Source organism: Micromonospora vinacea, assembly GCF_015751785.1.
Classification (GTDB): domain Bacteria; phylum Actinomycetota; class Actinomycetes; order Mycobacteriales; family Micromonosporaceae; genus Micromonospora; species Micromonospora vinacea.
Genome location: NZ_JADOTY010000001.1, coordinates 285207 through 341134, shown reverse-complemented (window position 1 = coordinate 341134; position 55928 = coordinate 285207). Strand labels below are relative to the sequence as shown.

Below are 55928 nucleotides of genomic sequence, written 5' to 3'. Positions count from 1 at the left end.
AGGCAACGCCGTCCGCCGGTCGTGCCCAACGTCCCCGTGCCCCGCCGGCCTTTCGCACTGTGGACCCGCCGGGTCCGGCGTCGCATGACCGCGCGCCGAGCCCTGGCGATCGAGCCAGAAAGGGCCCGACATGGCCGCTCCCACCGCAACCGCAGCGTTGAACGCATCCGTCTTCGCGCCGGGTGACCAGATGCTGCTGACAGTCACCTACTCGGACGCCGACACCAAACCGCTGACCGTCACCATCGTGGTCACCGACGCGCAGGGCAACAGCAGCGCGCCGGTCAAGGTCACGGCGGTCATCGACCCGCTCACCGTGACCGTCACCGACAACTCCGGTCGTACCTGGACCCGGGTTTCCGACAACGGCTCCGTGGCCGTGTATCGGTCGGTGGCGTGATGCCCCGGGTCACCGTCCAGGTCCGCGACGCCGCCGGCAACACCGCGACGGCCACCGCCGACTACAGCCTGGGCCAACCCGTGCTCGGCGGCTACTACCTGTCCGGCGGCGCTGATCCGACCGCCGACATGGCCGGCGGCAACTTCCGGTCGCTCACCCAGTACCGCAGCTTCGCCGACGGCTACATCTTCCCCGGCTACAACCGACCCTGGCTGATCACCCTGGGCAAGGCCGGGGTGCAGATGAACATGGTCCTGGAGTTGAAGCATTACGGCGCTCCGACCTACGGACCGCAGAGCTTCACTGTGGACGGCGTCAACTACACCGTGCCGGCACCGACGATGACCATCCAGCAGCGGCCCGGCACGACCTGGCCGAGGGCGTACGGGTACGGCCAGGTGCTCAAGGGGCAGTGTGACGGGTTGTTCGCCCGCGCCCTGTCGCAGTACCGGACGCTCGGCTTCGGAGTGAACATCCAGCTCGCCTCGGAACTGGACACCGATCACGAGTTCGGCACCACCGAGGACGGCAAGGCGTACACCTGGGCCGAGTCGGACGCTCGGGCGGTACAGGCGATGAACTACATCCTGACGTGGTTCAAGGCGCGGACGCTGCCGACCGGAACGACCTTCTCGGTGGGGCTGGGAGGCTTCGACCGGGCCTGTTTCCAGCGCACCCACCCGGAGTCGCTGATGTCCCGCCTCGACTTCCTCCAGTGGAACGCGTACGGCACCAACGCCAGCCACACGGCGCTGGCCCGCTTTCGGCGCACCAAGGACTGGGCGGTGGCGGATCTCGGCCCGGTGGCGCTGTCCCGGCCCGTGATCATCGCCGAGTGGGGGGTCCGGGCGGCCGAGATCCCGAACCAGGCGGCCTGGATCGCCACGGTGCCGGCGGCGATCGCCCAGCTCAACGCCGAGGGTGGGCCACGGATCGTGAGGACCAACTACTTCAACTCCGGGTGGGGCACCCTGACGCCGAAGGCCACCGGGTTGGCCGCGCTCCGCGAGGCGTACGCCAAGCGGCCGTACGTCTGACCGGGTTCCGGCGGCTCCGGGCTCCGGGGCCGCCGGACCGCACCGGTCAGCCCTCAGCGAGCCGTTCGGCGTACGCGTCGCGCAGCTCGGGCCAGCCGAAGTCCTTGGCCTCCGCACCGCGGATCGGGCCGACCGGGTCGCCGTCGAGCAGCCGGTCGGCCACGTCGAGGCAGAGGTGCCAGCCGGCCGCGACCATCGGCAGGATGCCCTGGTCGGCGACTGTGTGCCGCAGGGTGAGCCGGGTGCCGCTGCCCAGCGGGCTCAGCTCCCAGCGCAGCAGGTCGTCGCCCCAGGTGTACTCCAGCAGGTGCGGCGGCTCGGCCCGGCGTACCGTCGCCGGGTGCTCCTGGGTGGTCTCGCCGTCGACGAGGGTGAGCACGGCGGCGCCGGCGGTGCCGAGATCGCGGTCGGCGAGGAACGGCGCCCACTGCGCGAGCTGGGCCGGGTCGGTCAGCGCCGCCCAGACGGTGGCTGGCGGATGCCGTAGGTCGCGGACGAAGACCAGTGTCGCGCCGTCGTGGGCGGCGCGTACGTCGGCGGGTGGGCTCGGGCGGAACGCGTCGCGGTTCATTCACTGCTCCTGACTGTCGAGGTGCCGTTCCAGGGCGTCCAGGTGTCGGGCCCAGAGCCGCCGGTACGGGTCGAGCCAGCCGTCGACGTCCCGCAGTGGGCCCGGGTCGAGGCGGTAGATCCGCTGTCGAGCGGCCGTCCGGCAGGTGACGAAGCCGGCGTCGCGAAGCACCCGCAGGTGTTTGGAGACGGCCGGCTGGCTGACCCCGAGCCCGTCGACCAGCTCGCCGACGCTGCGTTCGGCGTCGCGGAGCTGGTCGAGGATCCGGCGCCGGGTGGGCTCGGCGAGGACGGTGAAGGCGTCGGTGGACACCCACCTAATATGCCTCTTGCTTCATATGACTGTCAAAGCATATGAGTGAGGTCTCCATCCCGACGCGACACCGCCGATCGGCTCCCTATGCTCGGATCATGGAACTTCGGATCTTCACCGAGCCCCAGCAGGGCGCCAGCTACGACCAGTTGCTCGCCGTCGCCCGCTGCGCCGAGGACGCCGGCTACGGCGCGTTCTTCCGGTCCGACCACTACCTGATGATGGGCGACGTGAGCGGCGAACCCGGCCCCACCGACGCGTGGACCACCCTCGCCGGCCTGGCCCGGGAGACCAGCCGCATCCGGCTCGGCACGTTGATGACCGCCGCCACCTTCCGGCTGCCCGGCCCGCTGGCGATCACCGTGGCGCAGGTCGACCAGATGAGCGGCGGCCGGGTGGAGCTGGGCATCGGCACCGGCTGGTACGCCGAGGAGCACAGCGCGTACGGCATCCCGTTCCCGCCGCTGGCCGAGCGGTTCGACCGGCTGGAGGAGCAACTCGCCGTGATCACCGGGCTCTGGTCCACGCCGGCGGGGGAGCGGTTCGACAATGACGGCCGGTACTACCCGGTCCGTGACTCGCCCGCCCTGCCCAAGCCCGTGCAGCAGTCGCGTCCACCGATCCTGCTCGGCGGAACGGGCCCGAAGCGCACCCCTCGGCTGGCCGCCCGCTACGCCGACGAGTTCAACCTGCCGTTCGCCTCGGTGCCGGACACGGCGGCGCAGTTCGACCGGGTCCGCGCGGCCTGCGTCGACATCGGCCGGGACCCGGCCGGGATGGTCTGGTCCAACGCCCTGGTGCTCTGCTGCGGGCGCGACGACGCCGAGGTGGCCCGCCGGGCCGCCGCCATCGGCCGCGAACCGGACGAGCTGCGGGCCAACGGTCTGGCCGGGACGCCCGCCGAGGTGCTGGACACCATCGGCCGGTACGCGGAGATCGGCAGCGAGCGGCTCTATCTCCAGGTGCTGGACCTCAGCGACCTGGAGCACCTGGAGCTGGTCGCCAGCGAGGTGATGGCGAAGCTCTGAGCCGGCCGAGTGGCCGGGGGACGACGCCGCCGCTCACGCCCGGTGGGCACCCGTCCCGACCGCATTCGGGTCGCCGAGCACGGTGTCCAGCCGACCGTCGCGGTCACTGTCCACATAGGTGATGTCCGGGATCCCGTCACCGTCCACGTCGATCTGGACGACATCGGCGACGCCGTCACCGTCGAGGTCGGTGACGATCTCCACCGAGCCGTCCAGGTGGCGGGTCACGATCGACTGGGCGCCGGGAGCGCGCGGCGGTGGCCCGGGTGCCGGCACCGGCGTCGGGGCGGGCGCGGGTGCCGGTGTCGGTCGAGGACCGGGAGTGGGCGACGGGTGGCTCGGCAACCCGCCGGACGGCGGCGCGCTGGCCTGCTCGACCCCGGTACCGGTGGGGTCCAGCTCCTCCTCGGAGGGGAAGACGTCGCCCCGCGGGGCCGGATCACGGTAGCTGCTCATGGGCGTAGGGTTCCCCGACGATGACGAGAACAACCGTGCCCGATCGACCGGTGTCCTCGGTGCCCGGTTTGGCGGAGGATGCGGAGACCGACGCCACGGTCATGAACGGGGGTCCGAGCGTGGAACTGCGCCGGAGTCGGGGCGCCCGGGTGCTCGCCCTGGTCTGCGTACTCGGTGGAGTGCTCTTGTTGGTCTATCCCAGCGACGGCGCCCTGCTACGGACGATCATCGCGGTGGGTGCCATCGCGCTCGGCACGGTGGCGCTGGTCAGCGCGATGCGGCGGTTCCGGTTCGGGATCCACGCGGACGGGCTCAGCATCCGACGGCCCGGCCTGCGCCGGGATGTCCGGTGGGCCGAGGTCGACGCGCTGGTCCTCGACGAGCCGCCCCGACGCGACGGTCGTCCGGAGCCGCCGCGACTGCTGCTGGTTCCCGTGCCGGGTGTGACGATCGAGCCGGTGACCGCCCGCCATCCGCTCGACGGCCGACCCGCCGTCGAGCTGCTCGTCCTCGACCAGGTGCGTGAGCAGCCCGAGCAGGTGTCGGCCGCGCTCACCCAACATGCCGGCGGCCGTTTCGTCGACCTGCTCGCGCTGCGTCGCGCCGCCTTCGACACCCCGGAGCTCCCGGTCGGCCTGCGGGGCTACCAGATGGACCGGGTCGACCGGTTGATCCGGCGCGGCCAGGACGCGCTGATGTCCGGGGACGCGTCGGCCCGGCAGGCCGCCCGGGGGGAGATCGAACGCGCCACCGCGGCCGGTCTGCCGATCGCCCAACGTGGTTACAGCACGTTCCAGACGGATACCGTTCTGGACGCCCTCGTCACCGCGTTGGCCGACCACCAGAGCACCGATCGGGAGACCGCCACATGACCGCGCAGGGACCGCAGGCCGCCTCGATGACCGACGTTCCGCGCCGCAACTGGGCAGGCAACGTGCGGTACGCCGCGAAGGCGTTCCACCGCCCCACCTCCGTCGACGAGTTGCGCCGGCTGGTCGCCGGCAGCAGCCGGATCCGGGCGGTGGGCAGCGGGCACTCCTTCAACCGTATCGGCGATACCGACGGTGACCTGGTCAGCCTCGCCGGGCTGCCCCCGGTCGTCGAGGTGGACCACGAGCGGGGGCAGGTCACAGTGAGCGGCGCGCTGCGCTACGGCGACGTCGCCCGACAGCTGCACACCCAGGGGTACGCGCTGGCGAACCTCGCCTCGCTGCCGCACATCTCGGTGGCCGGCGCGGTGGCCACCGCCACCCACGGCTCCGGGCAGACCCACGGCAACCTGGCCAGCGCGGTCGCCGGCCTGGAGCTGATCACCGCCGACGGCGACCTGCTCCGGGTCGACCGTGACACCGACACGTTCGCCGGCATGGTGGTCGGGCTCGGCGCGCTCGGCCTGGTCACCCGGGTCACAGTGGACGTCGTGCCGACCTTCGCGCTGCGCCAGTACGTACGCCTCGGCCTCGACCGGACGGCGTTGGACGAGGCGCTCGGCTCGGCGTACAGCGTGAGTGTCTTCACCGACTTCCGTACCCCCCGTCTGCGCGAGGTGTGGCGCAAGCAGGTGGCGGACCAGCCGCCACCCCCGGCGGACTGGCTGGGCACCACCGCCGCCGACCAGCCCCGGCACCCGGTGCTCGGGATGCCGGCGGAGAACTGCACCCCGCAACTCGGCGAGCCGGGCCCGTGGCACGAGCGGCTGCCGCACTTCAAGCTCGGCTTCACCCCGAGCAGCGGCGACGAACTGCAGTCCGAGTACCACGTCGCGCGTACGTCGGCGGCTGACGCGCTCGCCGCCCTGGACGACGTGGCGGACCTGATCGCCCCGGTGCTGCTGGTCTCCGAGTTGCGCACCGTGGCGGCCGACGAGCTGTGGCTCAGCCCGAACTACCGGCGGGACAGCTTCGTGCTCCACTTCACCTGGATCGGCGACACAGCGGCGGTGCTGCCGGTGGTGGCTGCCGTGGAGGAGCGGCTGGCGCCCTTCGCGCCCCGCCCACACTGGGGCAAGGTCTTCGTCACCGACCCGGCCGAGCTGTCCGCCCGCTACCCGAGGTACGCAGACTTCGCCGCGCTCCTGACCAACCTGGACCCGAAAACCAAGTTCCGCACCAACCTCCAGGACCGCTACTTCCCCCGCTGACCCCCGCCCCCCTGCCCCCCACCCCGCCCCGCCGGTTGATCATGAGGTTAGCGGCATCGAAATCGGCGTGTCGCGCCCGCTAACTTCATGATCACCGGGAGCTGGCGAGGGTGCTGCGTTGGACGGCGCGGCTGATGTCGCTGGGGGAGACTATGCCCGTTAGGTGGCCGTCGTCCGTCACCACCAGGGCTCGGCCGTCGGCGCACTCGCTGAGCCGGGGGAGCAGGTCGTTGAGCTGTTCGTCGGGCTGGGCCAGCACCAACTGGTCGGCTCGGCAGGCCACCTCGGCCAGCGTGGTCGACGCCCGCCGCTCCGGCGGCACGCCCCGTACCCGGTCGACGGTTACCAGCCCGGTCGGCCTGCCGTCCTCGGTCAGCGGCAGCGCCGAATGCCGGTACGCGAACAGGTAGTGATCCACGAAGTCCGCGACAGTCATCTCCGCTGAGGCGGTCTGCGGCTGCGGGGTCATCACGTCGCCCACCCGTATCCCGCGCAGCGCGTTGCCGGTGCGGGCCTGCCGCTCCTCCATCCCGGCCGCGCCGATCAGGAACCAGCCGATCAGCGCCAGCCAGAGCCCTCCGAAACCGACCCCGGACAGGAACTGCCACAACCCCAGGCCGATCAGCAGCACCCCCAGCACCCAGCCGGCGCGGGCGGCGACCACTGACGCCCGGGTCCGGTCACCGGTGGCCTTCCAGACAGCGGCGCGCAGCAGCCGACCACCGTCCAGGGGTGCGGCCGGCAGCACGTTGAAGATGGCCAGCAGCACGTTGATGCCCGCCAGCCAGGCCACCGCCCCGAACAGCAGCCCGTCCTGCCCGGCCAGCGCGAGCAGCGCCGCGATGGCACCGAAGAACGCCCCGATCAGCAGGCTGACCAGCGGGCCGACGCCCGCGATCCGCAGCTCCGCGCCCGGGTCACGCGGCTCGCCCCGCAACTCGGCGACGCCGCCGAACAGCCAGAGCGTGATGCCGTCGACAGTCAGCCCGTTGCGCTTGGCCACCACCGCGTGCGACACCTCGTGGGCGAGCAGGCCGACGAAGAAGACCACCGCCGCGGCCAGCCCGGCGATCACGTACGCCACCGGGGAGTGGTCGGGGTACGAGCGGGGGAACTGGTTCGCGGCCAAACCCCACGCGATCAACGCGAAGATGACCAGCACGCTCCAGTTGACGCCGACCGGCACCCCCGCGACCCGGCCAAGCCGGAAACTGGCCCTCATCCCGCCGAGATACCCCGCCAGGCCGTGGGCATGCCGAGGAATCAGGCAAACCGCGTGATCCACTCCGCTTTCGTGAAGTCGGGGTGTCCTGGCGCCTTGGATACCCCGATTTCATGGAAGACGAGTGGATCATGCTCGGCTGTGTGGTGGCCGAGCCCCGGTCAGCGGCGGGGGGCTTCGCTGGCGATGGTCACGTCGCGGGGGAGGGCCGCCGCGCGCAGCGCCCAGTCCAGCGCGTAGTCGGCGATCTGCTCCCAGCCGTCCTGTCCGACGGTGAAGTGTGACCGGCCGGCGAACTGCTCGTACGCGGTGAGGGCGCGGGACTTCTGGTAGAGCCCGGCGTTGGCGCGCACCACCGACGCCGGCACCACGTGGTCGACCTCGCCGGCCATCAGCAGCAGCGGCGCCCGTTCGTTACGCCCGACATCGACCCGGGCTGGCGAGCGCGGGTCGAGGTTGGCGAACGCGCCCTCGAAGAAGACCCGCCCGGCGCCGGGGACGGCGTAGCGCCGCCACGCCCGGTCGGAGTCCTCGCGGCTCATGGTGTTGCCGAAGGTGTAGGCGAAGTCGTCCGGGGTGAACGGGACGGCCTTGTTGCGGTTGGCGGGGCTGCGCAGGATCGGGAAGCCCGAGCGCAGCTGACTCAGCGGCACCTTGAGTACGCCCTTCACCGCCGCGGGGTGCACCCCCACCACCGCTGCGCCGAGACCCCGGTCGGCGAGGACCTGGGCGAACAGCCCGCCGAACGAGTGCCCCATGATGATCGGCGGTCGGGGCAGCGCCCGGATGATCTTGTCGTAGTGCGCGACGATCGTGGCCATGCTCTGCTCGGCGATCGGGCCGGGATCGTCCCGCAACTCCTCCACGGACCGGTCCATGCCGGGCCAGGCGGGGGCGATGACGTGCATGCCGCGCTCGGTGTACCGCTGGGCCCACCCCTCCCAGCTGCGCGGCGTCATCCAGAGCCCGTGGATCAGCACGACCGTGTCGACCTGACCCTGCGGCGTGGCACCCATCGCGTCCTCCCGGTGTCGCGGCGTCGGCCCGGCGGTTACCCGCTGTGCCCGTGCGGAATCCGGCGGCCCTGACAAATGTCACGGTCGGGGCGTGACGACCGCTCCGGGCATCGGGGTACGCGCCGCCGGAGCATCAGTGGCATGACCAGCACGCATCCGGCTGTCGAGTTGGACGGCCTCACCAAGAGCTTCGGCGCGGTCACCGCTGTCGACGGGTTGAGCCTACGAGTGCAGCCCGGCGAGGTGGTGGCGTTTCTCGGCCCGAACGGCGCGGGCAAGACCAGCACCATCGACATGCTGCTCGGGCTGTCCCGCCCGGACACCGGCACCGTCCGGGTCCTCGGCGGCACCCCGGACGAGGCGGTGGCCCGAGGTCGGGTCGCCGCCGTACTCCAGACCGGCGGGCTGCTCAAGGACCTCACAGTGGGCGAGACGGTACGGATGACAGCGCACTTCTACCGGCACACCCGTCCCGCGGCGGAGGTGCTGGAGCGCGCCGGTATCACCGACATCGCCGACCGGGTGGTCGGACGCTGCTCGGGCGGTCAGCAGCAGCGACTGCGCTTCGCGTTGGCCCTGCTGCCCGACCCGGACCTGATGGTGCTCGACGAGCCGACCACCGGCATGGACGTCGAGGGGCGGCGGGACTTCTGGCAGGCCCTGCGCCGCGACGCCCGACGCGGGCGGACCGTCATCTTCGCCACCCACTACCTGGACGAGGCGGACGCGTACGCCGATCGGATCGTGCTGGTCCGGCAGGGGCGCATCGTCGCCGACGGCACCACCGCGGAGATCAAGAACCTGGCCGCCGGCCGTACGGTGCGGGCCACCCTGCCCGGCGCCGACCAGGCCGCGCTCGCCGCGCTGCCCGGCGTGGATGCCGTGGAGGTGCGCGGCGACAGCGTGCTGGTGCGGACCGGGGACTCGGACGCGGTCGCCCGGCACCTGCTGACCCGGACCGCGGCCCGGGACGTCGAGATCACCTCCCGCAACCTCGAGGACGCCTTCCTCGCCCTGACCACAGCGCAGACCGGAGCCTGAGATGACCACCTCCACCCCCACCCGCGCCGGTGCCACAGTGCCGGACCGTCGGCTGCCCGCGCTGGGCGGGTTCGCCCCGGGCGCCCTGCTCATCGAGCTGCGCCGGGTGCTGCGCAACCGTCGCACCCTCGCCTTCACGCTGATCATGCCGGGCGTCTTCTTCCTCATCTTCGGCCTGCCGCAGGGCGGGCAGTCACTGGACAACGGTCGGCCGGTGACGGCGTACGTCATGATCAGCCTGGCCGTCTACGCGGCAATGGTGGCGACCACAAGTGTCGGTGGCGCGGTGGCCACCGAGCGGGCGCTGGGTTGGAGCCGGCAACTGCGGCTCACCCCGCTACGCCCGGCGGCGTACGTGGCGACCAAGCTGATCACCGCGATGAGCCTCGGTCTGCTCGCGGTCGTCATCGAGTTCCTGGTGGGTGCCGTGGCCGGCGTCCGCGTCCCGGCGTACGTCTGGCTGCTGTCCGGGCTCGCCGCCTGGGTGGGTTCGCTGGTCTTCGCCGCGTTCGGTCTCTTCATCGGCTACCTGGCGCCGGCCGAGAACGTCATGCAGATCATCGGCCCGGTCCTGGCGGTGCTGGCCATGTTCGGCGGGCTGTTCGTCCCGGTCGAGGTGCTGCCGGACGTGCTCCAGCAGGTCGCGAAGTTCGCCCCGGTGTACGGCATGGGCGTGCTGGCCCGCGCCCCACTGACCGGCGACGGGGTGAGCATGGCGGCGGTGGCGAACCTCGTCGTCTGGGCGCTGCTCTTCGGCGTCGGCGCGGCCCGGTTGTTCCGCCGGGACACCGCGCGGGTCTGACCGGCCGCGACCACTAGCGTGAACACGATGGACCTCTCGACCGGGCAGCCCTGGCCGGTGAGCCGCCACTGGCGGGTCACCGGCTGGCTGCTGGCCGCCGTCTGGCTGTTCTTCCTCAACGTCCCGCTGGCCACCGCGCTGCACCAGCCGGAGCCGTGGCGGCGGGTCCTCGGTGTGGTGGCCCTGGTCGTCTTCGGCATCGGTTACGTGCTGCTGTTCCAGTGGGCCCGCAAGCTGCGCCAGTCCCTGCTGCCGATCCCGGCTGGCCGGGCGCGGGCCGGGCTGGCGCTGCTGCTCGCGGTGGGCCTGGCCAGCCTCCCCGGCACCGAGGGGGACTGGCTGGCCACCCTGGTCTACGTGGCCGCGGCGGCGGTGTTCCTGCTGCCGCCGTGGGAGGCGTTGGCCGTCGTGCTGGTCTGCGCGGTGACCCCCGTGCTGGCGTCCTGGCTGGTGCCGGGATGGGAGGCGGAGAACGGCATCGTCTTCGCGGTGCTGCTCGCCTCGTTCGCCATGTTCGGGGTGTCCCGGCTGGCCCAGCGCAACAGCGAACTCCGGGCCGCCCAGCAGGAGATCGGCCGGCTCGCGGTCGCCGAGGAGCGGTCCCGCGCCGCCCGCGACCTGCACGACATCCTGGGCCACTCGCTCACCGTGGTGGCGATCAAGGCCGAGTTGGCCGGGCGTCTGATCGAGGTCGACCGGGAGCGGGCCGCCGCCGAGATCGCCGAGGTGGAGGCGCTGGCGCGGGCCGCGCTGGCCGACGTACGACAGACGGTCGGGGCGTACCGCGAGGTCAGCCTCGCCGCGGAGCTGGCCGGCGCCCGCTCCGCGCTGGCCGCGGCGGGCATCGCGGCGGACGTGTCGGCCGAGGTGCCGGAGCTGCCGGAGGAGTGGGACCGGTTGTTCGGCTGGGCGGTGCGGGAAGGGGTGACGAACGTGGTCCGACACAGCGGGGCGCGGTGCTGCGTGATCCGGGTGCACAGGGATCGGGTCGAGATCAGTGACGACGGTCGTGGCCCGTCCACTCCCGACGCGAGCGGGCACGGGCTGGTCGGTCTGCGGGAGCGGGCGCTGCGGCTGGACGCGGTGGTGACAGTTGGTCGTCGTCCGGAGGGTGACGGGTTTCTGCTGCGGGTGCACGCGCCGGGGGAGGCCCGGTGAGCGGCGGGTCCGCGCCGATCCGGCTGCTGCTCGCCGACGACCAGGCGCTGGTCCGGGGTGCGCTGGCCGCCCTGCTCTCGCTGGAGGAGGACCTGACAGTGGTCGCCGAGGTCGGCCGGGGCGACGAGGTGGTGCCCGAGGCTCGAAGCAGCTCCCCGGACGTCGCCCTGCTGGACGTGGAGATGCCCGGCCTGGACGGTATCGCCGCCACCGCGGCGTTGCGCGCCGCGCTGCCGACCTGCCGGGTGCTGGTGGTGACCACCTTCGGCCGACCGGGTTACCTGCGTCGGGCGATGGAGGCCGGTGCGAGCGGTTTCGTGGTCAAGGACACCCCAGCCCGGCAGCTCGCCGACGCGGTCCGCCGGGTGCACGCCGGCCTGCGGGTGGTCGACCCGACGCTGGCCGCGGAGACCCTCGCCGCCGGGGTCAGCCCGCTGACCGAGCGGGAGACCGAGGTGCTGCGAACGGCGCGCGGCGGTGGCAGCGCCGCCGACCTGGCCAGGGCGTTGCACCTTTCCGAGGGGACGGTCCGCAACCACCTGTCGGCGGCGATCGGCAAGACCGGTGCCCGCAACCGGGCCGACGCGATCCGGGTCGCCGAGCAGAACGGCTGGCTGCTCGGCGAGTGACAGTCTGTGCCGGCGCTCAGGCGGTCGGCGGTGGGGCGGCCAGTTCGTCGACCACGACGACGCTGCTGCCGGGACGTACCTCGGCGAGTAGTTCCCGCTGACCGCTGCGGGTCAGCCGGATACAGCCGTTTGTGGTGTTCTCGCCCAGCTCGTCGTCGTGGAGCCAGGTGTGCACCCCGATGTGCGCGCCGCGCAGCCCGGACGGCACCGACTCCGGGTCGTCGGGCACCGAACCGAGGGCGTAGATGTCCACCCCGCCGTAGACCTCCTCCGGCGGTGGGGTGCGGCCCAGGATGAAGGTTCGCCCGAGTGGAGTCTCCTGCCCCGACTGGCCGAGGCTGACCTCCCAGGAGCGCACCGCCTTGCCGGCCCGGTACCAGGTGAGCCGGTGGACCTTGCGTTCCACAACGATCTGGTCGCGCAGCGGCACCGTCTCGAACCCGCCGGGCGGCAGCCAGGCGAGCCGGCGGTTGGCCGAGGGCAGCAGGACGGCGGTCCAGCCGGCACGCCGCTGGGCGATCGGCATGGTCAGCTCGACACCGCGGATTGTCGGTTCGAGGAAGGCTCGTGGCCGACCGCCGGGCGCGTCGTACGCGGCGATCCGTCGGGTCGGGTGGGCGCCGTCGGTCAGCGGCGTGACGTCCATGGCGTTCGGGTCGGCGGGGAATCCGCCGGGTGCGGGGTCGTAGTCGACAACCGGCAGCCCGTCCGGGGCGGGCGCGGCCGGGGGGATCGACTCCTCCGGGCTCTGCTCCACACTGCTCGGTGTCGGGTCGGCTGCCACCGCGTTGCGGTCGTCGGGGGCCGTCGAGCTGGGGGTGAGGGCCTGGCCGACCAGCAGCGCGGTCACCAGCAGCGCGGGTACGCCGATCGCGGCGGCCACCCAGACGCCGCGACGACGGTACGGAGTCTTTCGGTCAAACGGCACGAAACCACTCTATGGTGGCGAACGCTTCGGGGCCCCCGGTTCGGCGAGACCCGCCGTCCGGAGGCCCCGCTCGAAATCAGATTCGTGCGCCGATGTGGATGGCCACGGCGTCGTGCGCCGGCACGTTGGCCGCGAACCAGCCGCTACCGTCCACCGTGATCACTGGACCGCTGCACGTGCCGCCCGCGTACGTGCCGTGGATGACGTCGCAGTATCGGCCGGCGGGCAGCCCCGTGTAGTAGGAGCGGCCGTTCACCGCGGCGTCCTCGTCGTTGACGGTGAGGAAGCCCTTGCCGCTGCGGCTGAACGCGATGTGGTTGTTGCCGTTGTCGTACCAGTTGGCCACGCCGGCGCCCTCGGTGGCGTTACGGAAGCCGACCATGTTGGCGATCACCGGCCAGCGGTGTTCGCACTCCCAGCCGGAGTAGCAGGTGGTGTTGAGCGTCTTGTTGGCACCGTCCGACGGTGGGCCGGCGTCCCGGTTGCTGAAGGTGTAGCTGGACATGACGGTCGGGGAGCCGTACGGCCAGGCCAGCATGAAGGCGTTCGCCAGCGCGTAGATGCCCCGGTCGCGGTAGGTCAGCACCCCGCCGGAGTCGCGCTGGGTGTCGTGGTTGTCGACGAACACCGAGGCCGGGCCGGTGGGTAGGTGCCCCCAGCCCTCGCCGAAGTTGCGCAGGTACGCCAACCGCTCGGAGCGGAACACCCGGGCTAGGTCCTTGCCGTAGCGGAACTCGTGCACGTCACCGTTGCCGGTGTACTCGGTCGGCTGGACCGGCTCGCCGGCGCCGTAGATGACCTCCTGCACGAGGTACGCGGAGCGGGACAGCTTGCCCCTGATGGCCGCGATGTCGGCGGCCGGCATGTGCTTGCTGGCGTCCAGCCGGAAGCCGTCGACGCCGAGCGAGAGCAGGTCGTTGAGGTACGCGGCGATCTTCGTGCGCACGTAGTCCGACTCGGTCTTCAGGTCCGAGAGGTTGACCAGTTCGCAGTTCTGCACCTCGTACCGGTCGTTGTAGTTGGCGATGTCGTCGCCGCCGTTGCGCCCGCAGTGGTGGAAGTCCTGGGTCTGGTAGATGCCCGGGTAGTCGTAGTGCGAGTAGGACGAGCTGGCCCAGCCGGTGCCGCCGTTGTCCTGACCGGACATGTGGTTGATGACGGCGTCGACGATCACCTTGACCCCGGCCGCGTGGCAGGTGTTCACCATCGACTGGAACTGCGCCCGGGTGCCCTTGCGGGACTCGATCCGATAGCTGACCGGCTGGTACGCCAGCCACCACTGGTTGCCCCGCACGTGCTCCTGCGGGGGCGAGACCTGCACGTAGCCGTAACCCTTCGGGCCGAGGGTGCTCTGGCACTCACTGGCCACCGAGGGCCAGTTCCACTCGAAGAGCTGGACGATGACCTTCTTGCCGCCGGACGGGGCGGCGACGGCCGGGGGTGCCGTCACGGTGGCGGGGACGAGCAGGCTGGCGATCAGGCCGAGGGCGAGGAGCGCCGTGCCGCGTCGACGTCGGTGCATGGGGACTCCTGACGGGAGCGGGGGGTGGTGGTGCGGTGGGGGAGAGCCAGGTTGCCGGAATCTTGCAAGCCTGGCTGAAATTTGCTGAAAGGTTACAAGCGTGTTGCAGCCACTGTCAATGCATGGACGCTTGTCACTGTCCAGATCGGTGGGTGGGAGCGGGTACAACGCACGGCCGCGCCCCTCGGTTCGATTCCGGCCCAGAAATTTTCGTCGGCGGGTGATCCGCGCGCCCCGCCGGTCCGTACTGGATGGGGGAGCAGGGGTCGGCCGGTGGTACGCCGCCGCGAGACGATCGAGGAGCAGATGGCCCGGGCACAGCAGGACAAGAAGGCGGCGACGGTCCGGACCAGCGCCAGCAGTCGGGGGGTGCGTACCCCGTCGAGGTCGGCGAGCGCCCTGCTGATCGCGTCGCTGCTCACCGCGCTCTGGGCGGCGATCATGCTGACCGGCGCCGGCCAGACGGCGTACGCCTACGGCTTCTTCTTCACCGAGTTCTTCGCCGGGGTCATCTCCCTGGTGGCGTTGAGCCTCACAGTGATGCTCGGTCTGCTCGCCACCGACCGGCTGGTGCTGCGCATCCCGCACCGGGTGCTGATGCAGTCGGCGCACCGGGCCACCGGCGTGCTGGGCGTGGCCGGGCTCGGCTTCCACGTCCTCACCAAGATCGCCACCGGGCGGGCGGCGGCGACCGACGCGCTGGTGCCGTTCGTCGGCGGCCGTGGGCTCTACATCGGGCTCGGCACTGTGGCCGCGCTGCTGATGGTCAGCGTGATCTGGACCGGCATCATCCGGGCCCGCTTCGCCGACGTCGGTCCGAAGTGGCTGTGGCGGGCCCTGCACTCCACCGCGTACCTGGCCTGGCCGTTCGCTGTCTTTCACGGCCTCAACGCCGGTCGGGCCGCAGCGCCCTGGGTGATGTTCAGCTACCTCGGCTGCATGTTGCTGGTGGTGCTTGCCCTGCTGGTCCGGTTCTCGGTAACCATCGGTCGGCGCAGCCGCGAGCAGCACCAGGCAGCGGTGCGCAACGCGGTGATGGTCGGCCGGGCCGAGGAGGCGAAGACCGCCCGATCGCTGCTGGCGGGGTTGGGTCGGCGCAGTAAGGCCGCGGACAAGCGTCCCGCCTGGGCCGAGACCACCACCGCCACCTGGGCCGCGCCGGCCGCACGACGTGACCCGGAACGGTTCACCGTCCCGGTGGTGCCCGAGCCCGGTTCCCTCGTCGAGCCGACCCGGCCGAGCCGGCGTCGGCGGGAGGAGGAGCCGGCGGCCCGCCGCGACACCGAACGGTCCTCGCGCAGCCGGCGGGCCGAGGAGACCACTACCAGCCGATCGGCTCGCCGCAGCGTGGAGGACACCGGCACGTTCCGACGCGACGAGGAGGAGTTGGAGCCGGTGACCCGGCGGCGCGGCTCCCGCACCCGCGACGAGGACGTGCCGACCGGCCGGCGACGCGCCGACGAGGCCACCGCTGAGCGGTCCCGTCGCCGGTCCCGCAGTGAGGACGACGGCAGCCGTTACTCGGCGCCGCCGCAGTCGACACTGGACGAGGCCGAGGAGCCGTGGGACAGCCCGCGCCGGTGGCAGGCCGCCGAGCCCATCTCCGCCGGCCCGATCTCCGTCGAGCCGATCTCGGCCGGCCCGGTCTCCAGCAGCCCCATCTCGTCGGCGCCACGCAGCGGCAGCGGCCGGCACAGCGTCGAGGACGACCTGCCCGAGGAGCCGGACTACTGGCGCCCGCCGGCCCGGTACATGCCGGACGAGGTGGCACCACCCGTCGACGACACCCCGACCCTTGTCGACCTGGCGTCCCGCCGTGCCCGCCGGGCAGCCGGCGAGGGCAAGTCCAAGCGCCGCAAGGCCAGCGCCGACGCGGTGGACGGGGCGTACTGGGCCGGGCTGCGGGGTGAGGCGAAGTGATGCGGACCGCCGTGCCACCGGTCGCCTGTGTGGGCGAACCCCGGCTCACCGCTGGCTTCGCCGAGTACGGCCGGCTCGACCTGCTCGCGCACGAGGAGGTGCACGGACCCATCGGCCCGATGGAGCCCGCACAACTGCTCCAGCTCGCCGAGGGCATGCAGCTCAAGGGCAAGGGCGGTGCGGGTTTCCCGTTCGCCCGCAAACTGCGCGCGGTGCTGGAGTCCTGCGAGCGGCAGGACCTCGCCGCCGTGGTGGTGGTCAATGCCACCGAGGGGGAGCCGGCCAGCTGGAAGGACAAGGTGCTGCTGACCCGCGCCCCGCACCTGATTCTGGACGGGGCGGCGCTGGCCGCGTACGCGCTGGACGCCGACGAGATCGTGATCGGCGTGGCGGACGACGGGGTCGGCCGGGACTCGCTGATGGACGCCCTCGAAGAGCGCCGGATGCCGGTGCAGACGACAATCGTCACAGTGCCGCACCGGTTCATCTCCGGCGAGGGCGGCGCACTGGTCAACGGGATCAACGGGCTGCCGCACATCCCGCCGGGCACCAAGAAGCGCTCCAGCGACTCCGGGGTCAGCGGCCTGCCCACCCTGCTGTCCAACGCCGAGACGTTCGCCCAGCTCGCCATCGGCGCCCGACTGGGCCCGTACGAGTACGCGGCGCTGGGCACCGACGACGAGCCGGGCACCGTGCTGCTCACAGTGACCGGCGCGGCGGGCCGACCGGCGGTGGTGGAGTGCACCGCCGGCATGCCGCTGCGCGACGTCCTCGACCTGTGCGAGGTGCCGGACGTCCAGGGCATCCTGATGGGCGGCTACCACGGCAAGTGGATCACCCCGGAGGCGGCGGAGAAGGCCGAGGTCTCCCGCAAGGGCCTGGCCGCGGTCGGCGGCACCCTCGGCGCGGGCATCATCGTCCCGCTCGGTGTCGACACCTGCCCGCTCGGTGAGGCCGCCCAGGTGGTGCGCTACCTGGCCGGTGAGTCCGCCGGCCAGTGCGGGCCGTGCAAGATGGGCCTCCCGGACCTGGCCCGCGCTGTCGACCTGGCCGTCGCCGGCAGCCAACCGGCGGACGTGGTGCGCGCCGCCGCCGGCGAGGTGAAGGGCCGGGGCGCGTGCAGCCACCCGGACGGCACCGCCCGGTTCGCGCTCTCCGCTATCGAGGTCTTCGCCGAGGACCTGCGGCTGCACAGCACCGGCGACGGCTGCGGCCGACGGGTCAAGGGCGTGATGGGGCTGCCGGGCGCACCCGACGCGAACCCGCAGAAGCTCACCCTGGACTGGTCCCGCTGCGACGGACACGGCCTGTGCGCGCACGTCGTACCGGACTTCATCCGGCTCGACGCGAACGGATACCCCGCCTTCCCGGCCACCCCCGTGCCGACCTGGCTGCGGGAGGGCGCGCTGAAGGCGGTCAAGGTCTGCCCCGAGCTGGCTCTCCGACTCGCCAAGGCCGAATAGCGAAGCCTCAGGCCCAGCAAGGGTCCCTTCCGGACCGGAACGGAGAAGCGGATGCGGATCGGCATGGCGTGGACAGGGGTCGGGCGACTGCGCAGGGCCGCCACCGCCGGGGCGCTCGTGGTGGCCCTGCTCGGCACTGCCGCCTGCACCGGCACCGCGCCGGGTGGGCCCGCCGCCGCCGGATCGGCCTCGGCCCCGACGGGCGCCCCGCCCACCCCGACCGCCCCGCCGGGCGCGGCGACCAGCGGGCCACCCGCGGCGCAGGTCCCGGACGTGCTGCGCTTCACCGGGACCACCCTCGGCGGGGCCGCGTTCGACGCGGCGCAGCTCGCCGGCAAACCGGTGGTGCTGTGGTTCTGGGCGCCGTGGTGCGCCACCTGCGCCAGCCAGGCCTGGACCGTGGCCGAGATCGCACCCCGGTACCGGGACACAGTGCCGATCGTCGGCGTCGCCGGGCTGGGCGAGCGGAAGGCCATGAAGGAGTTCGTCACCGAGTTCGACCTCGGCGCGACGCCGCAGATCGAGGACGGCAAGGGCGCGCTCTGGAAGCGGTTCAAGGTGACCGAGCAGAGCATCTTCGTGATCATCGACCGGAGCGGCACGATCGTCCACCAGGGCTTCCTGGACGGTGAGGCGCTCACCGCCAAGGTTGCCGCACTGGCCGGGGCGTGACCGCCACACTGCTGCTCGCGCTGACCGCCGGCATGCTCGGCGCTGTCAACCCGTGCGGCTTCGCGTTGCTGCCCGCGTACCTCTCGCTGTTGGTCGCCGGGTCGGACACCCGCGGCGCGGTCGGCCGCGCGCTCACCGCGGCGGCCGGGCTGACAGTGGGGTACGTGCTGGTGTTCGGCGCGTTCGGCCTGGCGCTCGCGCCGCTGGCCGGCTGGCTGCGGCCCCGGCTGCCGTGGCTGACAGTGGCGCTCGGCGTGCTGCTGGTCCTGGCCGGCTGCTGGCTGCTCGCCGGCCGGCGGCTGCCCGCCCCCGGCTGGTCCGCCCGGGCGCCCCGGCTGACCCGGTCCTGGCCGTCGATGGCGCTGTTCGGCGCGGCGTACGCGCTGGCGTCGCTCGGCTGCGCCATCGCGCCGTTTCTGGCCATCGTGGTGACCAGCCTCCAGGCCGGCTCGACCGGCCAGGGGTTGGCGCTGTTCGGCGCGTACGCCCTCGGGATGGGTCTGGTGGTCGCGGTCGCCGCGCTCGGGGTGGCGCTGCTGCGCGACGGCCTGGTGGCCCGGCTGCGCGTCGCCGGCGCGCTGGTGCCCCGCCTCAGTGGCCTGGTGCTGCTGCTCGCCGGCGGCTACGTCGCCTGGTACGGCTGGTACGAGCTACGCCTGGCCGCCGGCCGCCGCGACGCGCTCGGAGACCCGGTCATCCAAGCGGCATCTCAGGTGCAGCACGCCCTGGCCAACGCCCTCGACACCATCGGCCCGGCCCTGCTCGTGGCCGCCCTGGCGGCTCTCCTGCTGGCGGCAGCCCTCACCAGGCGCCGCTCCCACCCCCGCGATCTTGCAGTTCCTGTCGCGACAAAAACCGCGGAACCCTGCATTACGGAGACCGAAACTGCAAGATCGACGGGGTGAGGAGGGGTCCGGGCTAGCGGGGGGTCAGGCGGTCGGTGCCTAGGCGGTCCTGGAGGACCTTGGGGATCAGAACACTGCCGTCGGCCTGCTGGTACTGCTCCAGGATGGCCGGGAAAAGCCGGCTGGTGGCCAGCGCCGACCCGTTGAGGGTGTGCACGAAGCGCGTCTGCTTGCCGCCCGGCTCGCGGTAACGGATGGCCGCCCGGCGAGCCTGGTAGTCGCCGGCCCAGGAGACCGACGACACCTCCTTGTACTTGCCGGTGCTCGGCATCCACACCTCGATGTCGAGGGTCTTCTTCATCGAGGCGCTGGCGTCACCGGCCGAGAGCAGCGTGCGCTGGTAGTGCAGACCCAGCCCCTCGACCAGGCTCTCGGCGTGAGCGAGCATCTCCTCCAGCGCCGCGTCGGCCTGCTCCGGCAGGGTGAACTGGAAGATCTCCACCTTGTTGAACTGGTGCCCCCGCACCGTGCCGCGCTCGTCCGAGTGCGAACCGGCCGACTCCCGCCGGTAGCACGGGGTGTACGCGAACGCCTTCAGCGGCAGCTTCGGGGTCTCCAGGATCTCGTCCTGGTACGCGCCGAGGATCGCCGTCTCCGACGTGGGCAGCAGGAACTGGCCACGCGGGGCGGACGCCGAGTCCAGGTGGTAGACGTCGTCGTAGAACTTGGGGAACTGCCCGGCGGCGAAGCCGGCCGAATCCAACAGCAGGTGCGGCGGGAGCAGGAACTCGTAACCGGCCTTGATGTGCTGGTCGACGAAGTAGTTGAGCAGCGCCCACTCCAGCCGGGCGCCGACCCCGGTGTACATCCAGAAACCGGACCCACCGAGCTTGACCCCGCGCTCGTAGTCGACAAGGCCCAACGCGCGGCTCAGCTCCACGTGGTCGCGGACCTTCTCGATCACCGGCGGCTCACCGAAGGTCTTCACCACCCGGTTGGCTTCCTTGCCGCCGGCCACGACGTCGTCGCTGGGCAGGTTGGGCAGCTCACTCATCGCGTCGCGCAGCCGGGCCTGCACCTCGTCGAGCTGGGACTCCAGCTCGGAGAGCTGCTTACGCTCCGCCTCCGGCGTGGCGGCCTGCGGCTCCTCGCCGGCCCGCTTCGCCTGCGCGTACGCCCGGGCCTCGGCCTTGCGGCGCTGCCGCTCGGCGTCGATCTCCGTGATCAGGGCGCGGCGTTCCTGGTCGAGCCGCTGGATCTCGTCCAGCGCTCGGGTGACCTCGGCGGGATCCAGACGCTTCGCCAGCGCGGTCGCCACCGCCTCGCGATCCTTCCGGATCAACTCCATGTCGAGCATGCTGCTCCGTACGCCTCCGTCCGGGGTTCACTGGTGAACCATCAGATGTTACCGTCGCGCACGTTTCCACCCGGGGACGGGGAGCGCGAGGGATTTCTACAGCCGGATCGGCATGAGCACCGAGTAGCTGTCCGCGTCGTCCGGTCGGCGTACGGCCAACGGGGCGATCGGCCCATCCAGCTCCAACACCAGTTGCGGCGCGCCGGCCGCGTTCAGCGCGTCCAGCAGGTAACCACCGTCCACCCCGACCCGCAGCGCGTCGGAGCCCAGCTCGGCGGCAGGGAGCAGCCGCAGCCCGCCCTGGTCGTCGACGCCGAGCACGGTGACCGCCCGGGTCGTGCCGTCGTGGTCACGGGCGACAGTGGGGGCCGCCGGGTCGGCCAGTGCGGCGCGCAGCGCGGCCACGTCCACCGGGATCCGGCGCGCGGTGGGCCGCTCACCGACGGACTTGCGCAGCAGCCGGTGGTAGTCCGGGAAGTCGTACGGCAGGGCGTTGCCGGTCACCGTGCGGTCGGCCGCCCGCACCCGCAGCTCCGCTCCCGCCACTGTCAGCCGCACCGGCCAGGTGTCGGCGGTGTCGAGCAGTGGCCGGAGCTCATCGACGAGGGCCACCGGCACGAACACCCGCACCGGCGGCCCGTCGACGTCGGCCCCGGCCCTTGCCAGAGCCAGCCGGTACCGGTCGGTGGCGACGAGCCGGACACCGTCGGACTCCACGTCGAACAGCACGCCGGCGAGCATCGGCAGCTCCGGATCGACGCCGACGGCGAAGCGCACCGCGTCGAGCGCGGCGGCCAGGGCGGCGGGGGAGACCAGGAGCGTGGTGGCGGTCGGCGGGGCCGGATCGACCAGGGCCCGGAGCCGGTCGACCTCGCGGCGGGCGTCGCTGAGCCCGTCGGCGAGCCGGCGCAGGTGCGCGTCGAGCAGTCGGTGCACCACGGCCGGCTCGGCGCGGACCGCGGCGGCGATCTCCGGCACCGGCATGCCGATCCGGCGCAGCCCGGCCACCAGCCGGGCCGGGGCGATCTGCTCCCCGGCATACCAGCGGTAGCCGGTCACCGGGTCGACAAGTGTCGGCTCCAGCACCCCCGCCGAGTCGTAGAACCGCAGGGCGCTGACTGTCAGGCCGCTGGCCCGGGCCAGCTCGCCGATGCTGTGCAGGTCGCTCACGCTGGGCATCCTGCCCCCTCGACCCGGTTGAGGGTCAAGCCGAGGGCTCCCGCGTCTCCTGCTTGAGCACCCGGAAGGTGAGGCCGGCCCGGACGAGCCGGTCGAGCAGCGCGTCGCCCATCGCGGCGACCGGGGTGAGCTGGCCGGCGGTCGGCGGCAGCTCGTCGAGCGCCAGGCACAGCGCCGACTCGGCGAGCATCTTCGCCGTCTCGTCGTAGCCGGGGTCACCGCCGGCGACCTCGGTGACCACCCGCTGCCCGCCGCCGGTGCCGACGAACCGGACCCGGAACCACGACGACGCCCGCTGCTGGGCGGTGGGCCCCTGCCCGGACGAGAGCCGGCCGAGCAGCCAGCGGCGGCTGGGCGGCAGCTTCACCAGCCCGATCAGCGCACCGAGCCCGGCCGCGCCGGCCAGGACGGTGGGTAGCCGCTTCACCGCCGCGAAGTGCCGGTAGCGGAAGTCCGGACCGTACTCCGGGCGGGCCGCCGCCGAGCGGCGGACCACCTGCGGGTCGATGGTCGGCAGCGGCACTGTCCAGATGCCCAGCTCCGCCGAGCGGGCGAGCCGGCCGGGCACCGCCCGGACCCGACGGTCGGTGGGACGCGGCTCGACCGCCCGACGGTCCCGGGCGGCCTTGCTGGCCTGCCCGGTACGGGAGAACGCGGTGAGCGCCGAGTGGTAGGTGCCGGCGGAGAACCGGCCGCCGGCACGCACGTACCCGTCGACAGTGATCGGCACGTCGGCGGGCAGTTGCCTGACGGTGAACCAGGCGCCCAGGTCGTGCGGGACGGAGTCGAAGCCGCAGGCGTGCACCAGCCGCGCGCCCGTGCGCGTCGCCTCGGCGTGGTGACGTACGTACATGAGGTCGACGAACTCCGGCTCGCCGGTGATGTCCAGGTAGTCGGTGCCGGCCCGGACGCAGGCCGCGACCAGCGGTTCCCCGTGGTGGATGTACGGCCCGACAGTGCTGGCCACCACCCGGGCGCTCTCGGCCACCGCCCGCAGGGAGTCGGCGTCGGTCACGTCGGCGGTGAGCAGCGGCAGGTCGGCCAGGCTCGGGTCGATCGCGGTGAGCCGGTCCCGTACGGTGGCGAGGCGCTGCGGGTTGCGCCCGGCCAGCGCCCAGCGCAGCTCGGCCGGCGCGTGCCGGGCCAGGTATTCAGCGGCCAGGGCGCCGGTGAACCCGGTCGCTCCGAACAACACCACGTCGTACGTTCGCTCCCCAGCCATGCCCAGAGTGTGCCATTCGCGGTCCCCGATGGCAGCTCACAAGGAGGGCGTCAGGGCGTGAACACGGCGCGTACGCAGCCGTCGGCCCGGTCCCGGAACAGCGCGTACCCCTCGGGGCCCCGCGCCAACGGCAGTCGGTGGGTGGCCAGGTGCTCGGTCCGCAGCTCGTCGCGAGCCATCCGGTCCAGCAGCATCGGCACGTCCCGCAGGTCCGGCCGGCCGGCGCCGCGCAGCGTGAGCCGCCGCTCGGCCAGCGCACCCAGCGGGAACGCGTCGACGAACCCGCCTGTCCCGCCGAGCACCACCACCACGCCGCTCTTGCGGCACGCGTGCACCGCCTCCCGCAGCGCGTCCGGTCGGTCGGCGTGCTGGCCACCGAACCGGTCGGCCATCGACCGGGCCGGCGGCGTGCCGACCGCCACCACGCACACGTCCGGCCCGCGCCCACCGCTGCGGTCGCGCAGCTCGGCCGCGACGTCGGTGCGGCGGTAGTCGAGCGGCTCGGCGTCGGAGTGCCGCTCGGCCATCCGCAACCGCTCCTCGTGCCGGTCCACGACCAGGACCCGGGCGGCGCCGCGCAGCACCGCCGCCCGGGCGGTCAACTGACCGACCGCCCCGGCGCCCCAGACCGCCACCACGTCGCCGGGGCGCACCGCACCCAACTCGGTGGCCAGCCACCCGGTCGGCGCCGCGTCCGCGGCGAACACCGCCCGGTCGTCATCGACGGCGTCCGGCACCCGGAACGCGCTCACGTCGGCGTACGGCACCCGCACGTACTCGGCGTGGCCGCCCGCGAAGCCGCCCGCCGCCCGGGGCCGGCCGAAGCAGCCGGCGTCGGAGCGGGTCCAGTCGGGCTCGGCGCTGGCGAGGTCGGCATGGGCGTTGTCGCAGCAGGAGTGCAGGCCCCGGCGGCAGTACCAGCAGCCGCCGCAGGCCACGCCCGCACCGACGACCACCCGATCACCGGTGCGGTGTCGGCGGACCCCGGGGCCGACCTCGACCACCTCACCCAGGAACTCCGCGCCGAGCACGTCGCCGGCCCGCAGCAGCGGGTGCCGGCCGGCCAGCAGCGGCAGATCACCTCCGCAGGTGGCGCTGCGCCGCACCCGGACGATGACGTCCCGCTCGTTGCGCAGCTCCGGGTCGGGCACCTCGCGTACCGCCAGCTCGTCGGCGGTGACCCAGCAGAGCGCCCTCACCCGTGGACCTCGGGGCGGTCCAGCGCCGAGCGGTCCGCGCGGAGCACCTCACCGGCCTCCACCCGTTGCTTGATCTGGCGCAGGGTCCGGCGGACCAGCAGACCCGGGTCGTCGCCGACCAGGTGCGCGGCCAGCCCGGTGGGCGGGGTGACGCCGGCCAGCGGCCGGGCGGCCAGCTCGGTGCCCCGATCACCGGGCGCCGGGCGCACCCGCACCTCCACCGCCCCGTCCAGGCGGCGCAGCGGCTCCGGCCAGCGGCCGTCCGGAAGCACCTGCTCCGGCGGTCGGTCGACGGTCACCACCTCCCAGCGGGCCGGCGCGGCGGCGTCGCCGCCCCCGCCGGTCCGGCCACCCCGACGGGGTACGCGCAGCAGCCGCGCCGCCCCGGCCAGCGCCGCGCCGCCCAGGGCGGGTCCCGCCCGCGCCAGCCGTCCCATCGGTACCACCCGTCCTCCCGGTTCACGTCCCCCGATCGTCGGTCGCGGCCGGGTGAAGCGCGCTCGCCCGGAAGGGGTGAACCGGCCCGCGTCGGGTAACCGCTCGCCGACCGGGGGCGGAGCGCGTGGTGGGGGTGGGGCTGGGTGCCGGAACAGGATCACGTACGGGTCGAGCCGGCACCGGGGCCACCGCTGCTGGCGTCCCGGCTGACACCGGCCGTGCCGCCGGAGCCGGTGGTGGCCCGGCCCCGCCTGCTGCGTCGGTTGGACGAGGGCAGCGCGGGACCTGTCACCCTGGTGGCCGCCCCCGCCGGCTGGGGCAAGACCACCCTGCTCGCCTCGTGGGTGCGGTTGGGCGGCGCGCCCCCCGACGTGGAGCCGGGCGCTGTCGTACCGGACTCCGGTGACCTGTCGGTTTCGTCCGCTGACGAGCCGGTCTCGGCGTGGATGTCGGTGGAGGCCGGCGACGACTCCGACCGGCTCTGGGCGTACCTCGCCGCGGCGCTGCGATCGGCGACCGGGGCGGCGGAGAGCGGCGCGGTGCCCGACCGGCCGCCGCGGCCCGACCAGTTGGAGGCGTTGGCCGCCACGCTCGCCGCCGCCGACCGGCCGGTGCTGCTGGTCCTGGACGACCTGCACCGGGTCGCCGACCCGGCGGCGCTGACCGGCCTGGAGTTCCTGCTGCGGCATGCCGGGCGGCGGCTGCGTCTGGTGATCGGCGCGCGGGCCGGGCTGCACCTGCCACTGCACCGGCTCCGGCTCGCCGGCGAGTTGACCGAGATCGGCCCCGACGAGCTGGCGTTCACCGACGACGAGGTGGCCGACCTGCTCACCGCCCACGCCGCCGCGCTGCCGGCGACCGCCGTGCACCGGCTGCGGGAACGCACCGGCGGCTGGCCGGCAGCGCTGCGCATCGCGGCCCTGGCGGTACGCGCACAGCCCGACCCGGAGCGCTGGGTGGGGCAGTTCGGCGGCGACCAGCCGGAGATCGCCGGCTACCTGCACGAGGAGGTGCTCGCGACGCTCGACCCGGCCGAGGAGGACCTGCTGCGCCGTACCGCAGTCGTCGACACCGTCTGCGCCGACCTGGCCGAGGCCCTGACCGGCCGCCCCGACGCCGGGCAGGCGCTGGCCGACCTGGCCGGGACCGGTGGTCTGCTGCACCGGGAGGACACCCGGCCGCCCTGGTACCGGTGCGAGTCACTCCTGGCCGACCTGCTCCGCGCCGACCTGGCCCGTTTGCCCGCCGACGAGCTGCGCGAGCTGCACGTCCGGGCCGCCGACTGGTACGCGGGCGACGGCCGGCCCGCCGACGCGCTGCGGCACGCCCTGGCCGCCGGCCGGTGGGACCTGGCCGGCGACCTGTTCGTCGCCCACTGGCCGGAGCTGACCCGCTACGACCGGGATCCGGGGCACGCCCCGGCACCCGCGTCACCGCCGGAGGAGGTGATCCGCGCCGACCCGGAGGTGGCGTTGGCGTGCGCCGCCGAGCGCGCGTACGCCGGTGACCTGCCGGCCGCCACCGGTCACCTGCGGTCCGCCGCCGGGCACGCCGCAGGCCTGCCGGTGCCGCGCCGGGACCGGTTCCTGCGGTTGGTCACCGCGCTGGAGTTGACAGTGGCACGGCTCGCCGACGACCGCGCTGAGGTCCGGGCCGCCGCCGCTCGCCTGCTGCGCACCCGCCCTCCGGAGGCCACGCCGACCCGGGTGCCGACCGGGGTGGCCGGTTCCGCCCCGACGGCCGGCGGTGGCGGTGCGGCCGACGACCTGGACCTGCGGGCGTTCACCGGTACCGCGCTGGGGATGGTCGAGCTGGCCGACGGCGTGCTGTCCACCGCCCGGTTCGTCCGGGCCAGGGCGGCGGCCCGGGAGGCCGACCGACCGCGTACCGAACTGGTCGCCGCGAGCCGCGCCGCGCTGCTCCTCGCGGTGCGCGGTGAGCTGCGGGCGGCCGAGCAGGCGGCCCGGGACGCGCTCGTCATGCCGCAGTGCCGGGGCTGGTCCTGTCGGCTCGACTGCGGCTACGCGTACCTGGCACTCGCCGTGGTGGCACTGCTGCGCGACCAACCCGAGGAGGCCACGGCGAACCTCGGCCTCGCCCTCCCGGCGTTCGACGTGGCGGGCGGCTGGGCCGGCGACCCCGAGGTGGACCACGACTGGCTGGCCGCCGCCTCCGACGAACCGGTGGCGGCAGCGGTGGCGGCGCTGTGCCGGGCGCAACTGCGGCGTGACTCCGGCGATCCGGCGGCCGGCCAGCGGCTGCTCGTCCGGGCCCGGGAGGCGTTGACGGACCGCCCGTCCGCCGAGTTGACCGGTCTGTTGCGGGCCGCCGAAGCAGAACTGCGGGCCGAGCGGGGCGACCTGGACTCCGCCCGCGACCTGCTGGCCGGTGCCGCCGACGAGGGGGCCCACCCGGGGCTCGCGGTGACGTTGGCGAAGGTGCAGCTGATGGCTGGCGACCCCGCCGCCGCCGGGCGGACCCTGCCGGACTGGCAGGCCCCGGCCGCCACAGCCTGGCCCCTACCGGTACGCCTGGACGCGGGGCTGCTGGACGCGGTGCTGGCCGAGCGCGCCGGGGACGGGCGTCGGGCGGGCCGGATCCTGGAACGGATACTGGACCTGGCCGGGCCGCAGGGCTGCCGACGGGTCTTCACCCGCGCCGAACCACAGGTGCGGGACCTGCTGGCCGCTCACCTGGACGCGGGCACAGCGCACTTCGCGCTGGTCAGTGACCTCGTGCGGGGCGCGGAGCAGAGCACCGCCGGGCCGGCCGCCGCGCCGAGGGGCGCGCTCGACGAGCCGCTCACCGAGCGGGAGCTGACCATCCTGCGCTACCTGCAGAGCATCCTGTCCAACGTGGAGATCGCCAGCGAGCTGTCCCTCTCGGTCAACACGGTGAAGACCCACGTCCGCAACATCTACCGCAAACTCGACGCGACCCGCCGACGCGAGGCGGTCCGGCGGGCGCGCGAGTTGCGGCTGATCTGAGTGGCTGACGGTCAGGGGTTGGCGGCGGCGTCCACCGCCGTCAGCAGGTCGGGTAGGTCGTACCCGCCGTCGTGCCGAACGCCGTTGACGAACAGGGTGGGGGTGCCGTTCACCCCGCTGCGGATGCCCCCCACGAAGTCGCGGCGCACCCGGTCCGCGTGGGCATGGTTCTCCACCTCGGCGTTCAACTCGTCCGGCGGCAACCCGACCTGCTCGACACCGAGCGAGAGGTGCACCGGGTCCAACTGATCCTGGTGCTCGTAGAGCCAGTCGTGCATCTCCCAGAACCGGCCCCGCACCCCGGCAGCCTCGGCCGTCTCGGCGGCGCGTTCGGCGTACGGGTGCACGTTGGCGATCGGGAAGTACCGGTAGACCAGCCGTACGGTGTCGGCCCGCTGCCGCAGCAACTCGTGCAGGTTCGGGTACGCCGCACCGCAGAACTGGCACTGGAAGTCGCCGTACTCGACGACTGTCACCGCCGCGTCGGCCGGCCCCCGGATGTGGTCCTCGGTGGTCACCGGGTCTCGAAGTCGGGCGGTGACCTGCAGTGGCGTACTCATCCGGCCATCACCTTCCGATCGGCGGCGAGTCGGTCCAGCGCGTCGAAGATGCCGTCGGCGCCGGGGTTGACGTCGGGCGGCGACAGGTAGCTCCAGGTCACCGTCCCCGTCGGGTCCAGCACCACGAGCGCGCGGGCCGCCTCACCGTTCGACATGTACGCGCCGTAGCTGCGGGCCACCTCGCCCTTGGGCTCGAAGTCGGCCAGCAGCGGGAACTCGATGCCCCGGCTCTCCGCGAACGCCCGGTGCGACCAGATGCCGTCCACCGAGATGCCGAGCACCACCGCCCGGTACTGGGCGAAGACGGGTGCTGCCGACTGGTAGAGCGACATCTGGTCACCGCAGACCGGGCTCCAGTCGGCGGGGTAGAAGGCGAGCACGACCGGCCGGCCACGGAACTGCTCAGGTCCCAGCAGAGCCCCGTCCGGGGTGGCCGGCACTGCGAAACCGGGCGCGGTGCGCCCCGGTTGGATCAGCCCGTTCGGATCACTCATGCCGCCAGCCTGCTCCCGGGGTGGGTGAGGCGGCCTCACCCACCCCGGGTGGTTCCGCGCTCGCGCCGCGCTCGGCAGAGTGCGCTCAGCCCGCGTCCCGCTCAGCGCAGCACCGGGGCGACCGCGATGTGGTTCTGCACCTCCCGGATGCCCGGCGCGGACCAGGCCACCTGCTCGACCTCGGCCCGTTCGGGCATCGAGTGCACCAACCCGGCGAGTATCGCTGTGTCGCCGTGCACCCGGACGCTGATCCGTTCGACCTCGGTAGCTCCGGCCCGGGCGAGCGCGTCGACGATCCGGTTGGCCAGGTCGCGGCCGTCCGGCGCGGTGGCCGGTCGGACGGTGATGCCGTTGCTCACCCCGCGTACGCCGGTCAGTCGGGCGACCGCCCGTTCGGCGGCTCGCCGTTGGTACTCCCACTCGACGTCGCCGTGCAGTGTCACCCAGCCGGCCGAGACGGTGACCTGGAGCTTCTCGATGGGCACGAACGCGTCCCACTCCAGCCCGTGGCTGGCCGCGGCGGCCAGGTCGCTGTCGGCGCGCTCGGTGTCGTTGGTGAGCTGTACGGCCACGTCGTTGGCGACGGCCCGGACCGACGCGACCCGGTGGGTGGCCCGTTCGGCGGCCCACTTCTTGGCGTAGCTGTCCACCCGGCCGGTCAGGGTGACGACGCCCTCGGCGACGGTCACGCCGATCTCGTGCGGCTGCACCCGTGGTTCCCAGGTCAGCTCGTCGAGCACGGCGGACTGGATGTCCTGGTCGGTGCGGTTGATCTCGGCGATGGCCATCTGTCCCTCCTCCGCTGTTCCGTTGGCGGACCGGGTGGTGGCTGCGGCCGGAGGTCCGCCGTGCTGCGATCCTGCCGCCGCCCCGGGTGAGCCGTCCTCGCCCGGACCGGGTGACGGCATGGCCGGACCTGGGCGGAGCGGGCGGGAGACGCGGACGAACATCGATGATGGGAGCGCTTCCAAAGCGAGCCGCTTTCGGTTACGGTAATCGCGTTCCTCGATCGCGGGAGCCGTCGCGTCGGGTGGTGGAGCCAGGGCAGCTCCGCCCGTCCCCGTCGTCGTGCTCGTCCCCCGAGCCACGGCGTCACCCGTGCGATCGACCCCGTCCCCCGGGGCTCCATCCGAGAGGAACCGCAGATGCGGAGAAGTCTCGCCGCCACGGTCGTGTCCGTGTTGGCCGCCGCCACAGCCGTCGTGGTGGTCCCGTTCACCGCCGCTGGGTCGGCCCCCACCCCGGCCGCAGCGGAGGCGTACACCTGGCGAAACGTCAGGGTGGGCGGTGGCGGCTTCGTACCCGGCATCGTCTTCAGCCCCACCGAGAAGAACCTCATCTACGCGCGCACCGACATCGGTGGGGCGTACCGCTGGGAACAGGCCAGCCAGTCCTGGACGCCGCTGCTCGACTGGGTCGGCGCCGACCGGTGGGGCTACAACGGCGTGGTCAGCATCGCCACCGACCCGGTGCAGACCAACCGGGTGTACGCCGCTGTCGGCATGTACACCAACGGCTGGGACCCGAACAACGGCGCGATCCTGCGCTCGGCCGACAAGGGCGCCACCTGGCAGGCCACCGAGCTGCCGTTCAAGAACGGCGGCAACATGCCGGGCCGGGGAATGGGGGAGCGGCTCGCCGTCGACCCCAACCGGAACAGCATCGTGTACTACGGCGCCGAGGGCGGCAACGGGCTCTGGCGCAGCACCGACCACGGCGTGACCTGGGCCCGCGTCGCCGCCTTCCCCAACGTCGGTAACTACCGCGCGGACCCCAGCGACCCGAACGGCTACAACGGGCAGAACCAGGGCCTGACCTGGGTCAGTTTCGACAAGAGCACCGGCACCGCCGGCTCCACCACGCAGACCATCTACGTGGGCGTGGCGGACAAGGAGAACCCCGTCTACCGCAGCACCGACGGCGGCGTCACCTGGGCGCGCATCCCCGGTCAGCCCACCGGCTACCTGGCCCACAAGGGCGTCGTCGACCCGGTCGGTGGACACCTTTACATCGCCACCAGCGACACCGGCGGCCCGTACGACGGCGGCAAGGGCGACGTCTGGAAGTTCACCCGGTCGACCGGGGCCTGGACGCGGATCAGCCCGGTGCCCTCCACCAGCGCCGACGCCTACTTCGGCTACAGCGGGTTGACCATCGACAGGCAACGTCCCAACACCCTGCTGGTGGCCACCCAGGTCTCCTGGTGGCCCGACGCCATCTTCTTCCGCAGCACCGACGGCGGGGCGACCTGGACGCGGATCTGGGAGTTCAGCAACTATCCGGAGAGGTCCCGCCGCTACACCATGGACATCAGCTCGGTGCCCTGGCTGACCTTCGGACTCAACCCGGCACCCCCGGAGGACGCGCCCAAGCTCGGCTGGATGAACGAGTCGGTGGAGATCGACCCGCACGACTCCAACCGCATGATGTACGGCACCGGCGCCACCATCTACGGCACCACCGACCTGACCAGGTGGGACACCGGCGGTCAGTTCACCCTCCGGCCGATGGTCCGGGGGCTGGAGGAGACCGCCGTCCTCGACCTGATCAGCCCGCCCAGCGGGGCACCCCTGATCAGCGCGCTCGGAGACGTGGGCGGCTTCCGACACACCGACCTGGACGCGATTCCGTCGATGCTGTTCACCCAGCCGGTGTTCACGAGCACCACCAGCCTGGACTACGCCGAGAGCAAACCCGCGGTGCTGGTGCGCGCCGGCAACTTCACCGACGCCGACCGGCCCAACGACAGTCATGTCGCCTTCTCCACCGACGGCGGCGCCACCTGGTTCCAGGGCACCGAACCGTCCGGGGTCAACCTGGGCGGCACGGTGGCCGCCGCCGCCGACGGCAGCCGCTTCGTCTGGGCACCCGGTGACGCGGGCCAACGCGTCGTCCACTCGGTCGGGTTCGGCAACTCCTGGGCAGCCTCGACCGGCATCCCGGCGAACGCCACGATCGAGTCCGACCGGGTCGACCCCACCCGGTTCTACGGCTTCAGCGGCGGGCGTTTCTACCGGAGCACCGACGGCGGGGCCAGCTTCACCCCGACCGCGGCGACCGGGCTGCCCACCACCGACGTGCGGTTCAAGGCCCTGCCGGGTCGGGCCGGCGAACTGTGGCTGGCCGGGCCCGGTGGTCTGTGGCGCTCCACCGACGCCGGCGCCAGCTTCACCAGGCTGGACGGCGTCAGCGCCTCCGGCAACGTCGGTTTCGGCAAGGCGGCACCCGGGCGGACCAACCCTGCGGTGTTCCTCTACGGCACAGTGAACGGTCAACCGGGCGTGCACCGCTCCGACGACGCCGGCGCGACCTGGGTACGCGTCAACGACGACCGCCACCAGTACGGCAATCCGACCGAGGCGCTGACCGGCGACCCGCGGGTCTACGGTCGGGTCTACCTCGGCACCAACGGTCGCGGCATCCTGGTCGCCGACCCCACCAGCGGCGAGCCCCCGACCACGCCACCGCCGACGACCCCACCGCCCACCACCCCGCCCCCGACCACTCCGCCCCCGACCACTCCGCCGCCATCCACTGGTTGCGCGGCGACCTACCGGGTGACCGGCTCCTGGTCAGGCGGATTCCAGGCCGAGCTGGTGGTTCGCAACGCGGGAAGCGCCCCCATCGCCGGCTGGACGCTGGGCTGGACCTTCGCCGACGGCCAGCGGATCGACCAGCTCTGGGGCGGCACCCACACCCAGACCGGGGCCGCCGTGTCGGTCCGGGACAGTGGCTGGAACGGCGCGCTCGCCGCCGGGGCCAGCACCACCGCCGGTTTCCTCGGCTCGTGGACTGGCAGCAACACGTCCCCGGCCGCCATCACCTGCACGAGTCGCTGAGCAGGTGATCCGGGCCGGAACCCCGGATCACCACGAAGCACCGGTCCGCCGGGCCGCCTGAGGGGTCCGGCACCCGGCGGACCGGTCCCACCCCACTACCGCAGCGGGCCCCGATCGACCTGAGTCGATCGGGGCCCGCAGTGGTGCTGTCGTTCAGACGGCGGGGGAGTTGGGGCGGTCGACGTCGACGAACTCCACGTCCTCGACGGCGCGGTCGTCCCGGCTGCCGGCGGCCCGTGCGGCGGAGCCGACGGCCCAGCCGACCGCCGCCCCGACGAGCGCGGCGCCGATCAGGAGCGTCCAGGGCAGTGCCGGCTGGCGGCCGGCGAGCGCGTCGAAGGCCAGCGAGGCGCGGCGTCGCGCCTCCTCGGCCGCGGATCCCACCAGGTCACCCGCTCCGTCGGCGAGGTCGCTGCTGTTCTGGCGGGCCGAGCGGGCGGTGTCCCGCACGCTGTCTCCGGCGTAGCTGACGGCTGAGAGCAGGTGCTCCCAGGCCTGGTCCGCGATCCGCTCCGGCTTGCTGCGGCGGTCCAGCAGGTTGGTTCCGAACATCGTGGTTACCTCCTCAGGTGCCGAAGCCGCCGGCCACTTCGGACTTCGGCGTCTTTCCAGCGCGTCACGGTGTCGCCTACCCCGCAGTGCCCCGCGTCAGCCGGCCGCAAACCCCGACCGCCGCGGAGCACCGGTAATTCGGGGCAGCGGAACTCCGGCCCCCGACTCAGCGCACCGCTGACACGGCCACGCCCCGGGCGAAGTCGTCGTCGTCATCGTCGTCATCGTCGCCCCCGCCACCGAAACCGCAGGCCAGGACGAGGGCAAGCAGAACGCCGACGCCGGCCAGCCCGGCAAGTCGCTTGATCATCGAAGATCCTCTCCGTCGCGGTGGTGTCCCGGCCGATGCTAGGACGCGTCGGCAACCGGGGCGTGGATCGCCGCCGGCCGGCGGTGGGCGACACGCCGACGGCACACGGGGAAGGTGTAGGTGGTGGACCGGTTGTCGGGTGTGCCGGCCGCGGACCGCTACCCTGGTTCGGCGGCGCGTCGGTCACGACCGATCGTCGGTGCTCAAATAACAAAAAGTCTTGAGTAATCAGATACTGAAAAGTGCGGATATGGGTGGCTTTGTGGGCCCGGATCCGCGAATTGCTCATCCCGAGGGGTGGCGACCGAGGCCGTCGGAGGAATACTCTCGGTCGCGGCCCGCGTACTGATGAGGCGCCCGGGGGACGGGCGGGTGGAGGTGCTCGCGTGAGCCTGTCGATCGTGAAGTCGGTTCTGTCCGGTGGTGTCGTGGAGATCGCCCCTCGGGGCGAGATCGACGTCGACACAGCGTACGAGGTGCGCGAAGCGATCGCAGAGGTGCTGGCCAAGGGCCGCCCGCTGCGCATCGAACTCAACATGAGGTTGGTCACCTTCATCGACTCCGTCGGCATCAGCGCCATGGTGGCCGGCTTCCAGACGGCCGAGGTCAGCGACGTCAAGCTGGTGGTCACCGAGCCGAGCCGGTTCGTGCACCGGCAGCTGTGGGTGACCGGTCTGCTCGGCCTCTTCGGTGCCCCGGAGCCCTACTTCGCCGGCGCCGCCACCCCCGAGGTGCTGCCCGGCGCCTGAGCGCGCCGCGGCACTCCGTCAGGGCTGCTCGTCCAGGCCGGTCAGGTCGATGTCGGTCGCCTCGGTGACCGCCCGGATGGCCGTCACCGACGCGTACCCGGCGGCCAGCAACGCCACGTCCGTGCCGGGCTGTGCGGCCTGCCCCGGCTCCTCCAGCGAGGTACGGACGAACCCGTGGCCGGACTCGGCCACCGTCATCTGCACCTGACCGAAGCTGGCCAGGCTGCCTCGCCGCACCCCGCGCAACTGCCCGTGCGGCAGGTCCGGGGCGTTCACGTTGAGCACGCTCTCCATCGGCGCGGAGGTCAACCGGGGGAGCAGGTCCAGGGCGACCCGCGCGGCCGTGCCCCAGTGCCGCTCGGCGTCGCGTACCCGGGCGGCGGCGTCCACCGCCGCGCCACCGCTCGCGGCCGTCGCCTCACCGGCCGAGAGCACGTCGAGGGAGACCGCCATCGCCCGGCAGCCGTTCGTGGCGGCGGTGAACGCGGCGCCCACGGTCCCGGAGTGCAGCACCGCCCGGCCGGCGTTGGCGCCCCGGTTGACCCCGGAGAGCACCACCGACGGCGGTGGACCGAACGCCCCGTGCAGGGCGATCAGCGTGATGAAGCCGGGGGACCCGGCGACCCCGTACGCCGGCACCCCCGCCAGGTCCGGCAGCGGGTGGTTGTTCACGACGACCCGCCCGTCCCGCTCCACGGCGCTCATCGCGGCGCTGGTGCCGCTCGCCTCCTCCATCGGCGCGGCCACCACCACGTCCAGGCCCCGCTGCCGGGCCGCCCAGGCAAGCGCCTGGATGCCAGGTGCCGCGATCCCGTCGTCGTTGGTGATCAGCACCCGCACTGTCATCGCTCGACCACCCGGCCGGCCAACTCGTCAGGGGTGGTCCGCTCCTGTTGCCGACTGTCTGCCGGCACCAGCCGAACCCGGTCCACCAGGCCGGTGATCGAGTCCAGCCGCCCGGTGCCCAGGCCGTGCCGGGTGACGTTGAGCGCGCCGGCGGCGGCCCCGGTGCGGATGGCGGTCCTGATGTCACCGCCCCTGGCCACGACGGCAGCCACCCCGGCGGTCATCGAGTCACCAGCGCCGCGCGGGTCGGCGGCCTCCAGTCGGGGCATCTCGACCTGGAACAACTCCCCGTCGATGAGTGCCAACGCCGGCTGGTCGGCGCGACTCACCACCACCGTCTCGGCGCCGCCCGCGTGCAGCTCGTACATGGCCCGGGTCAGCTCCTCGGTGTCGTCGCTGCGGGCGCGGCCGTCGCGGATCAACTCCTCGTGACTGACCTTGAGGAAGAACACCCCGCTCTCCAACACCGAACCGAGGTGGTCGCCGGAGAGGTCGACCACCACCCGGCCGCCGTTGGCGCCGAGGTCGGCGGCGAAGCGTCGGTACAGGTCGGCGGGTACGAGCCAGGGCTCGTTCGGCCCACTGAGGATGCTCACCGAGGCCCGTAGGCCCTCGCCGAGGGCGAGGTTGTACAGCTCGTCGATCTCGTGCCGGCTCAGCGGCTGTCCGGGCACGTCGGCGATCTCCTGCCGGGAGCCCTCCCGGCGATCGTGCACGTATCCGCCGCTGCCGGAGTCACGGACCACCACCTTGAGGTTGACGCCCTCGCTGACCAGCAGCGGCTCCAGCACCTGGCCGATCTCACCGCCGAGGGCGGCGCAGAGCACCACGTCGACTCCGAGGGAGATCACCATCCGGGCCTGCCAGACGCCCTGCCCGCCGGGGTGCAGGTGCAGCTCGGGGTGGTCGTTGGGCTGGTCCACTGTCACCGTCAGCTGTGGAGTGGGCGCGAAGACCATCACGTGCCCGCTCATCGGTCGTCGCCGTTCATGCTGGCCGCCCTCCGGCATCTTCGGAAGATTTTGTACTAACCGACCTTAATGGCGCAGGTGGTGACAGGTCGTCGCATCCGCCCGGTCCGGCGCGGCGCTGGGGGCCGCCGGGCGTTGCCAGGCAGACATCGGTACGGGACGATCGGGCGACCAACGACGGCGGGAGACGGTGTGCTCAGCAGCGATACCTTCAGCTACACCGTCCAGGCCCGGTGCTCACCCGCCGAGGCGGCCGCGTTGCTCAGTGACCTGACCCGGCAGGGCGAGCTGCATCCGCTGATCGTCCGGGTCCGCCGGGTGCCGCCCCGGCCCGGCGCCCAGGCCAGTTACACGATCAACGACCGGTTGGCGGCCGGTCCGCTGCGCTTTCGGACCACCTACCACGCGGACGTGCTGATCAGCGAGGCCGACGAGATCGTCATGGTGGCCCGCCAGTGGCCCGCCACCACCGTGCGCAACCACACCCGACTACGCGCCGAGCCGGACGGCCTGGTCCGCATCGACGTCGAGATCACCCTGACCGCGCCGACGCCACTGTTCCGCTACGCGTTCCGCCAGGCGCAAGCCGCTCACCTGGCCCTCGCCACCCGGCTGGGCGCGGCCCTCGACCGCACCGGCAACCCGCCGCCCACCTGAACCCGGCGCCCCGAGGCTCGCGCACCCGCTTCGTCGATCTTGCAGTTCCGGTTGTCGATATCGGTGAGATGCCCCCTTTGTCGGGACAGCAAGTGCAAGATCGCGGCGCAGGACAGGCCGTGGCCTTGGCGCGTACTGCGGGCGGAGGCACCTAGGTTGTGGTTTCGGCGCGAGCGCGGTTCGTGCGGGTGGTTCGGGCGGCGGGACGCCGGCCCCACGGCTTGTAGGTGGACAGCACCGTCGCGATGATCATCAGGCTGGTCGACACCGCCGGCGCGATGACCAGATCGGCGCGATCGCGTGCGGGCAGGGCGGCGCCGACCGCTCCGGCGTGGCGCAGGTTGGGGGTGAGCAGGAACAGCACCAGCCCGACCATCACAGTGGTGAGCACCAGCTTGACCAGCACCCACCGGTGGCGCAGCAGGCCCCACGGGGTGAGCAGCGAGCTGGCGACTCCGATCAGCCAGACCAGGACGCTCAGCGGCGCGAACAGCAGCGTCCCGACCAGGGCCGTGACCGGATAGACCACCGCCGGGTCGGCGCCCCGCTGCACGGCGATGCCGAGGGTGAGTAGCACCAGGTCGGCGCCCAGCCAGCCGAGCGAGGTGACGAGGTGCAGGGTGAGCAGCGCCTTGCGGGTGGCGGGTCGGATCCGAGGCATACGCCGATGCTGCCCGCCGGCCCCGGCCGGGTCGTCCGACGAGCGACGACATCAGGGGTACGCCCGGCGACGTAGCCCGGCCCCGGACACGCGTGATGCCTGTGAGCCGTCCCGGTGGCTCACAGGCATCACGACGCGTGGGTCAGTAGACCGACAGGTGCACGTGGTTGGTGTGGTCGGTGGACGGGGTGCCGTGCGCCCCGCTGTACGACTTCCACCCGCTGCTGGGCAGCCAGATCTGCCTGTACCAGATCACGTAGAGCACGGCGAGCCGGTCGGCGTTGCGGATGAAGTACGCGGCCAGGTTGTTGCCGTACGTCTTGTCGCCGCCGGTGGCGTTTCCGCCGAAGCCGTTCTTCTGCGCGGCGAAGTCGCAGGCCCGGCCCTTCGGGTGCTCACCGGAGCCGCTGGGGCGGTGGCACGAGACGTACCGGGTGAAGCCCGCGGACTTGGCCTGGTTGAGCGCGTGCAGGGTGCGCGGGGTGATGCAGCCGTTGGCCGGCGTGGGGTCGTTGACGCTGCACGACTCGGAGGGCCAGGAGCCGTCGGAGTTGCGCGGCGCGGCCTTCGCGTTGGCGCTGGAGGTGCCCCGGTTGGAGCCGGCGTCGGCGGTGGTCTGCGGCTTGGGCGTGGTGGCCACGGTCAGGGCCCGTTCGGCCTGGTCCTTGCGCTTGGCCATCACCGCGACCTGCTTGCGCTGTTCGTTGATCTCGCCGTCCAGGGCCACCCGGGTGCGGTTGGCCTTGTCCTTGCTGTCGAGCAGGTCGCGAAGCACCCGGTCCTCGTTGGCGGCCACCGCGTCCAGCGCGGCGGCCCGGTCCATGAAGCCTTCCGGGGTGTTGCTGTTGAGCAGCGCCGACATCGCGCCGAGCCGGCCGGTGCGGTACGCCACCTCGGCGATCTCGCCGACCTTGCCGTTGCGCTGGCCGATCTCGACCTCGATGGTCTTCAGTTGGGTGGCGAGCTGCTGTTGCCGTTTCACTGAGGTGTCCAGGGCGCGCTTCGCGTCCAGGTAGCCCTTGCTGGCGGCCTCGAGTTGGGCGCGCAACGCAGGGGTGCCGCCCTCCTCGTCTGAGTCGGGTGCGGCGGCCCGCAGGCCGGTCGGGGGAGCGGCCGAGGCGGTGCCGGCCGGGAGCGCGACGCCGAGGGTGAACATCGCGACGATCAGGGCCGCCAGTCGGGCGGCGGGTGGTCGTGCTGGTGCCACTGCGCATGTCCTTCCGTCAGCCGCCGACCGGGTTAGCTGACGGGTTCGGGACGGAAGATCCCTACCGCTGACGCGGATACACCCCAGGAACATGGTTCCCCGGTTCGCCCGCTTGGGCGATTAGGCGGCGGCCGCCACCGGCGCCGGGAAGGCGCCGCCTGGTGGAGGCCGGGACCGAGCCTACCGGTGCCGGTGGGGCGGCTGCAGCCAATGTGACGGACGGTGCGTGCGTCACCACGGAAAATTACGGCAAGAGCGGAGGAAGGCTCCGAAAAGCCCTCACCACTCGATGGAGCCGCACGCTCCGGAGGCGGCGCCCGGCTCGATCTGCAACGTCGCGTGCTCGATGCGGAAGTCGTCGTGCAGGGCGGTACGCGCCGCGGTGAGCACCGCGCCGACCTCCGCGCCGGGTGCCATGGTCAGGTGTGCGGAGGCCACCTCCATGCCCGAGGTGAGCGTCCAGACGTGCAGGTCGTGCACCTCGACGACACCCGGGACGGCGGCCAGTCGGTCGTGCACGGCGGTCACCTGGAGGTGCTCCGGGGCGGCCTGCACCAGGATGCGGATGGCGGCGCGGGCCAGCCGCCAGGTGCGCGGCAGGATGAATACGCCGATGGCGACCGCGACCAGGGGATCTGCCCACCACCAGTCGGTGACGGTGATGAGCAGGGCCGCGCCGATGACGCCGAGCGAGCCGAGCAGGTCGCCGACCACCTCCAGGTAGGCGCCCTGGAGGTTGATGCTCTCCCGGGCCCCGGCGCGCAGCAGGGCGAAGGCGGCGACGTTCGCGAGCAGGCCGAGCACTGCCACCGCGAGCATCGGGCCGGCGATGACCTGGTGCGGGTCGCCGAAACGGCGGATCGCCTCGATCACCACGTAGATCGCCACGCCGGAGAGCAGGACGGCGTTGGCCAGCGCGGCGAGCACCTCGAGCCGGTAGAGCCCGAAGGTGCGCTGCGGGTCGCCGGTGGCCCGCCGGGTCGCCGTGATCGCGGCGAGCGCCATCCCGATGCCGAGCACGTCGGTGAACATGTGCCCGGCGTCGGAGAGCAGGGCGAGTGAGCCGGTGTGCAGGGCGACCACCGCCTCGACCACCATCAGGGTGGCGAGCAGCCCGAACGCCGCCCAGAGTCGACCTCGGTGCTGGTGTGCGGCATTGGCGACGGACCCATGGTGGTGGTCATGACCTGCGCCCACGAGAACCACCTTCCGCCGCTGGTCGGGACCCGGTCAAATGTATGCTCACATCGCTATGTGTGCAAGTGTACGGGCAGCGCCTCCCGCCGGCGGCAGTCCGCACACGTCAGCCGGTCGGGTCGATGGTGGTGAGCCGCTGGGTGGCCCGGGAGAGCGCCACGTACAGGGTGCGTACCCCGGCGCCCGGATCGGCCCGGATCTCGCTCAGGGCGACCAGCACCACCCCGTCGTACTCCATGCCCTTGGCCTCCAGGCTGGTTACCACCTGCAACCTCGGCGCGCCGAGTGCGCCGAGCCAACCGGCGACCTCGTCCCGGCGGGGGACCGGCGTGATCACCCCGACCGTGCCCTCCACCTCGGCCAGCAGGCCGGCGGCGGCCTCCACTGTCGCGGTCTCCAACCCCGACGCGGGCACCACAAGCTCGACCGGCTCGACCCCGGTGGAGCGGACGGCGGTCGGCAGCGGCAGGTCGGGGTAGAGCCGACGGATCTCCGCCGCTGCCACCGCGAAGATCTCCGCCGAGTTGCGGTAGTTCGTGGTGAGCGTGAAATCGTGTCGCTTGCGCCGGCCCAGCGCCTGGTCGCGGGCTCGGGTCAGCTCCTCCGGGTCGCCGGTCCACGCGGTCTGCGCCGGGTCGCCCACCACGGTCCAGGACGCCAGCCGGCCGCGTCGACCGATCATCCGCCACTGCATCGGCGAGACGTCCTGCGCCTCGTCCACCACCACGTGCGCGTACTCCCGGTAGTCCTCCGGACGCTCCCGGGCTGCAGCGCGGGCGGCCCGCTGCCGTTCGCCGAGCGTGCTCAACTCGCGCACGCCGCCGGCGAGCTGGAACGGGTCGCGTCGGGCCTTGGCCGCCTGCGCGGGCTTACCGAGCAGGGCGTCCAACTCGTCCAGCAGCGCCACGTCGGCGATGGTCAGCCCGGCCGAGTCCAGGTTCCGGTACGCGGCGTTGAGCAGCCGGATCTCCGCCGAGGAGAGGATGCCCCCGGCGTAGCGGCGCAGCCGGTCGGGCTGCGCCAGCCAGCCGAGCACGTGCCGGGGGTGCAGCCGGGGCCACCACGCCTTGAGGAACTCCCGGAACTCCGACCGCTCGGCGATCTCCGCCTCGAAGGCCGGCTGCTCCGGCAGCCGGCCGCTGCTCAGCTCACGGGCCTGCGCCCAGAGCGCCGCGAACACCCCGTCGAAACCGGCCCGGCGCACCTCGTTGCGCCGCGCGCCGCGTTGCAGCGCGCGGTCCCGGATCCGGTCCAGCGCGGCCCGGTCCAACCGCAGCAACGTGCCCCGGTAGAGCAGCCGCAGCTCACCCGGGCCGCCCGGCACCGCGTCGCGGGCCGCCCGCTCCAGCACCCGGCGCATCCGCAGCGAGCCCTTCACCGCCGCCACCTCGGGTGGGTCGGGGCGGGTGGCGGTCATCCCCGGAAAGAGCGTGCCCAGCGAGTGCAGGGTCGCGGTGTCCTCACCGAGCGACGGCAGCACGGAGCCGATGTACTCGACGAAGACCGAGGACGGGCCGACCACCAGGATGCCGCCGCCAGCGTAGCGGCTGCGGTCGGAGTACAGCAGGAACGCGGCCCGGTGCAGGGCGACAGCGGTCTTGCCGGTGCCGGGGCCGCCCGCGACGATCGTCACCCCGGAGCCGGGCGAGCGGATCGCCTCGTCCTGCTCCCGCTGGATGGTCGCCACGATGTCGCGCATGCCCCGGCCGGTGGCCTTGGAGAGGGTGGCCAGCAGCGCGCCGTCACCGACGACAGTCATCCCCTCCGGGGCGGCCGACGGGTCCAGCAGGTCGTCCTCGATCCGGGTGACCCGCTCGGCGCGTGACTGGATGGTGCGCCGCCGCACCACGTCAAGCGGCTGCGCCGGGGTGGCCTGGTAGAAGGCGGCGGCGGCCGGCGCGCGCCAGTCGACGACAAGCGTGACGGCGTCCTCGTCGCGGATCCCGAGTCGCCCGACGTGCAGCACCTGACGGTCGCGCAGGTCCAGCCGGCCGAAGACGAGCCCCTCGTGCTCGGCGTCCAGGGTGTGCCGCCGCTGCGCCGCGTGGAAGACCATCGCGTCGCGCTCGACCAGAGCGCCGTGCGTGCCCACCCGGGCCATCCGGTAGCCGTCACGCTCGGCGCGCACGGCCGACCGTCGCAGCTCGGCCAGTCGGGCGTACACCCGGTCGAGGTGTCGTTGCTCGACGGCGATCTCCTGCTCCAGGCCGGTCTGGTCGGTCAACGCACGCTCCTTCAGAGGTCGCCGGCAGGCGGCGGGAACCGCGCGGGCCAACCGAGAAGAGTACGGCCCCGGGCCCGACCCGCCGCGCCCGAGGTGCGCGAACGTACTCAGGCACCCGTCTCGGCGGGGGTCGCTCCAGGGTGGGCCGGCGACGATTCGGTGAGCACCCGCCGCAGCACGCCGGTGAGCGCGGCGTTGACCTCGTCCGGCCGTTCCATCATCAGCATGTGCCCGGCACCTGGGCAGACGGTCAGCTCGGTGGCCGGCAGAGCGGCCGCGATCGACTCGGCGCACGGCGGTGGGGTCAACCGGTCCCGGTCGCCGACCAGGGCGGCGGCCGGCAGGTGGGCCAACGCGGCGAGGGTGTCCAGTCGGTGCTGGGTGCCGATGGAGGCGCGGAACCCACCGATCGAGCGCAGCGAGGCCCGGGCCACCGCCGACGTCACCAGGCGGATGTCGGCCGGCTCGCAGCGGTCACCGAAGAGCATCCACCGGATGCTCGGTTGCAGCGCGTTCAGCAGTGCCCGGGGCGCGCGCCACGAGCCACACCGGGCCAGCACGCCGGCGCCGGTCGTCTCGGCCAGCCGGATCAACCGGGCGATCCGCGGCGAGAGCCCGTAGACGGTGTGCGTGTGCCCCTCGGCGGTGGTCGAGACGAAGACCAGACCAGTGGTGCGGGCGGCGAAGTGCGCGGGGTGGCGGTGGGCGTACTCCATGATCGTCATACCGCCCATCGAGTGCCCGACCAGCACCACCGGGCCGGTCGGCGCCACGGCGTCGATCACCGCGGCCAGGTCGTCACCCAACTGGGCGACTGTGGCCGTGGGCAGCGCCATGCAGCTGGACCGGCCGTGCCCCCGCGCGTCGTAGGTGACCACGCGTACCGCGTCGCCGAACGGTGCCGCGGTGAGCGCGTCGACCTGCCGGTGCCAGGCCCGCCCGTCCAGCGTCCAGCCGTGCAGCAGGATGGCGGTGACCTGGGCGTCCGTCGGACCCGTCGCCTCGACGTTGAGCCGTACACCGTCCGGCAGGCCGACCTCGAACCGCTCCGGCATCGCCACCTCCCCAGGGCCGCCCAGTACCACCAGCACCGGGATACCCGGCGGTAACACCGGCTACCCGCCATGACACCACGCCAATCGCGCCGTCGCGAACATTCCCGACCTCGCCCGTGCGGGACGGCGGCGGGCCAAGCTGAACGGCATGGTGTCGTCGGGAGCACCCATGGGGGCGACGTCGGGGCAGGGACGGCAGGCCGGCGGTACACCCCGCGCCGCGCTGGCCGACCTGCTCGCCGGTAACCGGCGGTTCATCAGCGGTCAGCCGGTGCACGGGCACGACGTCACGGCCGCCGCCGCCGCGGCCTCCGGCGACCAGCAGCCGTACGCCGTGGTGCTGGGCTGTATCGACTCCCGGGTGCCGTTGGAGGCGATCTTCGACCAGACCTTCGGTGCGATCTGTGTGATCCGTACCGGGGGCCACGTGCTCGATCGCGCGGTCTGCGGCTCGATCGAGTACGTGGTCGGCCAGCTCGGCGTACCGCTGGTGATGGTCCTCGGCCACGAGCGGTGTGGCGCGGTGGAGGCCGCTGTGGCGGCGCTGCGCACCGGACAGCGTCCCGGGGGGTCGCTGGCGCACCTGGTGGACGAGATCGCCCCGGCGGTGGCCGAGGCGGGGATCGACGATCCGGCGGTGCAGCCGCTGGCGATCCGCCGGCACGTCCGGCGCACAGTGCGCACCCTGCGCGAGGACGACCTGCTGGCCGGCCCCGTGGCTGCCGGCCGGGTCGCCGTGGTCGGTGGCCTCTACGACCTGGCCACCGGCGAGGTCACCCTGCTCGATCCGGGCTGACCCGGACCGTGGACACGCGAAACCGCCCGCCGGGAACTCCCGGCGGGCGGTTTCAGTGGTGCGGTGGGGAGGGCTCAGCCCTCGAAGACGCCGGCCGCGACCAGGCGCTTCTCGGTGGCCTCCCAGCCGTCACCCGGGTGGGTGGCAGCCAGGTTGTTGATCTCCGCCCGGATCTTGGCGGCGTGGCCGGCGGCGGCCAGCACGCGGATCTCCTCGACGAAGGCGTCGGAGTCCGTGCGCAGGTGCGCGGTCTTGCCGTTGGTCAGGTTCCGCACGTAGGCGTGCTTGCCGCCGTTGAGCGGGATGAGGTACTTGAACTCGCCCAGCACGCTGAGGGCGCCACCCTGGCCAGCCTGGCCGGCCCGGACGGACGCGCGCGCGGTCTTAGAGGTGTTGCTCGCCACGGAGGTACTCCTTGCAAGACGTACGGGAGGACTGGACGTCCGGGGGCTGTGTGCGGGTCGTACGTGACTCGGCCCGCGAAGGTGTAACGCGGCATAAGCCGCCGGTGGAACTGTACAGGACCACGACATCATGCTGGTCGTCGCGGTGTCCTGAGAGGCAACGGCGACCACCCGTCCGGCTATTCCACCCGGCGTTTTTTCCGATTCCCTGGCGCACCACGCGTCACAGGAGTCATCATGTGTTGCAGCAGCCACCTGGGTGGACGAGGTCGTAGGGGAAGACGCACCTCGCTCTCCGGGAGGTCACCGTGCCAACGCGTGGCGTCGTATACGTCCACTCGACCCCGCTCGCCGTGTGCTCGCACGTCGAGTGGGCGATCGCGCGCGTCCTAGCCGCGCCGGTCAACCTGCAGTGGACGGCTCAGCCCGTCGACCCCGGCGCACGCCGGGCCGAGTGCGGGTGGACCGGTCGTCCGGGGACGGGCGCCGAGCTGGCTGCTGCCCTACGGCAGTGGCCCATGATCCGTTTCGAGGTCACCGAGGAGCCGAGTCCCGGTGCCGATGGTGAGCGCTTCATGTACGTGCCGGCGCGTGGCCTGTTCCGGGCGACGGTCGGCGTGGCGGGCGACATCCAGCTCGGCGAGGACCGACTTCGGGCGCTGATGGCGGCCTCCCGGGCCCCGGAGGCGCTGGCGCACGCCCTCGACAAGGCGCTCGGCACGGCGTGGGACGCTGACCTGGAGCCCTACCGGTACGCCGGCGACGGCGCCCCGGTGACCTTGCTCACTCGGGTCGGTTGACCCGGCCGCCGGGCCGCTGGCCGTACGCCGTCGAGTCGGTGACGACCGGTAAGGTCAAGTTGCCCCGATAAGGGAGAAGCTGGTGGGATGGGCGGCGTGTCGAATCGCCCGTGGCGCGCCCGTATCGCTGTCGCCGCCCTGACCGCCCTGCTCGTCTCCGGCTGCTCGGGTGGCTCGCCCCGCCCCGCTCCGACGCCCAGCCCGGTCGGCACGTCCGCCGGCCCGAGCGTCCCGGCCGTACCGCCGGCCAGCGACCCCGCCGGCCGGGCCGCCGCGCTGGTCGCGACGCTCTCCGACGAGGACCTGGTCGGCCAGGTGCTGATGCCGTACGCCTACGGCGACTCGGCGACGAAGGTCTCCGCCGGCTCGGCGGCCGGTAACCAGGCCCTCGCCGGGGTCGACACCCCCGCCGACATGATCGCCAAGTACCGGTTGGGTGGCCTGATCCTGGTCGGCTTCAGCGCCGACGACCCGACCAAGGGCAACCAGGAGACCACGAACGTCGACAACCCCAAGCAGGTGCACGAGCTCACCACCGGGCTGCGTACCGCCGCCGGTCGGCTCGCCGCAGGTCCCGCGCCGCTGCTGATCGGCACCGACCAGGAGTACGGCGTGGTCACCCGGGTGACCGACGGGGTCACAGTGCTGCCCAGCGCCCTCGCGGCCGGCGCCGCCGGTGACCCGAAGCTCACCGAGGCCGCCTGGCGGGCCGCCGGCGCCGAGTTGGCCGCGATGGGCATCAACATCGACTTCGCTCCGGTGGCCGACGTGCTGGCCACCCGCAGCACCGTGATCGGCTCCCGGTCGTACGGCGCCGACCCGAAGCAGGCCGCCACGCAGGTGGGCGGCGCGGTCCGTGGCCTCCAGGCGGCCGGGGTCGCCGCCACCCTGAAGCACTTCCCCGGGCACGGCCACAGCGCCGACGACTCGCACCAGGACCTTCCGGTGCTCACCCAGTCCGCCGCGGCGTTGCAGAGCGGAGCGTGGCCGCCGTTCACCGCCGGGATGGACGCGGGCGCGATGGCCGTGATGTCCGGTCACCTGGACGCGCGCGCGATCGACCCGGGGACCCCGGCGACGTTCTCGCACAAGCTGCTCACCGACGTGCTGCGCGGCCAACTCGGCTTCAAGGGCGTGGTGATCACCGACGGGATGAACATGCCGCCCGCGAAGCGCTGGGCTCCCGGTGAGGCGGCGGTCCGGGCGCTCAACGCCGGTAACGACCTCATTCTGATGACCCCGAACGTCGGTCAGGCGTACGACGGGCTGCTCGCCGCACTGCGCGGCGGATCGCTGCCCCGCACCCGGCTGGTCGAGGCGGTCACCCGCGTGCTGACCATGAAGTTCCAGCTCGCGCAGGTGCCGGCGGCACAGATGTCCACGCTGAACACCCCGGAGCACCGGGCGGCCGCCGACGCGCTGGCCGCCGCCGCCGTCACAGTGCTGCGAGGCTCCTGCGGCGCAGCGGTACGCGGGCCGGTCACCGTCACCTCGTCCGGCGGTCGGGACGGAACCCGGGCCACGCTCACCGCCGCGCTGACCGCCGCCGGTGTGCAGGTCAAGCCCAGCGGCGGCACGATCGTGCACCTGGTGGGCTACGGCGACGGCGCCAAGGACCTGCGCCCGGACGCGGCGGTCACTGTCGCCATGGACACCCCGTACGTGCTGGCCGACGCCAAGTCACCGACGCTGCTGGCCACGTACTCGTCCAGTCGGGCGTCGATGACCGGCCTGGCCGCCGTGCTCGCCGGCAAGGCCCGCCCGGGCGGCCGATCCCCGGTGACCGTCCCCGGACTGCCCGCCACGACCTGTCGCACCTGACCGGCCGGCCCGGACGGGTCGGCGCCACCTCAGTCGCCCACCTCACTCGCCCTTCGTGAGGCCTCGCACCGCGAGCCGGTACGCCGGCAGCACGTCGGTCCGTTCGGCGATCAGCCCCTCGTTGACGGCGAAGACCAGCGTCTGCCCCGCCGACTGGACGGCCAGCGCCCAGTTCCGCGACTCATCCTCCTCCTCGACCAGCGGGTTGGTGGCGAGCCAGGTCATCTCGGTGGCGTCGAAGCCGCCGGCGCGGAGGTCGCGGAACTGTTGGCCGGCGACCGTCTCGCCGGCCCCGGCGGCGAAACCCTCCAGCGCGGCGCGCGGCGTGACCGTCGGCGAGTCCGCCGCCCAGATCCGCAGGAATCCGCCGCCGGCCGGGCGCCCGTCCACCTCCCAGCGCACCGTGGTGCCGCCGCGCTTGGTGAGCGCCTCGCCGAGCAGCTCGGCCAGCTCACCCTTGGGCGGCTCGATCGCCTTGGCCGTCCACCCGTCGGCCAGCGGAAACGTCACAGGTACCGGGCAGGGGGAACCCGTGCCGCCGGCGGTGCCGCTGGGCGACGCCGGGGCCACCTCGTCGTACCAGGGCTCACCAGTGGCCTGCGGGGCCGGGGCGCCGGCCGCGGGCCCGGCGGGAGCGTCCGCGTCGTCGCCGCAGCCGGTCAGCAGGCCGAGGGTGAGCGCCGCCGCCGACACGGCGACGAGGGTACGAGTGTCCATGGTGGTGATCCCCGTCAGTCGATCTTCAGTCGGCCCATCTAAGCCGTGGGGTCTCCCGACGTCAATCGCGATCGCCGCACCCCCTACCGAAATCGGGTCGCCCCGCCCCGGTCGGTCTGACAACCTCCCCCCATGGGAGCGGCAGCAGGATTCCGGCACACGCAACGGGCGGACGGCACCGTGGTGATCACCCACCACGGACGGGTCGCCGGCACGCTGCGCGGCGCTCGGGCCGCGGAGTTCCTGGCCGAGGTCGACGACGACCCGCAGTTGGTGATGGCCCGCTGGACCGGCAACTACCGCCACGGCAACGAGCGCACCGCGAAACAGCACCCCCGCAACCGGGGCTGAACGACGCGAAGGGCCCCTCCTCGATGAGAGGAGGGGCCCGTGCGGAGGATCTCAGGGACGAGCGAAGACGAGCGCCACGTTGTGGCCGCCGAAGCCGAACGCGTTGTTCAACGCGGCCGGGATCTCCATGTGGCGGGCCTTGTGCGCGGCGACATCCAGGGTGAGGCCTGGCTCCGGGTCGTCGAGGTTGATCGTCGGAGGGACGACGCTGTCGCGGATCGCCAGGATGGTGGCGATCGACTCCAGCGCACCGGCCGCACCGAGCAGGTGACCGGTCATCGACTTCGTCGCGGACAGCACCGGGTGGTCGCCGAGCGCCTTGTGCAGCCCGCCGATCTCCAGCATGTCCCCGACCGGGGTCGAGGTGGCGTGCGCGTTGACGTGCACGATGTCCCGCTTCGCCACGTCCGCGTCGGCGATCGCCTTGGCGATGGCCCGGATGGCGCCCTCACCCTCGGCGTGCGGCTGCACGATGTCGTACGCGTCGGAGGTGATGCCGGCGCCGGCGAGGCGCGCGTACACCCGGGCGCCCCGGGCCGCGGCGTGCTCGGCCCGCTCCAGCACCACGATGCCGGCGCCCTCGCCGAGGACGAAGCCGTCCCGGCCCCGGTCCCACGGGCGGGAGGCCCGCTCCGGGTCGTCGTTGCGGGTCGACATGGCCCGCATCGAGCTGAAGCCGGCGATCGGCAGCGGGTGGATGACCGCCTCGGTGCCGCCGGCCACCACCACGTCGGCCCGGCCGGAACGGATGATGTCCAGGCCGAGGGCGATCGCCTCGGCGCCGGTGGCGCAGGCGCTGGCCACCGAGTGCACGCCGGCCTTGGCGCCCAGCTCCAGCCCGACCCAGGCGGCCGGACCGTTCGGCATCAGCATCGGGATGGTGTGCGGGGACACCCGCCGTGGCCCGGAGGCCTCCAGGATGTCGTCCTGGGCGAGCAGGGTGGTGGCACCGCCGATGCCGGAGCCGACGCTGACGGCCAACCGCTCGCCGTCGAGGTCGGAGCCGGCGAGGCCGGCGTCCGCCCAGGCCTGCTGCGCCGCGATGATCGCGATCGCCTCGGAACGGTCCAGGCGGCGCAGGCGGACCCGGTCCAGCACCTCGGACGGCTCCACGGCCAACTGGGCGGCGATCCGGACCGGCAGTTGCGCGGCCCACTCCTGGGTGAGGGCACTCACCCCGGAGCGGCCGGCGAGCATGGCGTCCCAGGTCGACGCGACGTCCCCGCCAAGCGGGGTCGTCGCGCCGAGCCCGGTGACGACGACGTCAGGACGACTCATGATCAGGACTGCGCCGCGATGTAGCTGACAGCGTCGCCGACGGTCTTGAGGTTCTGCACCTCGTTGTCCGGGATCTTGACGCCGAACTTCTCCTCGGCCGCGACAACGACCTCCACCATGGAGAGCGAGTCGACATCGAGGTCGTCGGTGAAGGACTTCCCCTCGGCCACGTCGTCCGGGTTCACTCCGGCAACCTCTTCGAGGATCTCGGCGAGGCCGGTGGTGATCTCGTCACGGGTCATTGCGGTTGGTTCCTTTCATCGGGGTTCTCCGGCGGTCGGCGTCGCCGACCGCCACTCCTCGACGCGTACGCGCCCGAGGGGGTCATCAGGGGCAGCGGACGACCTGACCGGCGTAGGTCAGGCCACCGCCGAAGCCGAACAGCAGCACCGGCGCGCCCGAGGGCACCTCCCGGCGCTCGACCAGCTTGGAAAGGGCCAGCGGCACGCTCGCCGCGGAGGTGTTGCCGGACTCGACGATGTCCTTCGCGATGATCGCGTCGGGGATGTTGAGCCGCTTGGCGATGCCGTCGATGATCCGGGCGTTGGCCTGGTGCGGCACGAAAGCGGCCAGCTCCGACGGGTCGACCCCGGCCCGCTCGCAGGCCTGGAGCGCCAGGGGCGCGATCGCGGTGGTGGCCCAGCGGAAGACCGCCTGACCCTCCTGCTGGATGTACGGGCGCCAACCCTCGATGCGGACCGCGTCGCTCTTGTCCGGCACCGAACCCCAGACGACCGGGCCGATTCCGGTCGGCTCGTCGTCGGCGGTGGCGGAGACCACCGCGGCACCGGCCCCGTCCGCGAAGATGATGCAGGTGGAGCGGTCGGTCCAGTCGGTGAAGTCGGACAGCTTCTCCGCACCGATGACGATCGCGTTGCGCGACGCCCCGGCCCGGATGGCGTGGTCGACGGTGCCCAGCGCGTAGGCGAAGCCCGAGCAGGCGGTGTTGAGGTCGAACGCGCCCGGCGCGGTGATGCCCAGCTTGGCGGCGACCCGGCAGGCCACGTTGGGGCTGCGGTCGATGGAGGAGCAGGTGGCGACCACGACCAGGTCGATGTCGGCGGCGGTCAGGCCCGAGTTGGCCAGCGCCTTGCCGGCGGCCGCGGCGGCCATGTCGGCGACCGTCTCGCTGTCGGCGATCCGCCGGCTGACGATGCCGACCCGGTCGCGGATCCACTCGTCGTTGGTGTCGACGAGCTGGGCGATGTCGTCGTTGGTCACCACCCGGGAGGGCTGGTAGTGCCCCATCGAGACGATGCGACTGCCAGTCATGAACGACCTCCGATACGGGCGATCAGGTCCCGTGCGGCCGGCAGGTCGTCCGGGGTGTTGAGGGTGACGATCTCCGGGGCGCCGTCGCCCTTGAGTTCCCGCTTGACCAGGCCGGCGAGGGTGCCGGCCGGGGGCAGTTCGATCACGCCGGTGACCCCGAGGTCGGCCAGCGTACGCATGCACAGGTCCCAGCGCACCGGCGCGGTGACCTGACGGACGAGGCGCTGAACCATGGCCGCGCCGTCGTCGACAGCGGTGCCGTCGAGGTTCGACAGCAGGGTCCGGGCCGGGTCGGCGGGGGTGATTCCGGCGGCCTCCGCGGCGAGCGCGGTCTCGGCCGGAGCCATGTACGGCGTGTGGAACGCGCCAGCCACCTGGAGCCGGATGATCCGGGTCCGGGCGGGCGGCGCGGCGGCGAGCTTGTCGAGCCCGTCCAGGGCGCCAGCGGCGACGATCTGCCCGGCGCCGTTGCGGTTGGCCGGGTAGAGCCCGTTCGCCTCGATCGCGGCGATCACCTCGTCGGGGTCGCCGCCGAGCACCGCGGCCATTCCGGTCGGCTCCAGCGCGCACGCCGCGGCCATCTCCCGGCCGCGTACGCCGGCCAGGGTGATCGCGGCGTCGGCCGACAGCACACCGGCCAGCGCGGCGGCACCCAGCTCGCCGACGCTGTGGCCGGCGGTGAGCGCAATGCCGTCCAGCGGCAGGTGCTCGGCCGCGAGCAGCGCCGCGGCGACCAGCAACGGCTGGGTGCGGGCGGTGTCCTTGATCTCGTCGGCGTCGGCGGCGGTGCCCAGGTGCAGCAGGTCGACCCCGGCCAACGCCGACCACTCGCGCAGTCGCGCCTCGGTGCCGGTCAGGTCGAGCCAGGGGGTCAGGAAGCCGGGTTTCTGAGAACCCTGGCCGGGACTAAGTACGGCGAGCACGCCTATGACTCTCCCGGATAAAGGCGGGTAACGCGGTGCCGCCTTCGACCAAACCACACTAGGACCTTTGGAGGTTTCCTACAAAGATCGGCGGGGATCATCCTCGGTTTGGGCAGATTTCCGGCTGCCCGGGGTGATTGTCTGAGTCGGGACCGGCGAGGCGAGCGGGGCGACCGGGTCCAACCGACCCACTGTCAGCGCGACCTGAAGGGCGAACGCGTCCCGCGGCGACAGCGGCGAGAACCCTGTCACCTCGGCGATCCGGCGCAAACGGTAACGCACCGTGTTCGGGTGCACGAACAGCGCCCGGGCCGCGCTCTCCAGCGTGCCACCGGCGGCCAGGAAGGCGTCCAGGGTCGCCAGCAGTTCCCCACCGGCGCGCACCAGTGTCGCGTACACATCGTGACGGAGCCGCCGACGGGCCTCCGCGTCGCCGGCGAGCGCCCGCTCCGGCAGCAGGTCCGCGGCCGGCACCGGTCGGGGTGCGCTGGGCCAGGCCGGGGCGGCCCGAAAACCGGAGAGCGCGGCCCGCGCCGACTCGGTCGCCTCGTCCAGGCTCGGTACGGCGGGACCGACCACCACCGGGCCGTCCCCGAACGCGCCCAGCAGCTTCGCGGTAGCGGTCAGCGGGTCCGGTGCGCCGCCGAGCACGATCACCAGCCGGTCGCCGTGGACGCCGCCGATCACCTCCACGCCGATCCGGCGGGCCTGCCGGTAGACCACGTGCAGCACCGCGGAGACCTCACCGCCGGGCGACCGGCCGACCGCCACCGCCACCGGCGGCGCGTCCGCCCAGCCCAGCGCGGCGGCCCGACTGGCCAGGACGTCCGGCGAGTCACCGCGCAACAGCGCGTCGACCAGCAGCGCCTGCAACCGGGCGTCCCAGGCGCCGCGCGACTCGGCGGCCCGTGCGTACACCCGGGCGGCGGAGAACGCGATCTCCCGGGAGAAGCGCAGCACCGCCTCGCGTAGCTGCTGCTCCTCGCCCTCGGCGGCCAGGTGCGACACCTGCTCCTCGACCACGTCGATGGTCACCTTGATCAACGCGACGGTCTGCTGGAGGGTGATCGACCGGGCCAGCGCCTGCGGGGCGGCGGCGAAGACCTCGTCCGAGACCTCCTGGGTGCTGTCCGCCGTGCCGCCGCCCTCGCGCAGCCACTGCACCAACGACCTCGCGCCCGCCTGGGCGACCAGCATCACCCAGGAACGCTGGTCGGCGGGCAGCGCCCGGAACCAGGGCAGCGTCTCGTCCATCCGGGCCACGCTGGAGGTGGCCAACGCCCCCGCCGATCGTTCGATCCGGCGCAGCGTGGCCGACAGCTCCCCACCGCCCGGCGTGCTCACCGCCCTAGCCTGACACGTCGTGAGCAGGCCAACCACGCCGGCACCGGTCCGCCGGCCAGCGTCGGCGCCCGTCTCACGGCTGCGGGGGAGGGGGCAGACCCACCTCCTGGGCCAGGATCGCGGCCTGCACCCGACTGCGCAGGTCCAACTTCGCCAGGATCCGGCTCACGTGGGTCTTGGTGGTGCTCTCCGCCAGCACCAGCCGGTCGGCGATCTGCTGGTTGGACAGGCCCAACCCGAGGCAGGCCAGCACGTCACGCTCGCGCGGGGTGAGGGTGCCCAACGCGGCCCGGGCGTCCGCCGACGCGCCGGGCGCGGTGGCCGCGAACGCGGTGATCAGCCGGCGGGTCACGGTGGGCGCGATGAACCCGTCGCCCCGCGCCACCGTCCGCACCGCGCTGACCAGGCCGTCGGCGTCGGTGTCCTTGAGCAGGAACCCGGCCGCGCCGGCCCGCAACGCCCCGAAGACGTACTCGTCGAGGTCGAAGGTGGTGAGCACCAGCACGTCGGCGAGCCCGTCGCCGACGATCGCCCGGGTCGCGGAGATCCCGTCCCGGTGCGGCATCCGCACATCCAGCACCGCCACGTCGGGGCGCAACTCCCGGCACAGGCGCACCGCGGCGTCGCCGTCGGCCGCCTCACCGACCACCTCGACACCCGGTGAGCCGTTCAAAATCAGTGCCAGTCCGGCCCGTACCGCCGGTTGGTCGTCGGCGAGCACCACCCGTACCGTCGCCACGCCCGCGGTGTCCGGTGGCCGCGCCGGCCCGGTCACCCGACCTCCCCGGTGGGCAGGGCCGCCCGCACCCGCCAGCGACCGTCGTGCGGCCCGGCGGTGAATCGGCCGGCCAGCAGGGTGGCCCGCTCCCGCATACCGATCAGCCCGGCCCCGGCGCCCGGCAGGCCGGCACCGCCCCGCCGGACCGGGTTCTCCACAGTCAGCACCACCTCGGCCGGCCGGTACGCGATCGTCAGCTCCGCCTCACCCGTACCGTGCTTGAGCGCGTTCGTCAGCGACTCCTGCACGATCCGGTACGCGGCGAGGTCCACCCCCACCGGCAGTGCGCCCGGCGTGCCGTCGGTCCGGACCCGCACCGCGAGGCCGGCCGCCCGAGCCCGCTCGACCAGTCCGTCCGCCTCGGCCAGCCGCGCGGTGACCACCTCCGGCGTACCCGGCCCGGCGCTGGTCCCGGGCTCGCGCAGCACCTCGATCATCTGCCGCATCTCCGCCAGCCCCTGCACGCTGCTCTCCCTGATCACCCGCAACGCCGACTCCACCTGCCCGCGATCCAACCCCGGCACGGAGAGCACGGCGGTGGCGTGGATGGCCACCGCGCTCAGGTGGTTCGCGACCACGTCGTGCAGCTCCCGGGCCATCCGGGCCCGCTCGGCGCTGACCGCCTGCCGACGGTCCAACTCCACCAACCGGGCGGTCTGTTCGGCCCGCGCCCGCTCGGCGGCGGCCTGGTCGCGGTACTGCCGAACACTGATGCCGGTCAGCACCGGCAGCAGCCCGACGAGCACCACCAGCACCCCGAGCGCCGCCCCGCTCCACTGACCGTGCACGAGCACACCGACGACCACCCCGATCAGGCTCAGCGCCACGGTGATCCGCAGCAACCACCGCCACAGCCGGGACGGGCCGTACACGCAGGCGTCGTAGAGCACCTGCGTGTAGACCAGGAGCGTGCCCAGCGAACTGCCCAGCGCCGTGTCGACCACCAGCGCGCCGGTCCCCACGGCCAGGCTGGCGCGCGGTGCGACCCGCCGCAGGCCGACGGCGACGCAGACCGCCAGCAGCGGCGGCAGGAACAACGCCGACGGCACGTCAGCGTCCGGACGGACCTGCGGTTGCCAACCCAGGGTGTAGAGCACCAGGCCGCCGGCCAGCGACGCACCGGCCAGCACGAGGTCACGGCCGAGGGTGCCGGAGTCGAGCCATGGTGGCGGACGCATGCCCCGATCCCACCACAGCCGTCGCCCGCCCAACTCCGACCGGGGGAGGACCTCGACCGCACCGCCATGCGCCGAAAGGGGTACCCGGACCGCTCCCCGCAGCCGGTGCGCCCTCGGCCGTGACGCGCCGGGTGAACGGCGCGGAAAGAAGCTGTGAACTGCGTAACCGGGCCCCGCGCTCAGCGGCGTCTTCGCGGACCGGCCGGCCGGGACCCCGGGTACGCTGCGCGCGGCCCGTCGGTCCCGGCCAGTACGGTGACAGGGCACCTCGGGGAGAGCACCCGAGGGTGGGACGAGCGTGAGGAGACCGGGGATGGCGCACGGGGAGGCCGAGCACGGCTGCGCCCAGGGCGAGCCCTGCCGGCCGGGACACCACGACCCGCAGGCGGCTGGCAAGCACCGCCGGGCGGTCGGTGGCGCACCATCGCACCCGGTGGAGCCGCTCGCCGGCCGGGCCGACGAGGACATCCCGCGTCAGCGCTCCGCCGAGCCCGCCGGTCCCGCCGAGCCCGACTCGGACGTTCCCGCTGGTTGCCTCAGTGAACTTCCCGGCTGGGCCGGGGCGCATCGGCATGGCGCGGTCCGGCCGCGGCCACGGGCCACCCGCCGGGAACGCCCACCGCGTCGCTGGTGCTGACCACCGCCGACGCACTCGCTGATCAGCGAGTGCGTCGGCTCAGCGAGTGTGTCGGGTCAGCGAGTGCGGCGGCGGATCAGCAGGGCGATTCCGGCGAGGCCGACGGTGATGGTCAGCATCACGCCGATGTTGAGCAGCAGTAGGCGTTGCAGGTCGCCGAGCGCCTCGTCGAGGTCCTTCGCCGGGTCGAGCGTGTCCTCCGGGAGCACCCGCTCGCCGCCGCCCGCGCCGCCGCTGACAGTGTCGAACTGCCGCTCCAGCGGCACACCGGCGGTGCGCAGGGTCTCGGACATGCTGAGCCGCCCCAGGAACCAGCCGGCGCTGGTCTTGCGGCCGTCCGGCTGCTTCGCCGGCCGGTAGACACGCGGGCCGCCGATCGCCTTGGGATAGAGGTCGTAGGTCTGTTTCGGCGTCTCGCCGGCGAGCACCACGACAGTGTATTTCGGACCGAGGTTGGCAGCCTTCGGACCGGTCGGCATGCCGGTGCGAGCGAGGAAGTTGACCTGGTCGATGACCGCGCCCACGAGGGCCGGCTCCTTGTCCGCGTGCATCCGCAGCGGCGCGGACAGTCCCGTGCCGGTGATGTCCACTCCGGCGGGTGCCGGCTTCGGCGCCGCCGAGGCCGAACCAGCGGTGCCCAGCGTCAGCAGCGCCGCCGCCAGCGTGCCCGCCAACACGGCGGCCAACCGCCTCATGTGTCGGACCATCCCGCCTCCTCGCCCCGTTCGATGGATGGCTTCGTCGTGACGTCCGGACCGACCTG

The 55928-nt window shown here is 73.0% G+C and carries 54 protein-coding genes, 2 pseudogenes and 1 riboswitch; of the genes and pseudogenes, 22 read left to right on the top strand and 34 right to left on the bottom strand.

Going from position 1 to position 55928, the window contains the following annotated elements:
- The first annotated feature begins 130 nt into the window (after window positions 1-130).
- The gene (locus tag IW249_RS01635) at window positions 131-400 is read left to right on the top strand and encodes a hypothetical protein (protein WP_124859437.1); all 270 of its coding nucleotides are present in this window, start codon (window positions 131-133) and stop codon (window positions 398-400) included.
- Window positions 400-1437: a hypothetical protein gene (locus tag IW249_RS01630; protein ID WP_196919176.1), complete on the top strand. Its 1038-nt coding sequence runs from the start codon at window positions 400-402 to the stop codon at window positions 1435-1437. Before IW249_RS01635 ends, IW249_RS01630 begins: the two co-directional genes overlap by 1 nt.
- Window positions 1438-1483: 46 nt before the next feature.
- On the opposite strand, the gene IW249_RS01625 is transcribed toward IW249_RS01630, so the two are convergent.
- A complete protein-coding gene (locus IW249_RS01625) occupies window positions 1484-2008 on the bottom strand; it encodes an SRPBCC family protein (RefSeq protein WP_196919175.1) in 525 nt (174 codons plus the stop codon).
- Window positions 2009-2320 (bottom strand): ArsR/SmtB family transcription factor, encoded by a 312-nt coding sequence (locus tag IW249_RS01620; protein ID WP_112699184.1) that lies wholly within the window; start codon window positions 2318-2320, stop codon window positions 2009-2011.
- Window positions 2321-2418: 98 nt separating this feature from the next.
- Here IW249_RS01620 and IW249_RS01615 point away from each other — a divergent pair, with 98 nt between their 5' ends.
- Window positions 2419-3348: an LLM class F420-dependent oxidoreductase gene (locus IW249_RS01615; protein WP_196919174.1), complete on the top strand. Its 930-nt coding sequence runs from the start codon at window positions 2419-2421 to the stop codon at window positions 3346-3348.
- 33 nt (window positions 3349-3381) lie between these two features.
- On the opposite strand, the gene IW249_RS01610 is transcribed toward IW249_RS01615, so the two are convergent.
- Window positions 3382-3804 carry a hypothetical protein gene (locus tag IW249_RS01610; RefSeq protein ID WP_196919173.1) on the bottom strand — a complete coding sequence of 141 codons (423 nt, stop codon included), beginning with the start codon at window positions 3802-3804 and terminating at the stop codon, window positions 3382-3384.
- Window positions 3805-3824: 20 nt separating this feature from the next.
- Here IW249_RS01610 and IW249_RS01605 point away from each other — a divergent pair, with 20 nt between their 5' ends.
- Together IW249_RS01605 and IW249_RS01600 are read left to right on the top strand one after the other, a co-directional pair.
- Window positions 3825-4676 (top strand): hypothetical protein, encoded by an 852-nt coding sequence (locus IW249_RS01605; RefSeq protein ID WP_196919172.1) that lies wholly within the window; start codon window positions 3825-3827, stop codon window positions 4674-4676.
- Window positions 4673-5944, top strand: coding sequence for an FAD-binding protein (locus IW249_RS01600; protein WP_269215239.1), 1272 nt, complete (start codon window positions 4673-4675; stop codon window positions 5942-5944). The genes IW249_RS01605 and IW249_RS01600 overlap by 4 nt, the downstream gene beginning before the upstream one ends.
- 91 nt (window positions 5945-6035) lie before the next feature.
- Here IW249_RS01600 and IW249_RS01595 read toward each other — a convergent pair whose 3' ends face one another.
- Window positions 6036-7166, bottom strand: a complete 1131-nt coding sequence (locus IW249_RS01595; protein ID WP_196919171.1) for a site-2 protease family protein — start codon at window positions 7164-7166, stop codon at window positions 6036-6038.
- Between the two features lie 161 nt (window positions 7167-7327).
- On the bottom strand, window positions 7328-8182 hold the full coding sequence (locus tag IW249_RS01590) for an alpha/beta hydrolase (RefSeq protein ID WP_196919170.1): 855 nt from the start codon (window positions 8180-8182) through the stop codon (window positions 7328-7330).
- A 141-nt stretch (window positions 8183-8323) separates the two neighbouring features.
- Between IW249_RS01590 and IW249_RS01585 the strand changes: the two genes are divergently transcribed.
- The 4 genes from IW249_RS01585 to IW249_RS01570 are packed head-to-tail and all read left to right on the top strand — an operon-like array spanning window position 8324 to window position 11812.
- Window positions 8324-9223: an ABC transporter ATP-binding protein gene (locus IW249_RS01585; RefSeq protein WP_196919169.1), complete on the top strand. Its 900-nt coding sequence runs from the start codon at window positions 8324-8326 to the stop codon at window positions 9221-9223.
- Window position 9224: 1 nt separating this feature from the next.
- Window positions 9225-10025, top strand: a complete 801-nt coding sequence (locus IW249_RS01580) for an ABC transporter permease (RefSeq protein WP_196919168.1) — start codon at window positions 9225-9227, stop codon at window positions 10023-10025.
- A gap of 27 nt (window positions 10026-10052) precedes the next feature.
- Window positions 10053-11183, top strand: a complete 1131-nt coding sequence (locus IW249_RS01575; protein ID WP_196919167.1) for a sensor histidine kinase — start codon at window positions 10053-10055, stop codon at window positions 11181-11183.
- The gene (locus tag IW249_RS01570) at window positions 11180-11812 is read left to right on the top strand and encodes a response regulator transcription factor (protein ID WP_307788491.1); all 633 of its coding nucleotides are present in this window, start codon (window positions 11180-11182) and stop codon (window positions 11810-11812) included. The genes IW249_RS01575 and IW249_RS01570 overlap by 4 nt, the downstream gene beginning before the upstream one ends.
- A 16-nt stretch (window positions 11813-11828) precedes the next feature.
- On the opposite strand, the gene IW249_RS01565 is transcribed toward IW249_RS01570, so the two are convergent.
- Both IW249_RS01565 and IW249_RS01560 read right to left on the bottom strand, forming a co-directional pair.
- Complete coding sequence (locus tag IW249_RS01565) at window positions 11829-12740, bottom strand: L,D-transpeptidase family protein (protein ID WP_196919166.1); 912 nt, start codon at window positions 12738-12740, stop codon at window positions 11829-11831.
- Between the two features lie 76 nt (window positions 12741-12816).
- Window positions 12817-14262 (bottom strand): alpha-amylase, encoded by a 1446-nt coding sequence (locus IW249_RS01560; RefSeq protein WP_196919165.1) that lies wholly within the window; start codon window positions 14260-14262, stop codon window positions 12817-12819.
- Between the two features lie 273 nt (window positions 14263-14535).
- Between IW249_RS01560 and IW249_RS01555 the strand changes: the two genes are divergently transcribed.
- The 4 genes from IW249_RS01555 to IW249_RS01540 are packed head-to-tail and all read left to right on the top strand — an operon-like array spanning window position 14536 to window position 19222.
- On the top strand, window positions 14536-16182 hold the full coding sequence (locus IW249_RS01555; protein WP_307788490.1) for a ferric reductase-like transmembrane domain-containing protein: 1647 nt from the start codon (window positions 14536-14538) through the stop codon (window positions 16180-16182).
- Window positions 16182-17645, top strand: coding sequence for an NADH-quinone oxidoreductase subunit NuoF family protein (locus IW249_RS01550; RefSeq protein WP_196919164.1), 1464 nt, complete (start codon window positions 16182-16184; stop codon window positions 17643-17645). Before IW249_RS01555 ends, IW249_RS01550 begins: the two co-directional genes overlap by 1 nt.
- Before the next feature lie 51 nt (window positions 17646-17696).
- Window positions 17697-18317 carry a TlpA family protein disulfide reductase gene (locus IW249_RS01545; protein WP_231392373.1) on the top strand — a complete coding sequence of 207 codons (621 nt, stop codon included), beginning with the start codon at window positions 17697-17699 and terminating at the stop codon, window positions 18315-18317.
- Window positions 18314-19222, top strand: a complete 909-nt coding sequence (locus IW249_RS01540; protein WP_196919163.1) for a cytochrome c biogenesis CcdA family protein — start codon at window positions 18314-18316, stop codon at window positions 19220-19222. The genes IW249_RS01545 and IW249_RS01540 overlap by 4 nt, the downstream gene beginning before the upstream one ends.
- A gap of 13 nt (window positions 19223-19235) precedes the next feature.
- Here IW249_RS01540 and serS read toward each other — a convergent pair whose 3' ends face one another.
- The 5 genes from serS to IW249_RS01515 form a co-directional block, all read right to left on the bottom strand.
- Window positions 19236-20519, bottom strand: a complete 1284-nt coding sequence (gene serS / locus IW249_RS01535) for a serine--tRNA ligase (RefSeq protein ID WP_196919162.1) — start codon at window positions 20517-20519, stop codon at window positions 19236-19238.
- A 96-nt stretch (window positions 20520-20615) separates the two neighbouring features.
- Complete coding sequence (locus IW249_RS01530) at window positions 20616-21698, bottom strand: DNA polymerase III subunit beta family protein (RefSeq protein ID WP_196919161.1); 1083 nt, start codon at window positions 21696-21698, stop codon at window positions 20616-20618.
- A 25-nt stretch (window positions 21699-21723) separates the two neighbouring features.
- The gene (locus tag IW249_RS01525; RefSeq protein ID WP_196919160.1) at window positions 21724-22920 is read right to left on the bottom strand and encodes a saccharopine dehydrogenase family protein; all 1197 of its coding nucleotides are present in this window, start codon (window positions 22918-22920) and stop codon (window positions 21724-21726) included.
- A 50-nt stretch (window positions 22921-22970) separates the two neighbouring features.
- A complete protein-coding gene (locus IW249_RS01520) occupies window positions 22971-24119 on the bottom strand; it encodes an alcohol dehydrogenase catalytic domain-containing protein (protein ID WP_196919159.1) in 1149 nt (382 codons plus the stop codon).
- Window positions 24116-24556 carry a hypothetical protein gene (locus IW249_RS01515; RefSeq protein WP_196919158.1) on the bottom strand — a complete coding sequence of 147 codons (441 nt, stop codon included), beginning with the start codon at window positions 24554-24556 and terminating at the stop codon, window positions 24116-24118. The genes IW249_RS01520 and IW249_RS01515 overlap by 4 nt, the downstream gene beginning before the upstream one ends.
- Before the next feature lie 76 nt (window positions 24557-24632).
- Between IW249_RS01515 and IW249_RS01510 the strand changes: the two are divergent.
- Window positions 24633-27544 (top strand): annotated as a pseudogene (locus tag IW249_RS01510) (winged helix-turn-helix domain-containing protein).
- Between the two features lie 11 nt (window positions 27545-27555).
- On the opposite strand, the gene IW249_RS01505 reads toward IW249_RS01510, so the two are convergent.
- From IW249_RS01505 to IW249_RS01495, 3 genes are all read right to left on the bottom strand, one after another.
- A complete protein-coding gene (locus IW249_RS01505) occupies window positions 27556-28104 on the bottom strand; it encodes a DsbA family protein (protein ID WP_196919156.1) in 549 nt (182 codons plus the stop codon).
- A complete protein-coding gene (locus IW249_RS01500) occupies window positions 28101-28598 on the bottom strand; it encodes a redoxin domain-containing protein (RefSeq protein WP_196919155.1) in 498 nt (165 codons plus the stop codon). The genes IW249_RS01505 and IW249_RS01500 overlap by 4 nt, the downstream gene beginning before the upstream one ends.
- A 101-nt stretch (window positions 28599-28699) precedes the next feature.
- Window positions 28700-29386: a BON domain-containing protein gene (locus IW249_RS01495; RefSeq protein ID WP_196919154.1), complete on the bottom strand. Its 687-nt coding sequence runs from the start codon at window positions 29384-29386 to the stop codon at window positions 28700-28702.
- A 357-nt stretch (window positions 29387-29743) separates the two neighbouring features.
- Between IW249_RS01495 and IW249_RS01490 the strand changes: the two genes are divergently transcribed.
- Window positions 29744-32437 (top strand): cellulose binding domain-containing protein, encoded by a 2694-nt coding sequence (locus IW249_RS01490; protein ID WP_196919153.1) that lies wholly within the window; start codon window positions 29744-29746, stop codon window positions 32435-32437.
- A 153-nt stretch (window positions 32438-32590) separates the two neighbouring features.
- Here IW249_RS01490 and IW249_RS01485 read toward each other — a convergent pair whose 3' ends face one another.
- Window positions 32591-32989, bottom strand: a complete 399-nt coding sequence (locus IW249_RS01485) for a hypothetical protein (RefSeq protein ID WP_196919152.1) — start codon at window positions 32987-32989, stop codon at window positions 32591-32593.
- A 166-nt stretch (window positions 32990-33155) separates the two neighbouring features.
- A complete protein-coding gene (locus tag IW249_RS01480) occupies window positions 33156-33299 on the bottom strand; it encodes a hypothetical protein (RefSeq protein WP_158629639.1) in 144 nt (47 codons plus the stop codon).
- Window positions 33300-33685: 386 nt separating this feature from the next.
- On the opposite strand from IW249_RS01480, the gene IW249_RS01475 reads away from it, so the two are divergent.
- The gene (locus tag IW249_RS01475; RefSeq protein WP_030330302.1) at window positions 33686-34048 is read left to right on the top strand and encodes an STAS domain-containing protein; all 363 of its coding nucleotides are present in this window, start codon (window positions 33686-33688) and stop codon (window positions 34046-34048) included.
- An 18-nt stretch (window positions 34049-34066) separates the two neighbouring features.
- Here the strand turns inward: IW249_RS01475 and surE are convergent, their stop codons facing one another.
- Window positions 34067-34894 carry a 5'/3'-nucleotidase SurE gene (surE, locus tag IW249_RS01470; protein WP_196919151.1) on the bottom strand — a complete coding sequence of 276 codons (828 nt, stop codon included), beginning with the start codon at window positions 34892-34894 and terminating at the stop codon, window positions 34067-34069.
- The gene (locus IW249_RS01465; protein WP_196919150.1) at window positions 34891-35868 is read right to left on the bottom strand and encodes a 1-phosphofructokinase family hexose kinase; all 978 of its coding nucleotides are present in this window, start codon (window positions 35866-35868) and stop codon (window positions 34891-34893) included. Before IW249_RS01465 ends, surE begins: the two co-directional genes overlap by 4 nt.
- A gap of 189 nt (window positions 35869-36057) precedes the next feature.
- On the opposite strand from IW249_RS01465, the gene IW249_RS01460 reads away from it, so the two are divergent.
- On the top strand, window positions 36058-36522 hold the full coding sequence (locus IW249_RS01460) for an SRPBCC family protein (RefSeq protein ID WP_196919149.1): 465 nt from the start codon (window positions 36058-36060) through the stop codon (window positions 36520-36522).
- A 151-nt stretch (window positions 36523-36673) separates the two neighbouring features.
- On the opposite strand, the gene IW249_RS01455 is transcribed toward IW249_RS01460, so the two are convergent.
- The 5 genes from IW249_RS01455 to IW249_RS01435 form a co-directional block, all read right to left on the bottom strand.
- Entirely contained in the window at window positions 36674-37183 is a 510-nt protein-coding gene (locus tag IW249_RS01455) for a hypothetical protein (RefSeq protein ID WP_196919148.1), read from the bottom strand.
- A gap of 142 nt (window positions 37184-37325) precedes the next feature.
- Window positions 37326-38390, bottom strand: coding sequence for a coiled-coil domain-containing protein (locus IW249_RS01450; RefSeq protein ID WP_372432922.1), 1065 nt, complete (start codon window positions 38388-38390; stop codon window positions 37326-37328).
- A gap of 5 nt (window positions 38391-38395) precedes the next feature.
- Window positions 38396-38527, bottom strand: a riboswitch (cyclic di-AMP (ydaO/yuaA leader).
- A 142-nt stretch (window positions 38528-38669) separates the two neighbouring features.
- Entirely contained in the window at window positions 38670-39587 is a 918-nt protein-coding gene (locus IW249_RS01445) for a cation diffusion facilitator family transporter (protein WP_196919147.1), read from the bottom strand.
- Window positions 39588-39693: 106 nt separating this feature from the next.
- Window positions 39694-41811 (bottom strand): HelD family protein, encoded by a 2118-nt coding sequence (locus IW249_RS01440; RefSeq protein ID WP_196919146.1) that lies wholly within the window; start codon window positions 41809-41811, stop codon window positions 39694-39696.
- A 107-nt stretch (window positions 41812-41918) separates the two neighbouring features.
- On the bottom strand, window positions 41919-42866 hold the full coding sequence (locus tag IW249_RS01435; protein WP_196919145.1) for an alpha/beta fold hydrolase: 948 nt from the start codon (window positions 42864-42866) through the stop codon (window positions 41919-41921).
- A gap of 169 nt (window positions 42867-43035) precedes the next feature.
- Between IW249_RS01435 and IW249_RS01430 the strand changes: the two genes are divergently transcribed.
- Window positions 43036-43662, top strand: coding sequence for a carbonic anhydrase (locus IW249_RS01430; RefSeq protein WP_196919144.1), 627 nt, complete (start codon window positions 43036-43038; stop codon window positions 43660-43662).
- 74 nt (window positions 43663-43736) lie between these two features.
- Here IW249_RS01430 and IW249_RS01425 read toward each other — a convergent pair whose 3' ends face one another.
- Complete coding sequence (locus tag IW249_RS01425) at window positions 43737-44066, bottom strand: hypothetical protein (RefSeq protein ID WP_030330285.1); 330 nt, start codon at window positions 44064-44066, stop codon at window positions 43737-43739.
- A 308-nt stretch (window positions 44067-44374) separates the two neighbouring features.
- Between IW249_RS01425 and IW249_RS01420 the strand changes: the two genes are divergently transcribed.
- Entirely contained in the window at window positions 44375-44866 is a 492-nt protein-coding gene (locus tag IW249_RS01420; RefSeq protein ID WP_091409261.1) for a DUF3145 domain-containing protein, read from the top strand.
- Between the two features lie 87 nt (window positions 44867-44953).
- Complete coding sequence (locus IW249_RS01415) at window positions 44954-46687, top strand: glycoside hydrolase family 3 protein (RefSeq protein ID WP_196919143.1); 1734 nt, start codon at window positions 44954-44956, stop codon at window positions 46685-46687.
- A 42-nt stretch (window positions 46688-46729) separates the two neighbouring features.
- Here the strand turns inward: IW249_RS01415 and IW249_RS01410 are convergent, their stop codons facing one another.
- Window positions 46730-47404, bottom strand: a complete 675-nt coding sequence (locus IW249_RS01410; protein WP_196919142.1) for a lipoprotein — start codon at window positions 47402-47404, stop codon at window positions 46730-46732.
- Between the two features lie 132 nt (window positions 47405-47536).
- On the opposite strand from IW249_RS01410, the gene IW249_RS01405 reads away from it, so the two are divergent.
- A complete protein-coding gene (locus tag IW249_RS01405; RefSeq protein ID WP_091409273.1) occupies window positions 47537-47755 on the top strand; it encodes a hypothetical protein in 219 nt (72 codons plus the stop codon).
- Between the two features lie 51 nt (window positions 47756-47806).
- On the opposite strand, the gene fabF is transcribed toward IW249_RS01405, so the two are convergent.
- The 7 genes and pseudogenes from fabF to IW249_RS01370 form a co-directional block, all read right to left on the bottom strand.
- Complete coding sequence (fabF, locus tag IW249_RS01400; RefSeq protein ID WP_112582580.1) at window positions 47807-49033, bottom strand: beta-ketoacyl-ACP synthase II; 1227 nt, start codon at window positions 49031-49033, stop codon at window positions 47807-47809.
- A 2-nt stretch (window positions 49034-49035) separates the two neighbouring features.
- On the bottom strand, window positions 49036-49275 hold the full coding sequence (locus IW249_RS01395) for an acyl carrier protein (protein ID WP_030330276.1): 240 nt from the start codon (window positions 49273-49275) through the stop codon (window positions 49036-49038).
- Window positions 49276-49360: 85 nt separating this feature from the next.
- Complete coding sequence (locus IW249_RS01390) at window positions 49361-50305, bottom strand: beta-ketoacyl-ACP synthase III (RefSeq protein WP_091409280.1); 945 nt, start codon at window positions 50303-50305, stop codon at window positions 49361-49363.
- 5 nt (window positions 50306-50310) lie between these two features.
- A pseudogene (locus IW249_RS01385) lies at window positions 50311-51228 on the bottom strand (ACP S-malonyltransferase); the annotation flags it as partial.
- Between the two features lie 78 nt (window positions 51229-51306).
- Window positions 51307-52608, bottom strand: coding sequence for a PucR family transcriptional regulator (locus IW249_RS01380; RefSeq protein WP_307788489.1), 1302 nt, complete (start codon window positions 52606-52608; stop codon window positions 51307-51309).
- Window positions 52609-52645: 37 nt separating this feature from the next.
- Window positions 52646-53347 (bottom strand): response regulator, encoded by a 702-nt coding sequence (locus tag IW249_RS01375; protein WP_307788488.1) that lies wholly within the window; start codon window positions 53345-53347, stop codon window positions 52646-52648.
- Window positions 53344-54528: a sensor histidine kinase gene (locus tag IW249_RS01370; RefSeq protein ID WP_196919139.1), complete on the bottom strand. Its 1185-nt coding sequence runs from the start codon at window positions 54526-54528 to the stop codon at window positions 53344-53346. Before IW249_RS01370 ends, IW249_RS01375 begins: the two co-directional genes overlap by 4 nt.
- A gap of 313 nt (window positions 54529-54841) precedes the next feature.
- Here IW249_RS01370 and IW249_RS01365 point away from each other — a divergent pair, with 313 nt between their 5' ends.
- On the top strand, window positions 54842-55165 hold the full coding sequence (locus IW249_RS01365; RefSeq protein ID WP_196919138.1) for a hypothetical protein: 324 nt from the start codon (window positions 54842-54844) through the stop codon (window positions 55163-55165).
- A gap of 56 nt (window positions 55166-55221) precedes the next feature.
- Here IW249_RS01365 and IW249_RS01360 read toward each other — a convergent pair whose 3' ends face one another.
- The gene (locus IW249_RS01360) at window positions 55222-55872 is read right to left on the bottom strand and encodes a hypothetical protein (protein WP_196919137.1); all 651 of its coding nucleotides are present in this window, start codon (window positions 55870-55872) and stop codon (window positions 55222-55224) included.
- Window positions 55873-55928: the final 56 nt, after the last annotated feature.

Coding starts and splice junctions, on each gene's coding strand:
- IW249_RS01590 (WP_196919170.1), bottom strand. CDS start 8,182: ATGGGTGCCACGCCGCAGGGTCAGGTCGACACGGTCGTGCTGATCCAC.
- IW249_RS01595 (WP_196919171.1), bottom strand. CDS start 7,166: ATGAGGGCCAGTTTCCGGCTTGGCCGGGTCGCGGGGGTGCCGGTCGGC.
- IW249_RS01635 (WP_124859437.1), top strand. CDS start 131: ATGGCCGCTCCCACCGCAACCGCAGCGTTGAACGCATCCGTCTTCGCG.
- IW249_RS01600 (WP_269215239.1), top strand. CDS start 4,673: ATGACCGCGCAGGGACCGCAGGCCGCCTCGATGACCGACGTTCCGCGC.
- IW249_RS01495 (WP_196919154.1), bottom strand. CDS start 29,386: ATGGCCATCGCCGAGATCAACCGCACCGACCAGGACATCCAGTCCGCC.
- serS (WP_196919162.1), bottom strand. CDS start 20,519: ATGCTCGACATGGAGTTGATCCGGAAGGATCGCGAGGCGGTGGCGACC.
- IW249_RS01415 (WP_196919143.1), top strand. CDS start 44,954: ATGGGCGGCGTGTCGAATCGCCCGTGGCGCGCCCGTATCGCTGTCGCC.
- IW249_RS01550 (WP_196919164.1), top strand. CDS start 16,182: ATGCGGACCGCCGTGCCACCGGTCGCCTGTGTGGGCGAACCCCGGCTC.
- IW249_RS01370 (WP_196919139.1), bottom strand. CDS start 54,528: ATGCGTCCGCCACCATGGCTCGACTCCGGCACCCTCGGCCGTGACCTC.
- IW249_RS01575 (WP_196919167.1), top strand. CDS start 10,053: ATGGACCTCTCGACCGGGCAGCCCTGGCCGGTGAGCCGCCACTGGCGG.
- IW249_RS01430 (WP_196919144.1), top strand. CDS start 43,036: ATGGGGGCGACGTCGGGGCAGGGACGGCAGGCCGGCGGTACACCCCGC.
- IW249_RS01525 (WP_196919160.1), bottom strand. CDS start 22,920: ATGGCTGGGGAGCGAACGTACGACGTGGTGTTGTTCGGAGCGACCGGG.
- fabF (WP_112582580.1), bottom strand. CDS start 49,033: ATGAGTCGTCCTGACGTCGTCGTCACCGGGCTCGGCGCGACGACCCCG.
- IW249_RS01630 (WP_196919176.1), top strand. CDS start 400: ATGCCCCGGGTCACCGTCCAGGTCCGCGACGCCGCCGGCAACACCGCG.
- IW249_RS01605 (WP_196919172.1), top strand. CDS start 3,825: ATGACGAGAACAACCGTGCCCGATCGACCGGTGTCCTCGGTGCCCGGT.
- IW249_RS01405 (WP_091409273.1), top strand. CDS start 47,537: ATGGGAGCGGCAGCAGGATTCCGGCACACGCAACGGGCGGACGGCACC.
- IW249_RS01580 (WP_196919168.1), top strand. CDS start 9,225: ATGACCACCTCCACCCCCACCCGCGCCGGTGCCACAGTGCCGGACCGT.
- surE (WP_196919151.1), bottom strand. CDS start 34,894: ATGACAGTGCGGGTGCTGATCACCAACGACGACGGGATCGCGGCACCT.
- IW249_RS01585 (WP_196919169.1), top strand. CDS start 8,324: ATGACCAGCACGCATCCGGCTGTCGAGTTGGACGGCCTCACCAAGAGC.
- IW249_RS01515 (WP_196919158.1), bottom strand. CDS start 24,556: ATGGGACGGCTGGCGCGGGCGGGACCCGCCCTGGGCGGCGCGGCGCTG.
- IW249_RS01560 (WP_196919165.1), bottom strand. CDS start 14,262: ATGCACCGACGTCGACGCGGCACGGCGCTCCTCGCCCTCGGCCTGATC.
- IW249_RS01615 (WP_196919174.1), top strand. CDS start 2,419: ATGGAACTTCGGATCTTCACCGAGCCCCAGCAGGGCGCCAGCTACGAC.
- IW249_RS01390 (WP_091409280.1), bottom strand. CDS start 50,305: ATGACTGGCAGTCGCATCGTCTCGATGGGGCACTACCAGCCCTCCCGG.
- IW249_RS01465 (WP_196919150.1), bottom strand. CDS start 35,868: ATGAGCGGGCACGTGATGGTCTTCGCGCCCACTCCACAGCTGACGGTG.
- IW249_RS01610 (WP_196919173.1), bottom strand. CDS start 3,804: ATGAGCAGCTACCGTGATCCGGCCCCGCGGGGCGACGTCTTCCCCTCC.
- IW249_RS01500 (WP_196919155.1), bottom strand. CDS start 28,598: ATGAGTGATCCGAACGGGCTGATCCAACCGGGGCGCACCGCGCCCGGT.
- IW249_RS01490 (WP_196919153.1), top strand. CDS start 29,744: ATGCGGAGAAGTCTCGCCGCCACGGTCGTGTCCGTGTTGGCCGCCGCC.
- IW249_RS01545 (WP_231392373.1), top strand. CDS start 17,697: ATGCGGATCGGCATGGCGTGGACAGGGGTCGGGCGACTGCGCAGGGCC.
- IW249_RS01435 (WP_196919145.1), bottom strand. CDS start 42,866: ATGCCGGAGCGGTTCGAGGTCGGCCTGCCGGACGGTGTACGGCTCAAC.
- IW249_RS01530 (WP_196919161.1), bottom strand. CDS start 21,698: ATGCCCAGCGTGAGCGACCTGCACAGCATCGGCGAGCTGGCCCGGGCC.
- IW249_RS01480 (WP_158629639.1), bottom strand. CDS start 33,299: ATGATCAAGCGACTTGCCGGGCTGGCCGGCGTCGGCGTTCTGCTTGCC.
- IW249_RS01625 (WP_196919175.1), bottom strand. CDS start 2,008: ATGAACCGCGACGCGTTCCGCCCGAGCCCACCCGCCGACGTACGCGCC.
- IW249_RS01455 (WP_196919148.1), bottom strand. CDS start 37,183: ATGCCTCGGATCCGACCCGCCACCCGCAAGGCGCTGCTCACCCTGCAC.
- IW249_RS01485 (WP_196919152.1), bottom strand. CDS start 32,989: ATGTTCGGAACCAACCTGCTGGACCGCCGCAGCAAGCCGGAGCGGATC.
- IW249_RS01360 (WP_196919137.1), bottom strand. CDS start 55,872: ATGGTCCGACACATGAGGCGGTTGGCCGCCGTGTTGGCGGGCACGCTG.
- IW249_RS01410 (WP_196919142.1), bottom strand. CDS start 47,404: ATGGACACTCGTACCCTCGTCGCCGTGTCGGCGGCGGCGCTCACCCTC.
- IW249_RS01505 (WP_196919156.1), bottom strand. CDS start 28,104: ATGAGTACGCCACTGCAGGTCACCGCCCGACTTCGAGACCCGGTGACC.
- IW249_RS01365 (WP_196919138.1), top strand. CDS start 54,842: ATGGCGCACGGGGAGGCCGAGCACGGCTGCGCCCAGGGCGAGCCCTGC.
- IW249_RS01395 (WP_030330276.1), bottom strand. CDS start 49,275: ATGACCCGTGACGAGATCACCACCGGCCTCGCCGAGATCCTCGAAGAG.